Origin of the sequence: Mumia sp. zg.B17 (assembly GCF_019550915.1) — a bacterium.
Lineage (GTDB): Bacteria > Actinomycetota > Actinomycetes > Propionibacteriales > Nocardioidaceae > Mumia.
The window spans coordinates 1-55,660 of sequence record NZ_JAHWCI010000003.1 but is presented as its reverse complement, the minus strand read 5'-3'; the positions used below and the strand labels follow the sequence as shown (position 1 = coordinate 55,660).

Annotated in this window: 57 protein-coding genes and 1 tRNA gene (1 of these 58 cut by a window edge); 39 read left to right on the top strand and 19 right to left on the bottom strand. The window is 70.4% G+C overall.

The window, feature by feature from the left end; translation table 11 throughout:
• On the top strand, positions 1-761 hold the 3' portion of the coding sequence (locus KV097_RS04235; protein WP_220341643.1) for an RNA methyltransferase. It extends 58 nt beyond the left edge of the window; the window shows 761 of its 819 coding nt (coding positions 59-819); the start codon falls outside the window, past its left edge; the stop codon is at positions 759-761.
• A 1-nt stretch (position 762) separates the two neighbouring features.
• Here the strand turns inward: KV097_RS04235 and def are convergent, their stop codons facing one another.
• The gene (gene def / locus KV097_RS04230) at positions 763-1,356 is read right to left on the bottom strand and encodes a peptide deformylase (protein WP_220341644.1); all 594 of its coding nucleotides are present in this window, start codon (positions 1,354-1,356) and stop codon (positions 763-765) included.
• Positions 1,357-1,502: 146 nt separating this feature from the next.
• On the opposite strand from def, the gene KV097_RS04225 reads away from it, so the two are divergent.
• The 5 genes from KV097_RS04225 to KV097_RS04205 all read left to right on the top strand — a co-directional run bounded on the left by KV097_RS04225 (position 1,503) and on the right by KV097_RS04205 (position 5,861).
• Positions 1,503-2,828: an acyl-CoA dehydrogenase family protein gene (locus KV097_RS04225; protein WP_308289336.1), complete on the top strand. Its 1,326-nt coding sequence runs from the start codon at positions 1,503-1,505 to the stop codon at positions 2,826-2,828.
• A gap of 27 nt (positions 2,829-2,855) precedes the next feature.
• Complete coding sequence (locus tag KV097_RS04220) at positions 2,856-4,064, top strand: acyl-CoA dehydrogenase family protein (protein ID WP_220341646.1); 1,209 nt, start codon at positions 2,856-2,858, stop codon at positions 4,062-4,064.
• A 137-nt stretch (positions 4,065-4,201) separates the two neighbouring features.
• Positions 4,202-4,681: a MarR family winged helix-turn-helix transcriptional regulator gene (locus KV097_RS04215; RefSeq protein WP_220341647.1), complete on the top strand. Its 480-nt coding sequence runs from the start codon at positions 4,202-4,204 to the stop codon at positions 4,679-4,681.
• A 206-nt stretch (positions 4,682-4,887) separates the two neighbouring features.
• Positions 4,888-5,256 (top strand): FKBP-type peptidyl-prolyl cis-trans isomerase, encoded by a 369-nt coding sequence (locus KV097_RS04210; protein WP_220341648.1) that lies wholly within the window; start codon positions 4,888-4,890, stop codon positions 5,254-5,256.
• Between the two features lie 125 nt (positions 5,257-5,381).
• Positions 5,382-5,861 (top strand): hypothetical protein, encoded by a 480-nt coding sequence (locus KV097_RS04205; protein ID WP_220345070.1) that lies wholly within the window; start codon positions 5,382-5,384, stop codon positions 5,859-5,861.
• A 6-nt stretch (positions 5,862-5,867) separates the two neighbouring features.
• On the opposite strand, the gene hrpA is transcribed toward KV097_RS04205, so the two are convergent.
• Genes hrpA through KV097_RS04190 form a run of 3 tightly spaced genes read right to left on the bottom strand, consistent with a single transcriptional unit; the run spans position 5,868 to position 11,466 of the window.
• Positions 5,868-9,752, bottom strand: a complete 3,885-nt coding sequence (hrpA, locus tag KV097_RS04200) for an ATP-dependent RNA helicase HrpA (protein WP_220365163.1) — start codon at positions 9,750-9,752, stop codon at positions 5,868-5,870.
• A gap of 10 nt (positions 9,753-9,762) precedes the next feature.
• A complete protein-coding gene (locus KV097_RS04195; protein ID WP_308289335.1) occupies positions 9,763-10,557 on the bottom strand; it encodes a type II CAAX endopeptidase family protein in 795 nt (264 codons plus the stop codon).
• Positions 10,558-10,569: 12 nt separating this feature from the next.
• Positions 10,570-11,466 carry a neutral zinc metallopeptidase gene (locus tag KV097_RS04190; RefSeq protein WP_220341651.1) on the bottom strand — a complete coding sequence of 299 codons (897 nt, stop codon included), beginning with the start codon at positions 11,464-11,466 and terminating at the stop codon, positions 10,570-10,572.
• A 98-nt stretch (positions 11,467-11,564) separates the two neighbouring features.
• On the opposite strand from KV097_RS04190, the gene KV097_RS04185 reads away from it, so the two are divergent.
• From KV097_RS04185 to KV097_RS04170, 4 genes are read left to right on the top strand one after another with little or no spacing between them, the layout of a single operon-like run.
• Positions 11,565-12,839, top strand: a complete 1,275-nt coding sequence (locus KV097_RS04185; protein WP_301021734.1) for a DUF445 domain-containing protein — start codon at positions 11,565-11,567, stop codon at positions 12,837-12,839.
• 25 nt (positions 12,840-12,864) lie between these two features.
• On the top strand, positions 12,865-13,743 hold the full coding sequence (locus tag KV097_RS04180) for a MoxR family ATPase (RefSeq protein ID WP_220341652.1): 879 nt from the start codon (positions 12,865-12,867) through the stop codon (positions 13,741-13,743).
• Complete coding sequence (locus tag KV097_RS04175) at positions 13,740-15,167, top strand: VWA domain-containing protein (RefSeq protein ID WP_220365162.1); 1,428 nt, start codon at positions 13,740-13,742, stop codon at positions 15,165-15,167. The genes KV097_RS04180 and KV097_RS04175 overlap by 4 nt, the downstream gene beginning before the upstream one ends.
• A 41-nt stretch (positions 15,168-15,208) precedes the next feature.
• Positions 15,209-15,745: a nitroreductase family protein gene (locus KV097_RS04170; protein ID WP_220365161.1), complete on the top strand. Its 537-nt coding sequence runs from the start codon at positions 15,209-15,211 to the stop codon at positions 15,743-15,745.
• Here the strand turns inward: KV097_RS04170 and KV097_RS04165 are convergent.
• Positions 15,742-16,368 carry a GrpB family protein gene (locus KV097_RS04165; protein ID WP_220365160.1) on the bottom strand — a complete coding sequence of 209 codons (627 nt, stop codon included), beginning with the start codon at positions 16,366-16,368 and terminating at the stop codon, positions 15,742-15,744. The two genes, KV097_RS04170 and KV097_RS04165, sit on opposite strands and share 4 nt — an antisense overlap.
• On the bottom strand, positions 16,365-17,000 hold the full coding sequence (locus KV097_RS04160; protein WP_220341655.1) for a LysE family translocator: 636 nt from the start codon (positions 16,998-17,000) through the stop codon (positions 16,365-16,367). Before KV097_RS04160 ends, KV097_RS04165 begins: the two co-directional genes overlap by 4 nt.
• Positions 17,001-17,047: 47 nt before the next feature.
• Between KV097_RS04160 and KV097_RS04155 the strand changes: the two genes are divergently transcribed.
• The 6 genes from KV097_RS04155 to KV097_RS19660 all read left to right on the top strand — a co-directional run bounded on the left by KV097_RS04155 (position 17,048) and on the right by KV097_RS19660 (position 21,950).
• Positions 17,048-17,557, top strand: coding sequence for a CGNR zinc finger domain-containing protein (locus KV097_RS04155; RefSeq protein ID WP_220341656.1), 510 nt, complete (start codon positions 17,048-17,050; stop codon positions 17,555-17,557).
• Complete coding sequence (locus tag KV097_RS04150; RefSeq protein WP_220341657.1) at positions 17,554-17,910, top strand: DoxX family protein; 357 nt, start codon at positions 17,554-17,556, stop codon at positions 17,908-17,910. The genes KV097_RS04155 and KV097_RS04150 overlap by 4 nt, the downstream gene beginning before the upstream one ends.
• Entirely contained in the window at positions 17,907-18,368 is a 462-nt protein-coding gene (locus tag KV097_RS04145) for an SRPBCC family protein (protein WP_220345077.1), read from the top strand. Before KV097_RS04150 ends, KV097_RS04145 begins: the two co-directional genes overlap by 4 nt.
• 30 nt (positions 18,369-18,398) lie before the next feature.
• Positions 18,399-19,511, top strand: coding sequence for an aromatic acid exporter family protein (locus KV097_RS04140; protein ID WP_220365159.1), 1,113 nt, complete (start codon positions 18,399-18,401; stop codon positions 19,509-19,511).
• Positions 19,512-19,628: 117 nt separating this feature from the next.
• Entirely contained in the window at positions 19,629-21,089 is a 1,461-nt protein-coding gene (locus KV097_RS04135; RefSeq protein ID WP_220365158.1) for a hypothetical protein, read from the top strand.
• A 54-nt stretch (positions 21,090-21,143) separates the two neighbouring features.
• Complete coding sequence (locus KV097_RS19660) at positions 21,144-21,950, top strand: DUF4878 domain-containing protein (RefSeq protein WP_220365157.1); 807 nt, start codon at positions 21,144-21,146, stop codon at positions 21,948-21,950.
• A 72-nt stretch (positions 21,951-22,022) separates the two neighbouring features.
• On the opposite strand, the gene KV097_RS04125 is transcribed toward KV097_RS19660, so the two are convergent.
• Positions 22,023-22,757, bottom strand: a complete 735-nt coding sequence (locus tag KV097_RS04125; protein WP_220365156.1) for an MBL fold metallo-hydrolase — start codon at positions 22,755-22,757, stop codon at positions 22,023-22,025.
• 107 nt (positions 22,758-22,864) lie between these two features.
• On the opposite strand from KV097_RS04125, the gene KV097_RS04120 reads away from it, so the two are divergent.
• Positions 22,865-23,236 carry a VOC family protein gene (locus tag KV097_RS04120; protein WP_308289334.1) on the top strand — a complete coding sequence of 124 codons (372 nt, stop codon included), beginning with the start codon at positions 22,865-22,867 and terminating at the stop codon, positions 23,234-23,236.
• A gap of 8 nt (positions 23,237-23,244) precedes the next feature.
• Here KV097_RS04120 and KV097_RS04115 read toward each other — a convergent pair whose 3' ends face one another.
• Positions 23,245-24,720: a Fic family protein gene (locus tag KV097_RS04115; RefSeq protein WP_220365155.1), complete on the bottom strand. Its 1,476-nt coding sequence runs from the start codon at positions 24,718-24,720 to the stop codon at positions 23,245-23,247.
• Between the two features lie 153 nt (positions 24,721-24,873).
• Here KV097_RS04115 and KV097_RS04110 point away from each other — a divergent pair, with 153 nt between their 5' ends.
• Positions 24,874-25,461 carry a DUF6518 family protein gene (locus KV097_RS04110; RefSeq protein WP_220341663.1) on the top strand — a complete coding sequence of 196 codons (588 nt, stop codon included), beginning with the start codon at positions 24,874-24,876 and terminating at the stop codon, positions 25,459-25,461.
• 82 nt (positions 25,462-25,543) lie between these two features.
• A complete protein-coding gene (locus KV097_RS04105) occupies positions 25,544-26,119 on the top strand; it encodes a dihydrofolate reductase family protein (protein ID WP_220365154.1) in 576 nt (191 codons plus the stop codon).
• Here the strand turns inward: KV097_RS04105 and KV097_RS04100 are convergent.
• Together KV097_RS04100 and KV097_RS04095 are read right to left on the bottom strand one after the other, a co-directional pair.
• The gene (locus tag KV097_RS04100; protein WP_220365153.1) at positions 26,092-26,664 is read right to left on the bottom strand and encodes a GNAT family N-acetyltransferase; all 573 of its coding nucleotides are present in this window, start codon (positions 26,662-26,664) and stop codon (positions 26,092-26,094) included. The genes KV097_RS04105 and KV097_RS04100 overlap by 28 nt on opposite strands.
• 109 nt (positions 26,665-26,773) lie before the next feature.
• Positions 26,774-26,859, bottom strand: a tRNA-Leu gene (locus KV097_RS04095).
• Positions 26,860-26,985: 126 nt separating this feature from the next.
• Here KV097_RS04095 and KV097_RS04090 point away from each other — a divergent pair.
• Positions 26,986-28,308 (top strand): M20/M25/M40 family metallo-hydrolase, encoded by a 1,323-nt coding sequence (locus KV097_RS04090; protein ID WP_220341666.1) that lies wholly within the window; start codon positions 26,986-26,988, stop codon positions 28,306-28,308.
• A 15-nt stretch (positions 28,309-28,323) separates the two neighbouring features.
• On the opposite strand, the gene KV097_RS04085 is transcribed toward KV097_RS04090, so the two are convergent.
• Both KV097_RS04085 and KV097_RS04080 read right to left on the bottom strand, forming a co-directional pair.
• Positions 28,324-28,509 carry a DUF5703 family protein gene (locus tag KV097_RS04085; protein WP_220341667.1) on the bottom strand — a complete coding sequence of 62 codons (186 nt, stop codon included), beginning with the start codon at positions 28,507-28,509 and terminating at the stop codon, positions 28,324-28,326.
• Between the two features lie 10 nt (positions 28,510-28,519).
• Complete coding sequence (locus KV097_RS04080; protein WP_220365152.1) at positions 28,520-29,464, bottom strand: aldo/keto reductase; 945 nt, start codon at positions 29,462-29,464, stop codon at positions 28,520-28,522.
• 116 nt (positions 29,465-29,580) lie between these two features.
• Between KV097_RS04080 and KV097_RS04075 the strand changes: the two genes are divergently transcribed.
• Both KV097_RS04075 and KV097_RS04070 read left to right on the top strand, forming a co-directional pair.
• Positions 29,581-30,633: an LLM class F420-dependent oxidoreductase gene (locus KV097_RS04075; RefSeq protein WP_220365151.1), complete on the top strand. Its 1,053-nt coding sequence runs from the start codon at positions 29,581-29,583 to the stop codon at positions 30,631-30,633.
• Positions 30,633-31,469 (top strand): undecaprenyl-diphosphate phosphatase, encoded by an 837-nt coding sequence (locus tag KV097_RS04070; protein WP_220365150.1) that lies wholly within the window; start codon positions 30,633-30,635, stop codon positions 31,467-31,469. Before KV097_RS04075 ends, KV097_RS04070 begins: the two co-directional genes overlap by 1 nt.
• Positions 31,470-31,472: 3 nt before the next feature.
• Here the strand turns inward: KV097_RS04070 and KV097_RS04065 are convergent, their stop codons facing one another.
• Positions 31,473-32,321 (bottom strand): helix-turn-helix transcriptional regulator, encoded by an 849-nt coding sequence (locus KV097_RS04065; RefSeq protein ID WP_220341671.1) that lies wholly within the window; start codon positions 32,319-32,321, stop codon positions 31,473-31,475.
• A 112-nt stretch (positions 32,322-32,433) separates the two neighbouring features.
• Between KV097_RS04065 and KV097_RS04060 the strand changes: the two genes are divergently transcribed.
• Positions 32,434-33,162, top strand: a complete 729-nt coding sequence (locus tag KV097_RS04060) for an SDR family NAD(P)-dependent oxidoreductase (RefSeq protein WP_220365149.1) — start codon at positions 32,434-32,436, stop codon at positions 33,160-33,162.
• A 45-nt stretch (positions 33,163-33,207) separates the two neighbouring features.
• Here the strand turns inward: KV097_RS04060 and KV097_RS04055 are convergent, their stop codons facing one another.
• Positions 33,208-34,191: a magnesium and cobalt transport protein CorA gene (locus tag KV097_RS04055; protein ID WP_220341673.1), complete on the bottom strand. Its 984-nt coding sequence runs from the start codon at positions 34,189-34,191 to the stop codon at positions 33,208-33,210.
• Positions 34,192-34,240: 49 nt separating this feature from the next.
• On the opposite strand from KV097_RS04055, the gene KV097_RS04050 reads away from it, so the two are divergent.
• From KV097_RS04050 to KV097_RS04020, 7 genes are all read left to right on the top strand, one after another.
• Complete coding sequence (locus tag KV097_RS04050) at positions 34,241-34,930, top strand: MSMEG_4193 family putative phosphomutase (RefSeq protein WP_220365148.1); 690 nt, start codon at positions 34,241-34,243, stop codon at positions 34,928-34,930.
• 61 nt (positions 34,931-34,991) lie between these two features.
• Complete coding sequence (locus tag KV097_RS04045; protein WP_220341675.1) at positions 34,992-35,516, top strand: DUF3090 family protein; 525 nt, start codon at positions 34,992-34,994, stop codon at positions 35,514-35,516.
• On the top strand, positions 35,509-36,288 hold the full coding sequence (locus KV097_RS04040) for an SCO1664 family protein (protein ID WP_220345091.1): 780 nt from the start codon (positions 35,509-35,511) through the stop codon (positions 36,286-36,288). The genes KV097_RS04045 and KV097_RS04040 overlap by 8 nt, the downstream gene beginning before the upstream one ends.
• 23 nt (positions 36,289-36,311) lie before the next feature.
• The gene (mshC, locus tag KV097_RS04035) at positions 36,312-37,550 is read left to right on the top strand and encodes a cysteine--1-D-myo-inosityl 2-amino-2-deoxy-alpha-D-glucopyranoside ligase (RefSeq protein ID WP_220365147.1); all 1,239 of its coding nucleotides are present in this window, start codon (positions 36,312-36,314) and stop codon (positions 37,548-37,550) included.
• An 18-nt stretch (positions 37,551-37,568) separates the two neighbouring features.
• Positions 37,569-38,426: a PAC2 family protein gene (locus tag KV097_RS04030; protein ID WP_308289333.1), complete on the top strand. Its 858-nt coding sequence runs from the start codon at positions 37,569-37,571 to the stop codon at positions 38,424-38,426.
• A gap of 92 nt (positions 38,427-38,518) precedes the next feature.
• Positions 38,519-39,208 carry an HAD family phosphatase gene (locus KV097_RS04025; protein ID WP_220341678.1) on the top strand — a complete coding sequence of 230 codons (690 nt, stop codon included), beginning with the start codon at positions 38,519-38,521 and terminating at the stop codon, positions 39,206-39,208.
• Entirely contained in the window at positions 39,205-39,681 is a 477-nt protein-coding gene (locus KV097_RS04020; RefSeq protein WP_220365146.1) for a DUF1772 domain-containing protein, read from the top strand. Before KV097_RS04025 ends, KV097_RS04020 begins: the two co-directional genes overlap by 4 nt.
• Here the strand turns inward: KV097_RS04020 and KV097_RS04015 are convergent.
• From KV097_RS04015 to KV097_RS04005, 3 genes are all read right to left on the bottom strand, one after another.
• The gene (locus KV097_RS04015) at positions 39,568-40,902 is read right to left on the bottom strand and encodes an MFS transporter (RefSeq protein WP_220365145.1); all 1,335 of its coding nucleotides are present in this window, start codon (positions 40,900-40,902) and stop codon (positions 39,568-39,570) included. The two genes, KV097_RS04020 and KV097_RS04015, sit on opposite strands and share 114 nt — an antisense overlap.
• Positions 40,903-40,931: 29 nt before the next feature.
• Positions 40,932-41,540: a transcriptional regulator gene (locus KV097_RS04010; RefSeq protein ID WP_220341681.1), complete on the bottom strand. Its 609-nt coding sequence runs from the start codon at positions 41,538-41,540 to the stop codon at positions 40,932-40,934.
• A gap of 73 nt (positions 41,541-41,613) precedes the next feature.
• Complete coding sequence (locus tag KV097_RS04005) at positions 41,614-42,504, bottom strand: PD-(D/E)XK nuclease family protein (protein WP_220345095.1); 891 nt, start codon at positions 42,502-42,504, stop codon at positions 41,614-41,616.
• Positions 42,505-42,541: 37 nt separating this feature from the next.
• On the opposite strand from KV097_RS04005, the gene KV097_RS04000 reads away from it, so the two are divergent.
• The 5 genes from KV097_RS04000 to metH all read left to right on the top strand — a co-directional run bounded on the left by KV097_RS04000 (position 42,542) and on the right by metH (position 51,008).
• Entirely contained in the window at positions 42,542-43,756 is a 1,215-nt protein-coding gene (locus tag KV097_RS04000; RefSeq protein WP_308289332.1) for a site-2 protease family protein, read from the top strand.
• Positions 43,749-44,645 carry a tRNA (adenine-N1)-methyltransferase gene (locus tag KV097_RS03995; RefSeq protein ID WP_220345097.1) on the top strand — a complete coding sequence of 299 codons (897 nt, stop codon included), beginning with the start codon at positions 43,749-43,751 and terminating at the stop codon, positions 44,643-44,645. The genes KV097_RS04000 and KV097_RS03995 overlap by 8 nt, the downstream gene beginning before the upstream one ends.
• 167 nt (positions 44,646-44,812) lie before the next feature.
• A complete protein-coding gene (gene arc / locus KV097_RS03990) occupies positions 44,813-46,573 on the top strand; it encodes a proteasome ATPase (protein WP_220345098.1) in 1,761 nt (586 codons plus the stop codon).
• 32 nt (positions 46,574-46,605) lie between these two features.
• A complete protein-coding gene (locus KV097_RS03985; protein WP_308289331.1) occupies positions 46,606-47,079 on the top strand; it encodes a GNAT family N-acetyltransferase in 474 nt (157 codons plus the stop codon).
• Between the two features lie 137 nt (positions 47,080-47,216).
• Positions 47,217-51,008: a methionine synthase gene (metH, locus tag KV097_RS03980; protein WP_220365144.1), complete on the top strand. Its 3,792-nt coding sequence runs from the start codon at positions 47,217-47,219 to the stop codon at positions 51,006-51,008.
• Here the strand turns inward: metH and KV097_RS03975 are convergent.
• On the bottom strand, positions 50,987-51,505 hold the full coding sequence (locus tag KV097_RS03975) for an NUDIX hydrolase (RefSeq protein ID WP_220365143.1): 519 nt from the start codon (positions 51,503-51,505) through the stop codon (positions 50,987-50,989). The two genes, metH and KV097_RS03975, sit on opposite strands and share 22 nt — an antisense overlap.
• Positions 51,506-51,565: 60 nt before the next feature.
• On the opposite strand from KV097_RS03975, the gene dop reads away from it, so the two are divergent.
• Positions 51,566-53,083, top strand: a complete 1,518-nt coding sequence (dop, locus tag KV097_RS03970; protein WP_255559174.1) for a depupylase/deamidase Dop — start codon at positions 51,566-51,568, stop codon at positions 53,081-53,083.
• A gap of 6 nt (positions 53,084-53,089) precedes the next feature.
• Here dop and KV097_RS03965 read toward each other — a convergent pair whose 3' ends face one another.
• Positions 53,090-53,734, bottom strand: coding sequence for a hypothetical protein (locus tag KV097_RS03965; RefSeq protein ID WP_220365142.1), 645 nt, complete (start codon positions 53,732-53,734; stop codon positions 53,090-53,092).
• Positions 53,735-53,818: 84 nt separating this feature from the next.
• On the opposite strand from KV097_RS03965, the gene KV097_RS03960 reads away from it, so the two are divergent.
• From KV097_RS03960 to prcA, 3 genes are read left to right on the top strand one after another with little or no spacing between them, the layout of a single operon-like run.
• On the top strand, positions 53,819-54,028 hold the full coding sequence (locus KV097_RS03960) for a ubiquitin-like protein Pup (protein ID WP_220341690.1): 210 nt from the start codon (positions 53,819-53,821) through the stop codon (positions 54,026-54,028).
• Positions 54,028-54,843, top strand: coding sequence for a proteasome subunit beta (gene prcB / locus KV097_RS03955; RefSeq protein ID WP_220345100.1), 816 nt, complete (start codon positions 54,028-54,030; stop codon positions 54,841-54,843). The genes KV097_RS03960 and prcB overlap by 1 nt, the downstream gene beginning before the upstream one ends.
• 42 nt (positions 54,844-54,885) lie before the next feature.
• The gene (gene prcA / locus KV097_RS03950) at positions 54,886-55,584 is read left to right on the top strand and encodes a proteasome subunit alpha (protein ID WP_220341692.1); all 699 of its coding nucleotides are present in this window, start codon (positions 54,886-54,888) and stop codon (positions 55,582-55,584) included.
• The last annotated feature ends 76 nt before the right edge of the window (positions 55,585-55,660 follow it).

Sequence of the window (55,660 nt, the reverse complement as noted above, 5' to 3'; positions counted from 1 at the left end):
ACCTCCGCGACGTGCAGCTGCGCAAGCTGCTCGAGTCCGAGCGCGGAGTCTTCATCGCCGAGGGGGAGAAGGTGGTCCGGCGAGCGGTGGAGTCCGGCCACCAAGCACGCTCGTTTCTGATGGCGCCGCGGTGGCTGGAGACGCTCTCCGACGTGCTCGACACCACCGACGCGCCGGTCTTCGTCATGCCGGAGGCGGAGATCGAGCGGGTGACCGGCTTCCACGTCCACCGGGGTGCGCTCGCGAGCCTGGACCGGAAGCCGGTGCCCCCGGTCGAGGAGGTCCTGGCGAACGCCCGCCGTGTGGTCGTCGCCGAGGACCTCATGGACCACACCAACGTCGGCGCGGTGTTCCGCAGCGTCGCAGCCCTCGGCTTCGACGCGGTGATCCTGTCCCCACGGTGCGCCGACCCGCTCTACCGTCGAGCCGTCAAGGTGTCGATGGGGTCGGTGTTCTGGCTGCCGTACGCCCGGGTCGACGACTGGTACGGGTTCCCGGAGCTGCTTCGGTCGCTCGGCTGGACCAGTCTCGCGATGACGCTCGCCGAGGACGCTCGAGACCTGCGCGACGTGGCGCCGGCCGACCCGGGGGAGAAGATCGCGCTCCTCGTCGGCGCCGAGGGCGACGGCCTGTCACCGCACTGGAGCCGCAGCGCCGACGTACGCGTGACGATCCCGATGGCCGCCGACATCGACTCGCTCAACGTCGCAGCCGCGACGGCGGTCGCCTGCTGGGCGTTGGCCGGACCTGCGGTCGGCTAGGTCAGAGGTCGTGCGCCGAGGTGACGCGCGCGACGGCGGGCCAGTCGGCGGGGTAGTCCTCCGCGATCGCCTCGGCCTGCTTGAAGAGCTTCTTGCGGGCCCGCGCCGGGACACGGTCGCCGAAGACCGTGCCCATCAGGTGATCGGTCTCGTGCTGGAGGCAGCGCGCGAGCGTGCCGCCCTCGCCGACGTAGGTGACCGGCGCGCCGGTGTGGTCGGTGCCCTCGACGCGCGACCAGTCGGGCCGGGCGCAGTACGAGTAGGCACCGGGAAGGGAGAGGCAGCCCTCCTCGCTGTCGTCGAGGTTGCGGTCGCCGGGCTCGGGGAGGGTCAGGACCGGGTTGCAGACGACGCCGGCCACCCGCTTGTTGTCACCGTCGGTGCAGTCGAAGACGAACACCTGGAGGTCCACGCCGATCTGGTTCGCCGCGAGCCCTGCACCCTCGGCCGCGTACATCGTCGCGAACATGTCGGCGACCAGCTGCTCGAGGTCGGCGTCGTACGAGGTCACCGGTGCGAGCTTGCGGTGCATCACGGGCTCACCCCAACGGGTGATCGGACGTACCGTTCCTCCGGAGGGCAGGGAGACGGGCAACAGGGGCTCCTTCGCACGGAACTTCGGCCGACGGGCTGACCAGGGCAGGGTATCCGACCTTGTTCTTCAGGATGGATGCGCGAGGTTGCAACTCACAGTTACAGTGGGCGTCACAGGTTCTGCCTTTCCGACCACGAGGAGACGCTGTGACAGCGCACTCGACGCGCCGAGACCCCATGAGCAAGGGTCTCGCCGTCCTCAACCGGATCGCCTCGATGCCGGTGCTCGACCGACTCAACCTCCGCCACCCCTCCGAGCAGGTGGCCTACCACGGGGCGCGCGTCGGCTTCCGCACGGCAGGCGCCGTGAGCCGGGGCTTCCGACGAGTGCCCGGACGCGGCGCACCGGTGCGCCCCACGGCGGCGCCCACCACCGGCGTCTTCGATCTCACGCCGACCGAGGACCAGCAGATGATGGTCGACGTCGTCGCCGAGTTCGCCAGGGAGGTCGTCATCCCCGCGGTCGAGAAGGCCGAGACGGCCCTCGACACGCCCGCCGACCTCTTCACCCAGGCGTACGAGCTCGGGCTCACGCTGACCGGTCTCCCGGAGGACCTCGGAGGACTCGCCGCGGAGCGCTCTGCCACGACGGGCGCTCTGGTGGCCGAGGCGCTCGGCCGTGGCGACATGGGGATCGCTGCCAGTCTCCTCGCGCCGGGGTCGGTGGCGACGGCGATCGGGTTGTGGGGCGACAGCACCCAGCAGGCGACGTACCTGCCGGCGTTCACCGGCTCCGACGTCCCGGCTGCCGCGCTCGCCGTGGCCGAGCCGCGGGCGCTGTTCGACCCGTTCGGACCGCGGACGACCGCACGCTCGGTCCCTGGCGGCGGCTTCGTGCTGGACGGGGTGAAGTCGGGGGTGATCCGGGGAGCGTCTGCCGAGCTCTTCGTGGTGGCCGCGACGACCGACGACGGGCGGCCGGCGCTGTTCGTGCTCGAGTCGAGCACGCCGGGCATCACCATCGAGACCGACCCGTCGATGGGCCTGCGAGCGGCCGCACTGTCGCGACTCGTCCTCGACGGCGTGACCGTGCCGGCCGAGGCCCTGCTGCCCGAGAGCATCACCTCGTACGCCGACAGCGTCCGCCTTGCCCGGATCGCGTGGAGCAGCCTGGCCGTCGGCGCCATGCGCGCCGTGCTCGACTACGTGATCCCGTACGTCAAGGAGCGCAAGGCGTTCGGCGAGCCCGTCGCCCACCGTCAGAGCGTGGCGTTCATGGTGGCGGACATGGCGACCGAGCTCGAAGGCGCACGCCTGGCGACGTTGCGTGCGGCCTCCCGCGCCGACCTCGGCCGGTCGTTCGCCCGCGAGGCGGCGCTGTCGCGCCGTCTGTGCACGGAGTACGGCATGAAGATCGGCACCGACGGGGTGCAGCTCCTCGGCGGTCACGGCTTCACCAAGGAGCACCCGGTCGAGCGGTGGTACCGCGACCTGCGTGCGGTCGGCGTCATGGAGGGCGGCCTCCTCGTCTGAGGGGCTGCCAGGAGGAGACAAGAGCAGATGATCAATCTCGAGACGCCCAACAAGTTCCGCGGGTTCGTCGCGCAGGCCCATCGGGTCGCTGCCGAGTTCATGCGGGCCAACTCCCGCAAGTACGACCTTGCCGAGCACGAGTATCCCAAGGAGCTCGACATGCTCGCCGCCGTCGTCGACGGCATGGGCGACTCCGGCGAGGGCCAGGGCGCCGGGGCCGCCGGGGTGCGCCGCGCCGCGGAGACCGGCACGGCGGTCCGCAACGGCTCCAACATGGCCTCCGTCCTGTCGGTCGCCGAGACCTGCTGGGGTGACGTCGGGCTCACCCTGTCGCTGCCGCGCCAAGGGCTCGGCAACTCCGCGATCGCCTCGGTCGCCACCGACGAGCAGCTCGAGCGCTTCAAGGGCATGTGGGCGTCGATGGCGATCACCGAGCCCGGCTGCGGCTCGGACTCGGCCGCGATCACGACGACCGCGACCAAGGACGGGGACGTCTACGTCCTCAACGGGGAGAAGATCTACGTCACCTCCGGCGAGCGCAGCGACGCGGTGGTCGTGTGGGCGACGCTCGACAAGGCGCTGGGGCGGGCGGCGATCAAGTCGTTCGTGGTGCCGAAGTCGTTGCCGGGCATCCGGGTCGAGCGGCTGGAGCACAAGCTCGGCATCAAGGCGTCGGACACCGCCACCATCATGCTCGACAACTGCCGTGTGCCCGCCGAGAACCTGCTCGGCGACCCCGAGGTGCACACCGACAAGGGGTTCGCCGGGGTCATGCAGACCTTCGACAACACCCGGCCGCTGGTGGCGGCGATGGCCGTGGGGTGCGCGCGTGCGGCGCTCGAACGCACCCGCGAGATCCTCGAGGACGCGGGGGTCGACATCGACTACGACCGGCCGGTGCTCGCCCAGTCGGCCGCCGCGGCGGCGTACCTCCAGATGGAGGCCGACTGGGAGGCTGCGCACCTCCTCATGCTCACCGCGGCGTGGATGGCCGACAACCGCCTGCCCAACTCCCTCGAGGCGTCGATGGCCAAGGCGAAGGCCGGGCGCGTCTGCAACCAGGTCACGCTGCGCTGTGTGGAGCTGGTGGGCACGTTGGGCTACTCGGAGGACGAGCTCCTCGAGAAGTGGGCGCGCGACTCCAAGATCCTCGACATCTTCGAGGGCACGCAGCAGATCCAGCAGCTCATCATCGCGCGTCGCGTGCTGGGCCTGACGTCGACGGAGCTGCGCTGAGGTGATCGTGCCCGGACCGGTCACGCGGTCATCTGGGTCCGCGTGACCGGTCCGGGCGGATACGCTGGGCCCTGACCGTGCGGGCAACCTGCCCGGCGGACGTGGTCGCCTCCCTGCACCGAACCGGAGCTTGCGCTATGACGACGATCCCCGATCAGGCGTTTGCCGGCGTCGAGCACGACGTCGAGTACGAGGTCACCCGTCTGCTACGCCGCTCTCGCCTGCGCGGGCTGGGCACCATCAACCGGATCCACCCTGACCTGGACTTCGCGTCCTACATGCTGCTCGTGGCCATCGTCGATGCGCGGCCAGGTGGTGGGCACGGAGTCCGCGGTTCCGACCTCGCCGATGCGGTGAGCGTGCACAAGTCGACGGTCAGCCGGGGGATTGCCCAGCTGGAGCAGCTCGGACTCGTGGAGCGCGTGCCGGACCCGACGGACGGTCGGGCCAGGCTCATCTCCCTCACCGAGGTGGCGCGAGAGCGGCTGGCGGAGGTGCGTGCGACTCGACGGGCGCGACTCGCCCGGGCGATCGCCGACTGGACCGAGGACGACCTCGACACCCTCGCGTCGTTGTTGGGCCGCCTCAACACCGGGCTCGAAGCTCCCACGGAGTAGCCGCCCGCCGTACGCTCGCCCCGCCCTCCTCGCCCCGGCCCCGACGGCGATTCGGTGAGGAGATCGGGACGTTCGTGCCGTACGAGCCCGATCTCCTCACCGAATCGCGGGTGGGGCGTCGCGGGTAGGGCGTCGCGGGTGGGGCGTCGCGGGGTGGGGCCGCACCGCCGGGCGCCAGAGTGCCGAGGATCTGGGAGGGTAGGGGAATGAGCAATCTCGAGAAGCCAGTCATCGAGTTCCCCGAGGGCGACGAGCCGGAGGACCTCGACATCCTCGACATCGTGGAGGGCACCGGCGCCGAGGCCAAGCCCGGCGACTACGTGACCGTGCACTACGTCGGCGTGAAGTTCCGTGACGGCGCGGAGTTCGACGCGTCGTGGAACCGCGGCGAGTCGATCCGGTTCCCGCTGCAGGGTCTGATCCAGGGATGGCAGGAGGGCATCCCCGGGATGAAGGTCGGTGGGCGCCGTCAGCTCACCATCCCGCCGCACAAGGCGTACGGCGCCGCAGGCGGCGGTCACCCGCTGTCCGGCGAGCCGCTGATCTTCGTGATCGACCTGCTCGGCGTCGGCTGAGCAGACGTCTTCCCTGGTCGGGCGCCGTCGCGGCGCCCGACCGGGCCTCACCCGGTGCGTGACGCTGGTCGCAGCGTGGCCGAGCCGGCGCGGGTCGAACTGAAGGCCCCGGTACGGTAGGAGCGATGAACACCTTCTCGGGACGTTCGCGGCGTCGTGCCGCCCTCGCACTGTCCGCTGCGACGGTGTCGGTGATCGCCCTCGCGGGGTGCTCGGAGACCGAGGAGCCCGTGCCGGCGCCAGGGCCCGCCACCCCCGCGGCCCCGACCCTCGGGAGTCTCGGAGAGCTGCGCGGCCTGACGATGATCGACACCTCGTGGGAGTCCTACCGCACCGCGAAGGTCACCTCCGTCACTGGCCGGCCCGACGCCCGGGCCGTCGACGTCACGTACGAGGCGAGCGACGCGACGTGTGAGAAGCTGGCCGGATTCGCGCAGCGTCGCACCAAGACTCAGCTCCAGGTGACGATCGTGATCGGGCGCCAGGACGACTGCGAGCCGGGCACCGTGAAGGCCGCCACCACCTCCGTTCCCCTCACCGAGCCGTTGGGCACCCTGGCACCGGTCGCCTCGCCGTACTCGGAGGAGTCGGTCGCGATCGGCTGAGGTGCGTCACCTCAGGGCGGAGATGAGCTTCGTGACCCGCTTCGGTGAGACCGAGGCCGCGGTACGCAGACGCTGCGCGAAGAGGCTGACCCGCAGCTCTTCGAGTGCCCAGCGAGCCGCCGCCACCGCGTCGGACTGCCGCTCGATGTCAGGAAGCGCTTCGACCGCCTCATAGAACCGTGCCTCGAGGTCCTGGACGATGTGGCGGTTCTCCTCCTCGCCGCGGTCCGTCGCGTGCTGGAGGCGGAACGCGGCGGCACGGAGATAGCGAGGCACGTGACGCAGCTGCTCGAGCCCGGTCTCGGACACGAACCCGTCGAAGACCAGCCACGACAGCTGCACCTCGACGTCGCGCACGATCTCCGGCTTGGTCCGGCGGGCCTCGTCGAGCTCGGACCGCAGGGATCCCAGGTCGGAGATCACCCGCTCCACCTCACGCGCCACGGCCGAGGTCTGGGCGTACAGCTCGGAACGCACCTGCTCACGCAGCAGCCCGAACGTCTCGGCGTCGCGGACGACAGCACGGCCGGTGACCGCGTCGATCCCTGCCAGGACGCAGTCGGCCATCAGCAGGGACGTGCTGCGGTACGGCGAACCGGCCAACACCAGCAGCGTGCGGGTCCCGAGGTCCTTCGACACCTGCGCGGCCGGCGACGGGACGTTCAACGCCAGCAGACGGCGTACGCCCTGCCGCGTCGCGATCTCGGCGTGCCGGGCGGAGGCGAAGACCCGGAGGTCGACGTGGGTGCCGCGGTCGACGAGCGCCGGGTAGGCCGTGACCTCGTGCCCGCGGCTCACCGACGTCACCTCGGTCGGGATCGTGCCGAGGTCCCACGCCATGATGCCGGTGCGCTCGAGGTTGCTCGAGGCCGCGGAGATCGTACGGCCGAGGCGGGGGCGCAACTCGGCTCGCAGCGCGTCCAGATCCTTGCCGCGGGCGATCTCCGCCTCGCCGTCCCGCACCCGGAACGTGACTCTCAGGTGCCGGGGGAGCGAGGCGAGATCGAACGTGCCGGGCGCGACGACATCGCCGTTGAGGGTCCGGATGCCTGCCGACATCGCCTCCGCCACAGGGAGCGTCGTGTCCAGGGGGAGCGCCAGCAGCCGGCGGGCCACATCCGGTGCGGGCACGAGCCGCCGTCGTACGTCCTTGGGGAGCCCGCGCAGCAGTGCCGTCACGAGCTCCTGGCGGTAGCCGGGGACACCCCACAGGAAGGCCGTCTCGTCGAGATCGGCGAGCCGCTCGAGCGGGACGTCGACCGTGACACCGTCGACGTCGCTCTCGGGCTCGAAGGCGTACGAGAGCGGCAGGTCGATGCCCGCGGACTCCCAGGTCGTGGGGTACGCCTCGAGCGCCACGTCACCGGCGTCGTCGCGCACGAGGTCGTCGGGAGTGAGGTCGAGGAGGTCGGGCGTGCGTCGTCGCGCCTTCTTCCACCACGTGTCGAAGTGGCGCACCGAGACGACGTCGGCCCCGACCCGGTTGTCGTAGAACGCGAACAGGGTCTCGTCGTCGACGCGGATGTCGCGTCGGCGGACCCGGTCCTCCAGACCCTCGATCTCGGCGATGACCTCGGCGTTGTGGGTCCAGAAGGCGTGGTGCGTGCTCCACTCGCCCTGCACCAGCGCGTGCCGGATGAAGAGCTCGCGCGCCACCTCCCGGTCGATCGGCCCGTACGAGACCAGCCGGTCGGCGACGACCGGCACGCCGTACAGGGTGACCCGCTCGTGCGCCATGACCGCCCCTCGGCGCCGCGACCAGTGCGGCTCGGAGTAGGTGCGCTTGAGAAGGTGGGCGCCCTCCCGCTCGATCCACGCGGGCTCGACCTTGGCGACGGTGCGGGCCCACAGCCGCGACGTCTCGACGAGCTCGGCAGCGACGACCCACTGGGGCGGCTTCTTGGCGAGCCCTGATCCGGGGAAGATCGCGAACCTGCCGTTGCGGGCGCCGAGGTAGTCACGGGTCTCGCCCTCGCGCAGGCCGATGTGCGACAGCAGCCCGGCGAGCGCCGCCGCGTGGATGCGGTCGGGGTCGGCAGGAGGTCCGTCGGACTGGCCCAGGTCGAGTCCGAGACCACGGCACTGGTCGCGCAGCATCGCGTGCACGTCCTGCCACTCGCGGATGCGGACGTAGTGCAGGTACTCCTCGCGCACCGTCCGGCGGAAGGCATTGCCGGACAGCTCGCGGCGCTGCTCGCGGAGGTAGTTCCACAGGTTCAGATAGGCGAGGAAGTCCGAGGTCGGGTCGGCGAACCGCGCATGCTTGGTGTCGGCCTGCTGCTGCGCCTCGAGCGGGCGTTCGCGCGGGTCCTGGATGGACAGGGCCGAGACGATGACGAGCATCTCGCGCAGCACCCCGTACGACGAGGCGGCGACCAGCATCCGGGCCAGCCGGGGATCGAGCGGGAACGTGGCGACCTGTCGCCCGACGGTGGTGAGCGAGCTCCGCATGCCCCGTGCGCCGTCGCTCAGCGCCCCGAGCTCCTCGAGGAGGCCGACGCCGTCGCGCACCGCGCGGCGGTCGGGCGGGTCGAGGAACGGGAAGTCCTCGACCGGCCCCAGGTCGAGCGAGGCCATCTGCAGCAGCACCGACGCGAGGTTGGTCCGCAGGATCTCCGGGTCGGTGAACTCCGGACGCGACGCGAAGTCCTCCTCCGAGTAGAGCCGGATGCAGATGCCGTCCGACGTGCGCCCGGAACGGCCGGCCCGCTGGCTCGCGCTGGCCTGGGAGATCGGCTCGATCGGCAGCCGCTGCACCTTGAGACGCTGGCTGTAGCGGGAGATGCGGGCAGTCCCGGGGTCGACGACGTAGCGGATGCCGGGGACCGTCAGCGACGTCTCGGCCACGTTGGTGGCGAGTACGATCCGGCGCCCGGTGTGGGGCTCGAAGACCTTGTGCTGCTCGGCCGCGGACAGCCGGCCGTACAACGGGAGGATCTCGGTGCGGCGGAGCTTGCGCTCGCGGAGCATGTCGGCGGTGTCGCGGATCTCGCGCTCCCCGGAGAGGAAGACGAGGACGTCGCCGTCGGACTCCCGGGCCAGCTCGTCGACGGCGTCGCCGATCGCGGCGAGGACGTCGCCTGATCCGGCGTCGGCGCGCTCCGAGGGCGGACGGTAGCGGACCTCGACCGGGTACGTCCGTCCGCTCACCTCGATGATCGGTGCGGGGCTGCCGTCGGGCGCCGCGAAGTGGGCCGCGAAGCGCTCGGGGTCGATGGTCGCGGAGGTGATGACGACCTTGAGGTCGGGACGACGGGGGAGGAGTCGACGGAGGTAGCCGAGCAGGAAGTCGATGGTCAAGGACCGCTCGTGCGCCTCGTCGACCACGATCGTGTCGTAGCGGAGCAGCATCGGGTCGTCGTGGATCTCGGCCAGGAGGACACCGTCGGTCATCACCCGGACGAGCGTGCTGGGACCGGAGCGGTCGTCGAACCGGACGGCGTACCCGACGGTCTCGCCGAGCGTCGTCCGGGTCTCCTCCGCGATCCGGGCGGCGACGCTGCGGGCGGCGATGCGGCGGGGCTGGGTGTGTGCGATGGTCCCGCGGACACCGCGACCGAGGCCGAGCAGGATCTTGGGCAGCTGGGTCGTCTTGCCGGAGCCGGTGGCGCCGGCGACGACGACGACCTGGTGGTCGGCGATGGCGGCCGCGATGTCGTCACGACGCTCGGTGACCGGCAGCTCGGGCGGGAAGTCGAGGTCGGGGACCGACGCCCGGCGAGCGGCCGCCCGTGCCTCCGCCGCGGCCACGTCCTTCTCGACGTCGGCGAGCTGCTCGGTGCGTCGAGCGGCGTCGCGCTGGGACGCTGCGCGGTCGAGCCGTCGCCGGAGCCGTCGCTCGTCGCGCAGCGTCACCTCGCGCAGCCGCGTGCGCAGCTCGCCGACGGTCATCCGAGAACCCCTAGGGAAGGTCGAGTGCGTCCTTGAGCAGGGCGTACCCGACGAACGCGACGATGTCGATCACCGCGTGGGCGATCACCAGCGGCACGATGCGCCCTGTCCGCTGGTACCAGTACCCGAACACGATACCCATCACCGCGTTGCCGATCGCCGGCCCGATCCCCTGATAGAGGTGGTACGAGGCTCGGAGGGTAGCGCTGGCCGCGAGCACCGACCACCGGTTCCACCCCAGCTGGGTCAGCCGCCACATGAGGTATCCGACGACGATGACCTCCTCCAGCACCGAGTTCATGAGGGCGGAGAGGATCAGCACCGGCACGCGCCACCAGTGCTCGTCGAGACCGCTGGGCACGATGGTCGCGGTGATCCCGAGCTCCCGGCCCACGAAGTAGAGGCCGAGCCCGGGGACCCCGATGAGCGCGGCGAGCCCGACGCCCCAGCCGGCGTCACCTGCGGCTGTGCCTCGTCCGATGCCGAGGACGCGACGGGGAGCGTCGCTCGAGCGCACGAGGAGATAGAGGACCAGTGCGACCGGCACCAAGGCGAAGCCGATGCCGAGGAGCTGGTAGGTCAGGTCGAGCCAGGGCCGGTCGCTCCGAGACGAGTTGAGTGTCGCCGACTGGTCGGCCAGCGGTCCACGCGTCAGCTTCGCCACCAGGGAGACCGTGGCGTAGACCGCCGACTGCAGCAGCGACAGCAGCAGGACGATCCAGACCTCGGTGCTCAGCAGCCGCTTCTGCGGCGCCGCAACGGGGTCGGGAGCCGGGACCAGGGGTCCGGGGAACGTGAGCGTCACGGCATCACGGCGTCACAGCCTGCGCGCGGACAGCGTGTCGCAGGAGTTGACGTCGCCCTTCTCGTATCCGGTCATGAACCAGCGCTGACGCTGCTCGGCCGAGCCGTGGGTCCAGCTCTCCGGGTCGACGCGGCCGGTGGCCGACTTCTGGATGCGATCGTCACCCACCGCTGCGGCGGCCGACAGCGCAGACGCGATGTCGGCCTTCGTGAGCGGCTTGATGAGGGTGGTGCCCTGCTCGTCCTGGGTCGTCGCTGCATGGTTGGCCCAGACGCCGGCGAGGCAGTCGGCCATCAGCTCGACCCGGACCGCGCCCGACTTCGCGCCCTGCGGGTCCTCCTGGGAGTACTTGAGGACGCCGAGCAGGTTCTGGACGTGGTGACCGTACTCGTGGGCCACGACGTACATCTGGGCCAGCGCACCGTCGTCGGCGCCGAACCGCGTCGTGAGGTCGTCGAAGAACGACGTGTCGATGTAGACCTGCTCGTCGGACGGGCAGTAGAACGGCCCGACGTCACTGCTCGCCGCGCCGCAGCCCGACTGGGTCTGACCGGAGTAGAGGACGGTGTACGCGTCGCGGTACTGGCGGTTCGCGTCGGCCGGGAGCGCGTCACGCCAGTAGTCCTGGACGCTGTTCACGGTGCCGATCACGCGGCACGTGTCGTCGCGGTTCGCATCGGCCCCGGTCTTGCACTCGGAGAAGTCGGCCTGCGTGCCGGACTGCTGGACCTGAGACGTGTCGAAGGCGCCCGCCGAACCGCCCTGGTCGAACGGGTTGACCCCGAGGAAGGTCGCGATGAGGAACAGGATGATCGAACCCGCACCACCGCCGATGAGCGCGCCACCCCGGTTGGAACCGCCGCTGCGCACCTGGCTCGTGTCGAGACTGGCGCCTTCGTTGAACGTCATGGTCGGAGTGTAGGGCCGGGCGGCCGTACGATCCGGTCGCCGGGGGAGGGCTTCCCCGCCATCGGACCGGGCGGGACCGCCCCGGCTACAGTGCAGCCGTGAGCGAGTTGAGCACCGTCGGCTTCACCGTGCCGTCATCTCTCGGGGGTTCGGACGAGGTGCGTCGACGCGGGTTGCGTCGCATGCGCACGCTCGCCACCGGGCTGCTGGTCGTGGCGGCGGTGATCTATGCGCTGACGCACGGCGAGTCGGGCGCGCTGGGCTACGTCAACGCCGGCGCCGAGGCGGCGATGGTGGGCGCGATCGCGGACTGGTTCGCGGTGACGGCGATCTTCAAGCACCCCATGGGCCTCCCGATCCCGCACACGGCACTGATCCCGCGCCGCAAGGACGCGCTCGGCGAGAGCCTCCAGGAGTTCGTCTCTGACAACTTCCTCAACGAGCCGGTGGTCCGCGAGCGCGTCGAGGCAGCACGGATCAGCCTGCGCGTCGGCAGCTGGCTCGCCGATCCGGTCCACGCTCGGCGCATCGTCGACATCGGGTCGCGGGTCCTGCGTGACGGGCTGTCGCGCATCAGCGACGACGACGTGGCGGCCATCGTCCGCGAGGTCATCGTGCCCCGCCTCAAGGCTGAGCAGCTCAGCCCCGCCGTCGGCCAGGCCCTCGGCGAGATCGTCCGCGACGGCGCCCATCACGGGCTGGTCGACATCGCGGCGGAGGAGATGCACCGCTGGCTCGTCGACAACCAGGAGACCGTCGAGGGCATGGTCGCCGAGCGGGCCCCCTGGTGGACCCCGCACTGGGTGGACGGAAGGATCTCCACCCGGATGTATCGCGAGGCTCTGTCGTGGGTCGACGACGTCCGTACCGACCCCGACCACAGCGTCCGGCAGTCGCTCGACGCCTTCCTTGTCTCGCTCGCCGGCGACCTGGAGCAGGATCCGGACACCCAGGCCCGGGCCGAGGCTCTCAAGGAGCGGATCCTGTCCCAACCGCAGGTCGTCGACGTGGCGGTGGCGCTGTGGAGCGGGCTGCGGCACGCCCTCCTCGACTCGCTCGACGAGTCCGCGGGCATGCTGCGCACCCGCATGGTCGCGCTCCTGTGCGAGACGGGCGAGCGCGTCGCCGCCGAGCCCGAGCTCCAGGCTCGCCTGGACCGCATGATGAGCGACACCGCTGCGTTCGTCGTCACCAACTACGGCAGCGAGATCGCCACGGTGATCTCGGAGACGGTGAACCGCTGGGACGGCAAGGAAGCGTCCCGCAAGATCGAGCTGCACGTCGGCCGCGACCTGCAGTTCATCCGGATCAACGGCACCGTGGTCGGCGCTCTGGCGGGCGTCACCATCCACGCGGTCTCACAGCTGCTCTGACCGGCGACCCACGTAGGGTGAGCGGGTGAGCGAACGCTTCTCCTCCGTCGACGACGTGACCGAGCGGCTCGCTGCCCTCGGCTATCTCGCGTCCACGTCCGTCGCGACCACCGTCTTCCTCGCCGACCGGCTCGACAAGCCGCTGCTCGTCGAGGGGCCCGCGGGCGTCGGCAAGACCGAGCTGGCCCGCGCCGTGGCCGGGGCGACGGGAGCCGGGCTGGTGCGGCTGCAGTGCTACGAGGGCGTCGACGAGGCCCGGGCCCTCTACGAGTGGAACCACGCCAAGCAGCTGCTGCGCATCACCGCCGGTCGCGGCGAGACCTGGGACGCGACCCGCGACGACATCTTCACCGACGAGTTCCTGCTCGCTCGACCCCTGCTCCAGGCCATCCGTTCCGACGAGCCGAGCACTCTGCTGATCGACGAGGTCGACAAGGCCGACCTCGAGATCGAGGGCCTCCTCCTGGAGGTGCTCAGCGACTACGCGATCACGGTGCCTGAGCTGGGGACTCTCACCGCCCGTCACGCGCCGTTCACGGTGCTCACCTCCAACGCGACGCGGGAGCTCAGTGAGGCGCTCCGGCGGCGGTGCCTCTTCCTGCACATCGACTTCCCCGAGCCGGAGCTCGAGGAGCGGATCGTCCGGACGCGCGTCCCCGCCGTCGACGAGGCGCTCGCGGTGTCACTGGTGAGGGTCGTCAACGCCCTCCGGCGGATCGACCTGCGCAAGGCGCCGTCGGTGTCGGAGACCATCGACTGGGCCCGGACGCTCCTCGCACTCGGCGCGGACTCGCTCGACGAGGCGGTCGTGGACGAGACGCTGGGCGTCCTGCTGAAGCACACCGACGACGTCGCCCGTGCAAGGGCGCACCTGCAGCTCGACGAGGCGGACGGGCGCAGATGAGCGTCGGGTCGGGAGAGACCGGCTCACTCCCTGGGCGGCTCGTCGCGATGGTGGAGTCGCTGCGCGGCCACGGCATGGTCGTGGGCACCAGCGAGACCGTCGACGCCGCCCGGGTGATGGAGGTGCTGTCGCTCGCCGACCGTGCCCTCCTGCGCGAAGGGCTCGCCGCGGCGTTGCTGCGGCGGTCGGGGCAGCGTCGGGTGTTCGACGCCGTCTTCGACGTCTACTTCCCGGTCGGCGTCGGTGGGCGCGAGTCGGTGCGTGAGGAGACGCAGACCCGCGCGACCGGTGCCGGCGATGACCGCTCGTCCGAGCCGCCGACGGTTGCGGAGCTTCGTGAGGATCTCGTCGACGCCCTGGCGCGGGGGAGTGGCGGGGCGCTGAACGAGGTCGCCGCGGCCGCGGTCGACGCGCTCGGGGCGGTCCAGGGTGCGGACGGTCCCGGCATGGCAGGATCCGGCTGGTCGGCGCGCCAGACCCTCGAGCAGCTGCGCCCGCAGACCGCGATCGTGAGGGCGCTGGCACGACGGGGGAGCACCGAGGGCTTCGCCGAGCGGCTCGACCGTGACGAGGTGCGCCGCGACGTCGAGCGTTTCCGTGAGCTCGTCCAGTCCGAGGCCAGCCGTCGTACGGCCGAGGTCCGAGGACGCGAGCGGGTCGCGCGCTATGCCGTCCGGCCCGACGCCAGCCAGGTCGAGTTCCTCGCCGCCAACCGGGCGCAGGTGCTGGAGCTGCGCCGCGCCGTCCAGCCGCTCGCGCGGCGCCTGGCCACGCGTCTGTCGGCGCGACGACGGCGCCGCAACCGCGGTCAGGTCGACATCCGGCGGACGTTGCGGCGGTCGATGTCGTACGGCGGGGTGCCGCTGCAACCGGTCTTCGAGCACCGGCGCAAGGCCCGGCCCGAGCTGGTGCTGCTCTGCGACGTGTCGGGGTCGGTGGCGGGGTTCGCTGGGTTCACGATGCTTCTGGTGCAGGCGTTGCGCGACCAGTTCAGCAAGGTGCGCGTGTTCGCGTTCGTCAACCACACCGACGAGGTCACCGAGCTCGTCACCTCCGGGGAGTCGGACCCGGCGGCTTTGGCTGAGCGCATCTCGTCGAGCGCGAACGTCGCGCCCTGGCACCCCTCGAGCGACTACGGGCGGGCGCTGCGTTCGTTCGTCAGCCGGTACGGCAACGTCGTCGGTCCCCGTACGAGCGTGCTGATCCTGGGGGACGCCCGCACCAACAACCTGGATCCGGACCTAGACGCGCTGCGTGACGTGGTGGCTCGTGCTCGCCGCACGTTCTGGCTCAATCCCGAGCACGAGAGCCGGTGGGGGCTGGGCGACTCGGTCGCGCCGGCGTACGCGCAGATCGTCGACATGCACGAGTGCCGCACCGTCGATCAGCTCTCGCGGCTCGTCGGCCGGCTGCTGCCGGTCTAGCCCTACGACCCGAGGTGCCACGCGGCAGAGAGGAGACAGAGGTGCGACCGCCGGAGATCCTCCCTGCGCTGCGTGAACGGTTCAGCCCGATGGCGTTCGACCGGACCCACACGCTCTCCGACCTCGACGTGGAGGCGCTGCTCGAAGCGGCGCGGTGGGCGCCGTCGGCCGGCAACTCCCAGCCCTGGGCGTTCCACCTCCGCCGCCGCTACGAGGCCGGGCACGACCTGCTCGTCGAGCACCTGGCCGCGAGCTCGCGACGCTGGGCGCCGGACGCCAGTGCGCTCGTCGTCAACCTCGCCCGTCACGAGGTGGGCGACAGCGGCCTGCAGTACTCCGAGTTCGCCGAGTACGACCTGGGTCAGGCGGTCGCGCACATGACGATCCAGGCGCACGCGATGGGCTTGGCGTGCCGCCAGTTCCGGGCCTTCGGCCTGGAGGCGCTCGAAGCCTCGCTCGAGGTGGCACCGGGGTGGCGCGTGCTCACGATGACGGCGATCGGTCTCGGCGAGCCGGACCCCTCCACGGAGCGGACGCGCCGGACCATCGGCGAGCTGCGCAGTGAGGGGACGGCCTAGTCGATCGGCTGCGGATCGTGGGGATGGTCGACGTCGGCGAGGAACGCGTGCTCGTAGATCTCGTAGACCAGCGCCGACTTCGCCGCGTTGTACTCCGACATCCGCTGCAGCGAGCGGCCCGACAGGTCGGTCTTGAGCGCTGCGTACGCCGCCCGGTCGTCGCCGGCCCTGCGCAACCAGTCACGGAACAACCGGTGGCGTCGCGGCTCGACGGCGTCGGGCCCGAAGACGTGCAGGTTCACCGCCGGGCGTTCGTGACGGAGCATGCGGTGCCCCTGCCACCACGGCTCTCGCACCCGCAGCACGTAGCCGCGGCGTTCGAGGGCCGGCACGTAGGTGTCCTCGGCCGCCGGGTCGGCGACGACCAGGTCGACGTCGATGACCGGCTTCGCGGGGAGACCGGGGACCGAGGTGGAGCCGATGTGCTGGAGGTCGAGCACCCGGTCCTGGAGCGCCTCGCGGACGGACGCGGCAACACGCTCGTACGTCGTAGGCCACTCGGGGTCGTAGGGCACGACCTCGATCGGATCAGGCGTGCGGGGCTCGCTCCCGGAGACGAAGGCCTGGTCTGTCTCGTGCTGAGTGGGTTGCTCGTGCGGGCGCCAGAGCGGGTGAACGGTCACGACGCGAGCGTACGGAACGCCTCGACGAGGAGGATCAGGGCGAGCACGGCGTACACGCACGCGGCCAGCACGCCGAGCGCGGTGCCGGCCCGCCCGCGAGAGTCGAGCGCGCGACCGAGACGCCCGGCGGTGAGGCCGATGACGGTGTCGCAGATCAGGCCCACGACCAGGAACACCGTCCCCAGGGCGAGCATCTGCGCCACGGTGGAGCCGTGCCCGGCGACCACGAAGCCGGGGAGGAACGCCGCGAAGAAGAGGATGACCTTCGGGTTGGTGAGGTTGGTGACGGTCGCCCGGACGAGCACGGTCCCCGTCTGGGGGACGACCTCTGCCTCGGACGTGCTGCGCAGTCCTCGAACGGTGTCGACCGCGAGCCAGATGAGGTAGGCGGCGCCGACGAGCTGGATGACGGTGATGATCTCGGGGTTGAGGCGAAGGAGCGCGGCGAGGCCCAGTGCGGCCGCCACGACGTGGACGACCATGCCGCAGGCCATCCCGAGAGCGGACACCACGCCGGCGCGGGGTCCGTGGCGGAGGGCCACGGCGGCGATGTAGGTGTTGTCGGGGCCCGGCGCGATAGTCACGACGAGCACCGCGACGACGAACGCGGGCAGCACGGCGGGATCTAACATCTCCTTACCGTAACGCTAATGGGCGACATTTCTGTTACGGTTTTCGGGTGCTCACCCTCGCACCCGAGTCCGTCGCCATGCTCGTCAACGAGTGGGGCACGGCGGCCCGCGCCGAGGCGGGCGAGTCTGAGCAGCCGTTCCCCGACGCATCCGAGCTCGGATGGTCGGGGGCCGGCCACGCCGACCTCGTCCGTACGGCCGACCTCCTCCAGCCCGTCTTCGCTGCCGGCACACCCGACGAGCGGGTGCGTCGGCTCGACCGTCTGCTCACCGACGCCGGCGCATCGGTCCGCCTCGGCCTCAGCGACGGGCGCGTCGAGGACCGCTGGGTCGCCGCCCGCCCCGCCGACCGCCTGCTGGTGGCCGCTCTGCGCACCATCCGCGACGTGCTCGCCGACCGTGGTGCCGACGCGATCGGCACCTGTGCTGACGATGAGTGTGTCGACGTGTGGATCGACGGTCCCCGTGGTCGCCCGCGGCGATACTGTTCGGACTATTGCTCAGGTCGTGCCCGCGTGGCCGCCTACCGCAGACGTCAGAGAGAGGAGCGGGCATGAGTGCCCTTCCTGACCCCGTATGGCCCGTGGTCGTGCTGGCTGTTATCCAGCTCGCGGACGCCGTCTTCTGCGTGAAGCCGTTGGCCTTCGTGCGCGATTGCCTCGCCGACGTCCGTTTCCCGCGCCGCTGGTGGCCGGTGCTGACGCCGCTCAAGCTCGCCGCGGCCGCCGGTCTCATCGCCGGGATCTGGATCCCCTACCTCGGGCTGGTGACGACGCTGGCGCTCGTGGGCTACTTCCTCGCCGCGATCACGGCGCACATCCGCGCCCACGACCTCGGTCGCAACCTCTTCCTCAACGCCGTGGGGATGCTCGTGATCTGCGTCGGCGTGGCGTGGTGGTCGTTCGCGTGAGGTACGACGTGCAGGTGGACGTCGAGGCGCCCGCCGAGGTCCTGTGGTCGGTCGTCGCCGATCCGTCGCAGTGGCCGCTGATCTCGGACAGCTTCATCAAGGTGGCCCCGGTGGGAGACGGCGAGCTGGTCGTCGGTCAGCGCTACGTCGTACGGCAGCCAGGCATCCGCTCGATGAGCTGGACCGTGACCGAGGTCGAGGACGGCACGGCCTTCACCTGGCGGTCGTCGGTCCTCGGCATCAGGACCGACGGCATCCACCGGGTGGTGCCGAGAGGCCAGGGGACCTCGCGGCTCGAGCTCGCGATGGAGCAGTCCGGGCCGCTGTCGCGGCTGGTGGCGGCGATGGGAGGGGCCCACTACCGGGCACTGGTCGACCGCGAGGCCGCGACGATGGCCGGTGCCGCCGAGCACCGGGCGCGCGGAGACCGCGGAGACGACGCGTCGCCGACCCGTTGATCTCACCACCCCCCGGCTAGCCTCGTCCGAATGGGTTTCACGCGTTCGACGGCGAGCACCGACCCACTTCTCGGGTCCCGTCTGCACATCGCCGTCAAGGCCGCGATCGCGGCGGCGGTGGCGTGGCAGCTCGGCAACCTCCTGCCGAGCCCGATCGGCGACTACGCCTACTACGCCCCCATGGGTGCGGTGCTCGCCGTCCACCCGAGCGTGGCCGGCTCGGTGCGGGAGTCGGCGCAGATCTTCGTCGCTCTGGTCATGGGCGCCGGCGTCGGCGCCGTGTTCCACGTGCTCCCGGTGCCGGGCTGGGCGGCCATCGGCCTGCTCGTCCTGGTCGCCGTGATCCTCGCCGGCTGGGACCGCCTGGGCGACGGACGCAGCTGGGTCATCACGGCAGCACTGTTCACCTACATCCTGGGCAACATCGACACGTCCGACTTCGTCTCGGGACTCGTTGGTCAGGTCTCCCTGGGGGCAGCGGTCGGACTGGCCCTCACCCTCGCGCTGCCACCTATCCCCGCGCGGATCGCGCGGCGTCACCTCGACTCTGTCGCCGCCGACGTCTCGGAGCAGCTCGAGGGGATGGCGAAGGTCCTGCGGGGGCAGACCGCCGACCCTGAGCAGGCCTGGCTGGAGGTGGCCCGTGAGGTGTTCCCGGACGCGCTCCGGCTGCGCGAGAGCTTTCTCGCGCTCGACGACTCTCTTCGGGGCAACCTTCGTGCCCGCCGGTGGCGCGACCATGTCGGGCGTCGACGGGCCGACGCCGAGGTCGTCGAGCGGGTCGCGGCGCTGGTGGAGAACCTGACGTACATGCTCGGCGAGGTCCAAGCGTCGCCGCGCCCGTGGCTGCGCCTCGGCGGAGAGGCGGCGCAGAGCGTGGCGGACACTCTCGACGAGCTGGCGTCGGTCGTCCGCAGGCTGGTCGGAGACGAACCGATCCAGGGCAGCGACGTCCAGCCGTTGGCGGTGGGCGTCGAGAGACTCTCGGTGCTCGTGCGCGACACGGCGGACCACGGCGAGACCTCCTTCCCGGGAGCCGCCGTCGTGGTGAGCCTTCGCCGCATCCTCGGGGTCCTGCCCGTGCCGGAGTCCGAGGAGGTCGCCTCGCCCATCCCGCCGCTGCGTGCGCCCAGAAGGCGCTGACTGCTCGGGTACGCGGCCCCTGCGCCGGGTGTCATCAGCGACGGGATCGGGGTCCTCGCCGACGTTGTCCGGGGGGGCACTGGACAAAACATGAGGGGATCCTCGGATACTGGGGGTGTGCACTCCCACCCTCAGACCGAGATCACGTTCCCCTCCGTGGACGGCCGCCGCCCGACCACCCCGACGGTCCGGGCGATCCTCGCCGACGCTGCGCGCGAGATCGACCCCGAGCTCGCCGCGGACATCGAATCGGCGCACTCGTGGCGCTCCGACTACGTGCCACTCGTCGGACGCGTGACGGCGGCCTCGGCCGAGTCGTCGAAGGCAGCGCTCGCCCTGGCGCACGGGGGAGTGGCCTCGATGCGCGGCCGGATGGTGGCCGCCGCCCCCTCCGGTGACGTCCCGCTGGAGGAGTGGGGCCCAGAGCCGCGCGCGACGCCGTTGGCGACCGAGGTCGTGCGCGGCACCTCCTCGCCGGTGCGCGAGCTCGCCGTCCCGTACGGCGGGTCGAGCCTGCACGGGGACCGGCTGCGAGAGCAGCTCCGGCGATGGCGTGACGCGGGCGTGGTCGAGGAGTCCTTCGTGACCGCGATCGAGCAGGTGATCGCCCATCCGGAGTGGTTGTCGCTCCCAGGACGCCGGGTGGCCCTGCTCGGCGCCGGCGCGGAGATGGGCCCCTTGGAGCCGTTGGCGGCATGGGGCGCCGACGTCCTCGCCGTCGACAGGTCGTCACCGTCCATCTGGGACCGGGTCCGCTCCCTGGCCGAGAGCGGGGCCGGGACGGTCGCGCACCCGGTGGGGCCGGACGGTGCGCCGGGCGCGGACCTGGTCACGCAGACCGGAGACGTGCTGGCCTGGCTCCGGACCCGGGCGGCGGGCAGTGCGCTGGTCGTCGGCATGTACGCCTACGCCGACGGGGGTGCCCACGTCGCCGTCACCGCGGCGGCCGACGTCGTCGCGACGCGGCTCACCGACGACGACCCGGACACCGCCCTCGCCTATCTGGCGACGCCGACGGACGCGTTCGTCGTCCCCCGGGACGTCGTCCAGGCGAGCGCTCGCGCGTACCAGGACCGCGGGCCCGTCCGATGGTTGCAGGCCCCGTTGCGCGTCGTGAGCCGAGGAAGGCTCTTCGTGCCCAACTACTCCACCGTCCTTCCCGACGGCACCGGCGTGGCCGACATCCTCGTCCCGCAACAGGGCCCCAACTACGCGATGGCGAAGCGGATCCAGCGGTGGCGCGGCGTCGTCGCCGAGGACTGCGGCCAGCGGGTGTCCTTCAACGTCGCCCCGGCGACGTGGACACGGTCGGTGACAAAGAACCGGTTGCTCGCAGCCGCCTACGGCGGCGCACGGCACTTCGGCGTGGAGATCTTCGAGCCGGCGACCACCCGCGTGCTGATGGCGGCACTCCTCGTCCACGACCTCCACGCGGCGACCGAAGCGCGCGAGCATCCCGAGCAGCTGTTCACCGACGGAGCAGCGCACGGTGGCCTGTGGAGGGTCGGGTACGAGCCGCGTTCGGCCCTCGGCGTCGCCGCCGTGGGAGGCCTTCCGTCGATGGTGCGCCGAGCCTGAGAGCGCCGCCGAGAAGCGGGTCCGCCTGGCCTTCCGATCGCGTACGGTATCGCCGTGAGCGATCAGTGGTCCGGCCCGCCGTCCAACGACGGCCCGCAGCCCCCGTACCCCCAGCAGCCGCCGCAGGGACAGCCCCCGTACGGTCAGCAGCCCCCGTACGGTCAACCCCAGCAGCCGTACGGCCAGCAGCCCACCTACGGTCAGCAGCCGCCGCACCAGCAACCGACCTACGGCCAGCAGCAGTACGGCCAGGGCCAGCAGTCCTACCAGGGGCAGGCGCCGTACGGCCAGGGCCAGTCGCCCTACGGTCAGCAGCCGCAGTACCTCCCGCCCAACGCGCCGCAGGGCGGCAAGAAGGGCACCGGCAGGCTCATCGCCGTCATCGGCGGCGTGGTCGCTGTCGCCGCAATCATCGGCGTCGCGTTCTTCCTGATGCGAGACGGTGGTGGAGGCGCCAGCGCGTCGACGCCGGAGGATGCCACGCAGAGCTTCATCGACGCCATCAAGGACCGTGACTGCGACGCGATCGTCGCCGTGACGACCGACAACTTCCGCGACGGGGAGGGCGCCGACAAGTGCAAGAAGGCGCTCGAGAAGGAGGGCGACGGCGAGGGCGGCATGCTCGACGCGCTCCAGGCAGCGACGTTCGACGTCAAGGACACCACGATCGACGGCGACAAGGCCACGGTGGCGGTCGCGCTCACGCTGGCCGGCACGCCCGTCGACCAGACGCTCCAGCTCGTCAAGGACGGCTCGACCTGGAAGGTCGACGACATCGCCATGGACGCGGGAAGCAGGCCGGAGATGCCGGACGTGCCTGACATCCCTGACCTGAACCTCGTCACGCCGCCCACCCCCTGACACGCAGGTCGTGCGGCGCGAGTGCGTCGCACGACCTGGCGATCGCGGTGGCGTGGCGTGGCGTGGCGTGGTTCAGGGAACCGGTCGCAGACGTGCCTTCCAGGCTGCCGCCTCTGCGCCGTCACGCCAGACCTCCCCGTGTCCCGGCAGCACCGTACGCATCCCACTCGCGCCGATCGCGTCGAGCGACTGCAGCGCCTGCTCGGCGTCGTGAGTTCCGGCCTGGGCGACGATGCAAGGACCGGTCCTGCCGGTGTACGGGTCGAGCGTCACGAGCGCGTCGCCGGTGATCACCGCGTCGTGGTCGGGGAGGACGATCGCGACGTGCCCGTCGGTGTGCCCCGGCGTCGGCACGATCGTGAGGACGTCCCCGAACGGCATGGGGTCGTCGTAGACCCACGGTGCGTGCACGCCCTGCACCCACAGCGCCCCTGCGCCCACCAGCGACGCCAGGTGGGGGAGCGAGCGGGGGTGACGGATCGGGTAGGTGAGGCGTGGCCGTCCCGGCTCGTACCGGTAGGGGTGCTCGGCGATCCGCTGGTCTCCGCGGTGCACCCAGACCTGCGCGCCGGACTTCTCGAGCCTGCGGGCGATGCCCACGTGGTCGAAGTGGCCGTGCGTCAGGAGGACGTGCCGCACGTCGTCGGGGGTCCGGCCCAGGGCCTTCAGCGCCTCGGCAAGATCGGACCAGAAGGCTGGCAGCCCGGCGTCGACCAGCAGGATCTGGTCGTCGGTCTCCACGAGGTAGCAGGCCGTGGAGCCGCGCGCCAGGCGGTGCACGCCTGGCACGATGTCGAGGGTGTGCATGGCAACCTCCCAGGTCGGCTCGGGATCGTCCGTTCCTGCGGTGGTACCCGAATGCGGCTGCTTCCCACGTCCTCCGCACGACGCCGCGGCGGGCTTAGGCTGCTGGTGTGATCGGCCGACGGCACCATCTGGTGATCGACGCCACCGACCCGCAGGTCGCGGCGGCGTTCTGGTCTGCCGTGCTCGGCGACCCAGTGACCTACGACGACGGTGACTTCGTCGTCGTGTCCGCGGACGAGGAGACATCGGGCATGGCGTTCCAGCGCGCGGCGGACCTGCCGGACCCGACCTGGCCGGACCCTGCCGTCCCGCAGCAGATGCACGTGGACGTCATGGTGGAGGACGTCGCTGCCGCGGGCGCGCGTGTCGTCGCCCTGGGGGCGCACCACCTGGAGGACGACGTCTACGCCGACCCGGCTGGTCACCCGTTCTGTCTCATCCGCCGACCAGGATGGGCGCCGCCGCTCGACGCGGGGTGAGGGGACGTCTACGGCAGGGTGAGGCGGATCCCGGCGTCCTCGGCGGTCATCGCATCGCGGAGGGCGTGCGTCCGTTCGAGGTCGCCCTCGGCCGTCCATCTGCTGGTGAAGTCGACGCGGGCGGTCCACTTCCGCGCGAAGCTCAGCGCGGCGTACAGGCCGGCGAAGTTCTCGTTGTGCGTGGCGCCCTTGAGTGCGGAGAGGTAGTTCAGCCGATAGACGGTCGGGATGACGATCCGGACCTCTCCTGAGCCGTGGAGCTCGGCGTTCATCATCACCCGCGCGATGCGGCCGTTGCCGTCGGCGAAGGGATGGACCTCGCTGACCATGAACATCACGTAGACAGCGCGCGCCCACGGCGACACCAGGCGTGATCCGACCTCGTACCCCCGCCGCAGCGTGCCCTCGACCAGCTCCGGTGCGACGAAGTGCGTCTCCCCGGCACGGTTCGCCTGCGTCTTGAACTTCCCCGGCCCCACCAGCGGACGGCCGCCCATCAGCACGGCGTGGCGTTCCCGGAGGAGGGTGAGGAGCTCCTGGTCGGTGGCGGGCCTGCGACGCATCTCGGCATCGGACGACGTCAGACGATAGGTGCCCAGGATGTCGTGGGCGTCCTCGGGGCGCTGCTCAGGGACCACGTCGTCGAAGATGATGTCGGCTGCCTCGTCGAGGGTGAACTCCGTGCCCTCGATGTAGTTCGAGAAGTAGGCCTCGTAGAAGGGCAGCAGCGTCCGCCGGCCGCGGTCGGCGGGCATGGCGGTGACGAGGTCGGGCGGTTGGCCGTCGAGGTAGTCGACGAGACGGCCGAAGATGTCCACGCGACGACGGTCGAACGCCTGGCCGGCGGCGCGCCCGATCAGCTCCGGCGTCTGCAGGATCGCCGTCGGGTGAGTGTTCATGGACGCCCCGACCAGACGGTTCAACAGGTCGCACTCCGCCAGTCGACCGAGGAATGGCGCCAGCTCGCGGGCCTGCTCGCGGATCTCGTTCAGGCCGTCCTCGCCCCGGTCTCGGCAGAGGTCATCGATCCACAGCTCGACCTGCGCGCGCGTGAGTGTCCGCGGTGGCCTGCCTGACGCCGGCCGGGTCGGTGCCAGGTTCTCGAGGAGGCTTCGGGCCGGGCCGGCGAGCCACAGGCCGTCGGGCAGCGCGATGTCACCGGGCATCGGCCCGCTTCCGTGGCGCGGCTCGACCACCACGCCGGCAAGCTTCAGAGGCCGCGTCCGGCGATGCGTCACGAAGAGGAACCCGTCCACCGCCACGCCTCCGTGACGTGCCGAGCGGTCGGTGATGACGGCGCCGGGCAGCTTGTGGGCGACGATCTCCCACAGCCGCTCGCGCACGACGTCCTCGGCTGGCTTGCTCAGGTCGCTGACGTACACGCCGGATCCGACCTTGACCAGCCGCCCGGCGGCGCGTGCGCGGGAGATGCGGTCCTTGTCGTGTACATCGCTGTACACGACAGTGGGGAAGCCGTCGTTCATCGCCGGTCCTCTCGTGACATCGGTGTACAACACCGTACGCCCCTCCTGCGACATTTTGCCGCCCTCGCATGACCGAAAGGTACGAATCCTCGCGCTGCACGCGAGAATATGCCGCTTTCGAGACGTGTTCGCGCGGACGATATCCTCGCTCGCGTGAGAGAGCGCGCGGACCTGTTGATGCCGTTCCTCGCGTTGCTGCTGGGCGCGGTCGTCGGGGCACTGACGTCAGTGCTCCAGACGGGCCTCGACTTCCCTTGGCTGGCGCTCGTCAATGCGGTCAGTCCGTGGCTGACGACGGCGTTCGTGGCGGGAGCCCTGCAGTCGCGGTTGCGAACGGCGGTGTGGACCGGACTCCTCGCGACCTTCGTGCAGGTCGTCGCCTACTACGCCGTGGCAGAGCTGCGGGGTTACGACGCCTCCGTGTACTACCTGGTGTTCTGGTCGCTCTGCGCCGTCGTCGGCGGCCCTGTGTTCGGAGGGGTCGGACACGCGTGGCGTCACGCCTCTCCGGCAGGCCCCGGAGCCGCGGCCCTGCCGGCTGCGTTCTTGAGCGAAGCCGTGGTGACCTACTGGATCGTGCTCGGATACAGGTCGAGCGCCGTGCTGTTCGGCGCCGTTGCCGTGGTGCTCGCCGTGAGTCTCGGGGCGTACCGCCACCAGTACCGTCCGATGCTGCGTTGGATCGGCCCTGCGCTGCTCGCGGGGTTGGCGGGCACCGCAGGTCTCGCGCTGGTCGCCTGATCTCCGAAGGCGGGACGATGAGTTTTCGCCGTGCCGTCGGTCCCTGGCTTGGCACAGCACACGACACAAAGGTGGGGATTCGATGTCACATGCCAGCTTGATCGTCTCGATGGGTGTCTCGGTGGACGGATTCGTCGCCGACCGCGAGGGCGGGTTCGCGTGGACGGCTCCGATCGACGAGCTGTTTCGATTCCATCTCGAAGAGGTGGGGAAGCTCGGTGGCTACCTGCTGGGGCGCAGGCTCTACGAGAACATGCTCGTCTGGGAGAACGACCCGTCGATGCGCAGCAGCACCGAGGCCGGGGCCGAGTTCGCCGACGTCTGGTGCGCTCTTCCGAAGGTGGTGTTCAGCCGGACGCTCGACCACGTTCAGGGCAACGCCCGACTCGCCGAGGCGTCGGTGGCCGACGAAATCAAGGCAGCGCTCGCCGCCACCGACAAGGACGTCTCGATCGGCGGTGCCGACCTGGCCGGGGCAGCTCTCGAGCTCGACCTCGTGGACGAGGTGCGCATGTTCCGCTACCCCGTGATCGTCGGCGGTGGCACGCCGTTCCTGCCGCCGGTCACCCATGACATTCAGCTGGATCTCCTGGAGACCAGGACGTTCGGATCTCGGGTGATCTACGAGCGCTACGGGCGTGCCCGCGACGCGGCGTGAGGTGGTTCGAGACGAACACCGTCGTCCCACGGAGCGCGCTTCTGGAACATGATGTCGTCGCGCCATCGCCCGTCGATGTGGATGTGTCCTCGCGACACGCCCACTCTCGTGAACCCGTTCTTCTCCAGCACCCGGCACGATGCGGCGTTCTCTTCACGCGCAAACGCATCGACACGGTGCAGGCCCAGAGGGTCGAAGGCGATCTCCACGGCGCGCGCGGCTGCTTGAGTGGCGAGGCCGCGGCCGCTGTAGGGCCGGGCGATCCAGTAGCCCAGAGAGCAGCTGCGAAACGGTCCGCGAACGATGCCGTTCAGACTCACCCGTCCGACCAGACGACTTCCCTCGAGAACCACTCCTGACCACATGCGTCCCTCCGCACACTCGCGCAAGGTCGCTCGCACAGCGTCGGCCTGGCCGTCGTCGGTGTAGAAGACATCGGGACGCTGCGGGTCCCAGTGCGTGAGGAAGTCGCGATCACCTCGGTACAGATCGGCGAGATGCGGGCTGTCCTGGACAGTGAGCGCGCGGATCGAGATCTCGGTCATGACGAGAAGTACATCGTGCTGCGGAGTCGCGGAGCGGGCCGAGCCCGTCCCCGTCCCAGGAAAAGCGAAAACCCCTGGTATCCCAGGGGTTTCGATCTCGCTGTGTGAGTGTCCGAGGGGGGACTTGAACCCCCATGCCCTAATACGGGCACTAGCACCTCAAGCTAGCGCGTCTACCTATTCCGCCACCCGGACAGGGTTGGTGACCGGCGTCGTGCGTCGTTCACCGTGCGTCAGAACTCTAGCAAACACCCGCCGCTCAACCCCAAACCGGGGGGCGCCCGTTGGCCGCCGCCCGCCCTGGCCAGGCAGGATGGGGGAATGACCGCCGGTGACCAGCGTGAGACCCCCGTCCTCGATCCTGCTGCGGAGGTCGTCGAGATTTGCCGGAACCTGATCCGGATCGACACGACGAACACCGGCGACAACACCGGTCCGGGGGAGCGGAAGGCCGCAGAGTACGTCGCCGAGCTGCTGGCCGAGGTGGGGCTGGAGTCCGAGATCGTCGAGCTGTCGCCGGGCCGGACGAATGTGCTGGCACGGTGGGAGGGCAGCGACTCCACCCTGCCGCCGCTGCTCGTCCACGGGCACCTCGACGTGGTCCCGGCTCAGGCGTCCGACTGGTCGTACGACCCGTTCGCCGGTGAGATCGTCGACGGCTACCTATACGGCCGCGGCGCGGTCGACATGAAGGACTTCGACGCGATGGTGCTGTCGGTCGTCCGGGCACGTCGCCGCGCGGGCACGCCGCCACGACGGACGATCGTGCTCGCGTTCACGGCCGACGAGGAAGCGGGCTCCGTCCACGGAGCCCACAAGATCGTCGACCACCACGCCGATCTCGTCGCCGACTGCACCGAGGCGATCGGAGAGGTCGGCGGGTTCTCGACGCACATCGGCGGCAAGCGCCTCTATCTGCTGGAGGCGGGGGAGAAGGGGCTCGCCTGGATGCGCCTCTCGGCTCAGGGCACCGCGGGGCACGGGTCGATGGTGCACGACGACAACGCCGTGACGGCCGTCGCTCGTGCCGTCGCCGCGATCGGCGACCACGACTGGCCGTACGAGCCGGGCCCCTCGATGCAGGCGCTGATGGCGAAGGTCCGCGACCTGACCTCGGCGACCGATGCCTCGATGGAGGAGCTGCTCGCGGAGTTCGGACCCGCCGCCCGCATGGTCCGCGCCGGCATGCGCAACATCAGCAACCCGACGATGCTCGAGGCCGGGTACAAGGTCAACGTCATCCCCGGTGAGGCGGCGGCCCACGTGGACGGGCGGTTCCTCCCAGGCCAGGAGGAGGCGTTCCTCGCCCAGGTGCAGGCGCTGGCCGGCGACGCGGTCAGGATCGATCCCGTCACGGTGCAACCCGGTCTGGAGTACCCGTTCAGCGGCGACCTCGTCGACGCGATGACCGTGGCGCTCCATGCCGAGGACCCCGAGGCGCACGTCGCCCCGTACCTCATGTCGGGGGGCACCGACGCGAAGGCGTGGCACCGGCTCGGGATCCGCTCGTACGGGTTCACGCCGCTGCGCCTGCCGGCTGACCTCGACTTCACCGCCCTCTTCCACGGAGTCGACGAGCGGGTGCCGACCGACGCGCTGGAGTTCGGGGCGCGGGTGTTCGACCGGCTGCTCGACCTGGCCTAGCGGCGGGCTGGCTGGTCAGAGGGTGCTGCGGACGCGGATGATGCGTCGTCGTAGCGTCACGCGCCGCCGCCCGTCGGGGAAGAGGCGCAGCCGGGCGAGCTCCCAGCCCTGGTGCTCGGCGGCGTCGACCAGCAGACGGCGCACGGCCTGACGGGACTCCGTGCGCGGCAACCAGAACCGCTGGAACTCGTACTCCGTCACACCGCCTCCATCACACCGTCTCGATCGACACGTCCTCGAGCGCCTCGACGATCTCGTCCGGGAGCGAGACCTCCTCGACCGAGAGCGCTGCCTTCAATTGTGCCGCCGTCCTGGGACCGACGAGGGCGCTGGCGACGGCGGGGCGGTCGCGGACCCACGCCAGCGCCACCTCGAGCGGAGCGAGCTGCAGGCCCTCGGCGGCTCGGCAGACCGCCTCCACGACCTGGCGGCAGCCCGCATCGAGATAGGGCTCGACGAATCCCGACAGGTGGTCGGAGGCCGCGCGCGAGTCCGCCGGGATGCCGAAGCGGTACTTGCCGGTCAGCACCCCGCGCCCGAGCGGTGACCACGCGAGCAGACCGACGCCGAGCGCCACCGACGCCGGGACGACCTCACGCTCGGCCTGACGCGCGAGGAGCGAGTACTCCACCTCCGTCGCCACGATCGGCGCGCTGGCCTCACGCAGCGCCTGACGCGTGTGCGCGTACGCCGTCTGCCAGCCGGTGTAGTTCGCGACGCCGACGTATCGGGTGCGCCCGGTGGCGACGGCGTGGTCGAGGGCCGACAAGGTCTCCTCGGGCGGGACGCGGGGGTCCCAGCCCTGGACGAGCCACAGGTCGAGGTGGTCGACGTGGAGGCGAGCGAGGGAGTGGTCGAGGGCCGAGAGCATCGCGCCGCGCGACGTCCCGCAGCGTCCGGGAGCGATGCTGGAGCCGGCTTTGGAGACCAGCACCACGTCGTCTCGGCGGACCTCACCGAGCAGCTCACCCAGGAGGGTCTCGCTCGCCCCGGCGCCGTACGAGGCCGCCGTGTCGATGAGCGTCCCACCGGCCTCGAGGAACAGGCGAAGGATGTCAGCGGCCTCGTGCTCGTCGGTGTCACGCCCCCACGAGGCCGTGCCGAGACCGAGCCTCGAGACGGCGAGTCCGCTGCCTCCCACGAAGCGTTCTTGCATGTCTCTCCTCGGGTGAAGGCCCGCGCCGGACCCATGTCGGAAGGCTAGTCGAGGCCGCGGGTCGCGTGCCGCTAGGCTCGCCCTGCGCCGAGCACGTCGATGAAGGGGAGCAGAGCATGAGGCTGGGAGTCAATGTCGGCTACGTCGCCGGGCCCGACGTCGCAGAGCGGGTGGAGACGGCCGTGTACGCCGAGTCGCTCGGCTACTCCTCGGCCTGGGCCGCGGAGGCCTACGGCTCCGACGTGCCCACGCTCCTGTCGTGGATCGGGGCGCGCACGACGACCCTCGAGCTCGGCACCGCGATCCTTCAGATCCCCGCTCGCACGCCCGCGATGACGGCGATGACCGCGGCCACGCTCGATCGCCTGTCCGAGGGCCGAGTGCGCCTGGGCCTCGGTGTCTCCGGACCTCAGGTGTCGGAGGGGTGGCACGGGGTCAAGTTCGACAGGCCGCTCGGCCGGACCCGGGAGTACGTCGAGATCGTCCGTACGATCCTCGCCCGCGAGGAGCCGCTCAACTATGCCGGTGAGCACTTCACGCTCCCGCTGCCCGACGGCCCCGGCAAGCCGCTCAAGATCATGCTCCACCCGTATCGCTCGGACATCCCGATCTATCTCGCGGCCGTCGGCCCCAAGAACCTCGAGCTCGCCGGCGAGATCGCCGACGGCTGGCTGGCGATCTTCTTCAACCCCGAGCAGGCGGCGGTCTCCACCGACCACCTCCGCGCCGGGCGGGAGAAGGCCGGGAAGACCCTGGACGGCTTCGACATCGTCCCGACCGTCCCCGTCGTCATCGGGGACGACCTGGAGAAGTGCGCCGACATGGTGCGGGCCTACACCGCGCTGTACGTCGGCGGCATGGGCAGCCGCAAGCAGAACTTCTACAACGCCCTGGCACGACGGATGGGGTTCGAGGATGCCGCCCAGAAGATCCAGGACCTCTACCTCGACAAGAAGCAGGCCGAGGCCGCGGCCGCGGTGCCGTTCGAGCTCGTCGACCAGACCTCCCTCATCGGACCCAAGGAGCGCATCGCCGAGCGCCTCCACGCGTACGCCGACGCCGGCGTCACGACGCTCGCGATCGCGACCTTCGGCAGCACGCACGACGAGCGGGCCGACGTCCTCCGTACCGTCTCCGACGCTCTCGACGCATCGGGGCTCGGCTCTTGATGGACCTGCTGCAGGCACTCGTCCTCGGGCTGATCCAGGGCCTCACCGAGTTCCTCCCCATCTCATCGTCCGGCCACCTCGCGATCTTCCCGAAGTTCTTCGGGTGGGAGGACCCGGGCGCCGCCTTCACCGCCGTCGTCCAGATCGGCACCGAGCTCGCGGTCGTCCTCTACTTCTGGCGCGACATCACGACCATCGCCGGCGGTTGGCTGCGGGGTCTCGTCAAGCGCGAGGCGCGCACGACCCTCGAGTGGCGCATGGGCTGGTTCGTGATCGTCGGATCTCTCCCGATCGTCATCCTCGGCATCGCGCTCAAGGACGTCATCGAGCACGAGTTCCGCAACCTCTGGGTGATCGCGACGATGCTCATCGTGATGGGCATCGTCCTCGGGATCTGCGACCGCTTCGGACGCCAGGAGCGCGAGATCGCCGACCTCAACGCCACGCACGCCGTGCTCTTCGGTCTCGCCCAGGCGATGGCGCTGATCCCCGGCGTCTCGCGCTCGGGTGCCACCATCAGCATGGGGCGTGCGCTCGGCTACGACCGTGCCGCGGCGACGCGCTACGCATTCCTGCTCGCGATCCCGGCGGTCGTCGGCGCGGGACTGTTCCAGCTGCCCGAGATCCCCGGCGGCGAGAACGCGTACGGCGTGGGTCCGACGATCCTGGCGACCGTGGTCTCGTTCGTGGTCGGCATCTCGGTGATCCACTGGCTCCTGCAGTACGTCAGCAAGCACTCCTACACGCCGTTCGTGATCTATCGGATCGGACTCGGAGGCCTGGTGCTGGCGCTGCTGGCCACCGGGGTGATCACGGCCGGGACGGCGGTCGGCTAGTCGTCACGGGGCGTCGGCATGCAGACGTTGCGTGCCGACGACCTTGACCAGCTGCAGCAGCTCGGCGTCGCGCGAGCCTGGCGCGGCGGAGTAGACGATCACGGTCTGGTCGGTCTCCGGGATCTCCAACGCGTCGCAGTCGAGCGTGACTGCGCCGACGCTCGGATGAGTGATGGTCTTGCGGTGACTGCGCCACACCTGCGACGGAGCCTCGTCCCACAGGCGAACGAACTCGTCGCTGTGGGCGCGCAGCTCGGCCACGAGGCGGCGCAGATCGGGATCGTCGGGATACTTCGCGGCGGCCGCGCGCAGGGAGGCCACGGAGCGTGCGTCGGTGCGCGCCGCCTCCTCGGCGGAGACCGACACACGGCTCGGCTCCCCAAGGAAGCGCTGACGGACGATGTTGCGCTCTGCTGCCGGGAGGGCCGAGAAGTCTCCGAGCAGGGCTGCGGCCAGCGGGTTCCACGCCAGCACGTCGGACTTCGCGCTCACCACGACGGCCGGCTGGTCGTCGAGGCGTTCGAGCAGGCGCAGGATGCTGGCGCGCACGAGCATCGGCACGTGGCCCTCACGCGGCGCCGCGGCGTCTGCGAGGTCGAACATCTCTCGCCGCTCGTCGTCGCTCATGCGCAGCGCCTGGGCGAGCGATGCCAGCACGGACGGCGAGGGGTGTGCGCCGCGACCCTGCTCGATCCGCGTCACGTAGTCGACGCTCACCCCGGCGAGCACGGCGACCTCCTCTCGCCGAAGACCTGCGACCCGTCGGCGGGATCCTTCGGGCAGACCGACATCCCCGGGGGCGATCCTGCTGCGCGCGCGTACGAGGAGGCGGCCGAGCTCTTGGCGATCCACCTCCTCAGCCTGGCACGCGGAGGTGGCCGCCACCACGGCACAGCGTGGTACGGGGAGTACCAGGACGACGTGGTCCTGGCACGCCCGTCGCACCGACCGCCAGGCTCGCTCCATGACGACAACGAGAACAACCACGACGGCCCTGGTCACCGGGGCGAACAAAGGAATCGGCTACGAGACCGTGCGCCAGCTCGCCGGACTGGGTTGGACGGTCTGGCTCGGTGCCCGTGACACCGAGCTCGGCAGCAAGGCCGCCGACGCCCTCCGAGGCGACGGCCTCGACGTACGACCCGTGACGCTCGACGTCACCGACGACGCGTCGGTGGCTGCGGCAGCGACGACGGTCGAGAACAGTGGGACAGGCCTCGACGTCCTGGTGAACAACGCGGGGATCGCCGGCTCCTTGCACGCCCCGGCTGACACGGTGGCGGCCGATTTCCTCGCCGTCTACGGTGTCAACCTCCTGGGGCCGGTGCGCGTCACCCACGTTCTCCTCCCGCTTCTGCGCGGCTCGCCGCACCCGCGGATCGTCAACGTCTCGAGTGGCATGGGGTCGTTCGGGATCACCGGCGACCCGGCGAGGCCCGAGTACGGCTTCTACGGTCTCGTGTACCCCTCGTCGAAGGCTGCGCTCAACATGGTCACGACCATGTACGCCAGGGGCCTGCCCGGGATCGCGGTGAACTCGGCCGACCCCGGCTACACGGCCACAGACCTGAACGGACACTCCGGCACGCAGACGGTCGAGGAGGGCGCGCTCGCCAGCGTGCGGGCGGCGACGGTCGATCCGGAGGGCCCGACCGGGGTGTTCTTCGGCCGTGACGGCTTCCTGCCCTGGTGAGGTCAGGCTCAGCGCGATCGAGGCGACTCGCGTCGATGTGTGGCGTCAGAGCCAGCCCGAGCGCTTGAACGCTCGCCAGAGGACGAGGACGAGCCCGGCCATCACCACGAGCGTGAGGGGGTAGCCGAGTGACCAGCCCAACTCGGGCATGTCCCGGAAGTTCATCCCGTAGATGCCGGCGACGAGGGTCGGCACGGCCGCCATCGCGGCATACGCGGCGAGCTTGCGCATGTCGTCGTTCTGCTGGATCGATATCTGGGTGGCACGGGCCTGCATCGCGTTGTCGAGCAGGCTGTCGAGAGTGTCCATCGTGCCCCGCGCATGGACGAGGTGGTCGGCGATGTCGCGGAAGTAGACCCCCATCCCCTCCGGGATCGTCCATTTGGCGTGGCCCTCGAGAAGCGCCTCGAGCGGAGCGTGGATCGGCGCGACGGCCTTCCGGAACTCGAGCAGCTCCCGCTTCAGCGGGTAGACCCGCCCGGTCGTGCCTGGGGCTGCCTCGGAGAACACGGCTTCCTCGATCTCCTCGACGTCCGAGGTCAGCTGCTCGGCGATGAGCTCGTACTCGTCGACCACCGCGTCGACCACGTGGTACGCGGCGGCGACGGCACCGAACTTGAACAGCTCCGGCTGCTTCGCTGCCCGGTCTCGGATGCTGTCGAGGCGTGGCCACGTCCCGTGCCGGACGGTGATGGCGTAGTGCGCTCCGATGAACATCGAGATCTCGCTGAGCAAGACCTCGCTCGTCTCGGTGTCGTACTCCAGCGATCGCAGTGCCAGGAATGCCGAGCCCTCGTAGATGTCGATCTTGGGGCGCTGGTGCGCGGCGACGGCGTCCTCGACAGCGAGGGGGTGGAGCGAGAAGATCCGTTGGAGGTCCGTGAACTCTCCGTACGTCGGGTCCTCGAGGAGGACCCACACGAAGTCTGCCGGACCGGTCAGGGTCGCGGCGAGCTCGCTGAGCCCGTCGAGCGTCGTGCTGACCTGGACGGGCGTGAGGTCGCGATAGGCGGCGCAGTCCAGGATCACACCGTCATTGTGCCCCGCGGGGGCGTCGCGGGCCGACTACGCTCGGGGCGTGCCGACCCTGATCCTCGTCCGTCACGGACGTACCGCCGCCAACGCCGACGGCGTGCTCGCCGGACGCAGCCGGGGCATCGGTCTCGACGACGTCGGTCTGGAGCAGGCCCGTGCGGTCGCCGACCGGCTGTCCGTCATTCCTCTCGCCCGCCTCGTCAGCAGCCCGCTCCTGCGGACGATGCAGACGGCGCGCCGGATCGCCGACGCGCAGAAGGAGAACGTCCAGGTCCGGCGGGAGGCCGGGCTGGTGGAGTGCGGCTACGGACGGTGGACCGGCAAGAAGATCGTCGATCTCGCGCGCGAGCCGTTGTGGGCGACGGTTCAGCAGCAGCCGAGCGCGGTCGAGTTCCCCGGCGGAGAGCGTCTCGCCGACGTCTCGGCCCGGGCGGTGGAGGCGGTCCGGCGGATCGATCGACGCGTCGAGCGGCGTCACGGTCCCGGGGCCGTGTGGGCTGCTGCGAGCCACGGCGACGTGATCAAGGCCGTGCTGGCGGACGCCCTCGGTCTCCACCTCGACCAGTTCCAGCGGATCGCGGTGGCCCCAGGATCGGTCAGCGTCATCACCTATGGCTCTCACCGCCCGAGCGTGCGCCACGTCAACGACCTCGGATCCGACCTCAGCGGGCTCGCCCCGGCCGCGGGGGGAGACCGCCCGACCGGCGACGCGCCGGTCGGGGGAGGTGCCTGACCGTGCGCATCCCGCGGGGCAGGAGTCGCCGCCACCCAGGCCCCTGTCTAGGCTCGGTCCCATGCTGATCCACCGGTTCGAACGCCCACGGCGTTTCGTCGCGGGCACGGTCGGTGCCCCCGGTGAGCGGACCTTCTTCCTCCAGGCCAGCGACGGTGGTCGCGTGACGTCGGTCGCCCTCGAGAAGGAGCAGGTCCTGGTGCTCGCCGAGCGCCTCGAGGCGCTCCTCGTCGAGGTCGGAGGCGACGCAGGATCGGGCACGGCCCCCGAGCGCACGGTCGATCTCGACCCGCTCGACCAGCCGATCGAGGAGGAGTTCCGGGTCGGCACGATGACGCTCGCGTGGGAGCCCGAGGCGGGGGAGATCGTCGTCGAGGCGTTCGCGGCGACGGAGGACGAGGACACGGAGGCCAGCGACATGCTGGTCGTGACGCTGCGACCCGAGGTGGCTCTGGAGTTCGCCGAGCGCGCCAAGAGCGTCGTCGCCGCCGGTCGGCCGACCTGTCCGTTCTGCGGCGGTGTCGTCGAGGCCGAGGGACACCTCTGCCCCCGCGCCAACGGGTTCCGCCGAGTCGCGCGTGAGTGACCTGCGTGCCCTCTCGGAGGGAGAGCTGGAGGTCACGGGGCGACTCGTGGCGGCCTCGAACGGCACGTTCGTCGGACACGTCGTCCAGGGCTCCCTCGCCACGGAGTGCGTCTACAAGCCGGTCCGGGGCGAGCGACCGCTGTGGGACTTCCCCGACGGCACGCTGGCGGCCAGGGAGTACGCGGCGTACCTCGTCTCCGAGGCCGCCGGCTGGCACGTCGTCCCTCCGACGGTGCTCCGTGACGGTCCGTTCGGCGTCGGCATGGTCCAGGAGTGGGTGGACGTCGACGTGGACGCGCCACAGGTCGCCGTCGTACCGGCCGACGAGACGCCCGACGGGTGGTTCGCCGTGGTGGACGCCGTCGACCTCGACGACCGGCCCGTCACGCTGCTGCACCGCGACACGCCCGACCTGCGGACGATGGCGCTGTTCGACGCCGTCGTGAACAACGCCGACCGCAAGGGTGGGCACCTTCTCCCGTCGGACGGCCGGGTGCGCGGCTGCGACCACGGCCTGACCTTCCACGAGGAGCCCAAGCTTCGCACTGTCTTGTGGGGATGGTCCGGAGACGTCCTCGAGCCGGGGGAGCGGTCGCGGCTGGAGACCTTGCGCGCAGACGTCACCTCCGGTCCGCTGTGCGACGCGCTGGCGGACCTGCTGGCCGTCGACGAACGCAGGGCACTGACTCGCCGTATCGACCAGTTGCTCACGTCCGGGAGGATGCCCGACCCGGGGGACCGGTGGCCCACGATCCCGTGGCCACCGCTGTAGGGACCGCCTTATACCCTCAGGGCATGCGCGCCTGGACGTCCCCCGAAGTCCCCGACCTCTCCGAGCTGGGCCTCGGGCGCGGTTCTGCTGTCGAGGTCTTCGACACCTCGACGGGTGCGCTGACGGTGGCCGACCCGCCCGACCGGGCCCGCCTCTACGTCTGCGGCATCACCCCGTACGACGCCACGCACCTCGGCCACGCAGCGACGTACCTGACCTTCGACCTGCTTCAGCGAGCGTGGCGCGACCGCGGTCTCGAGGTCCTTTACACGCAGAACATCACCGACGTCGACGACCCGTTGCTCGAGCGGGCGACCGCCACCGGGGTGGAGTGGAGCGAGCTGGCCAACCGCGAGATCCAGCTGTTCCGCGAGGACATGGCCGCGCTCCGCATCCTGGCCCCCGACCACTACATCGGCGCGGTCGAGTCGATCGACCTCGCCGTCGCGCTCGTGGAGCGCCTCCGTGACCGCGGGGTGACCTACGAGGTCGACGGAGACGTCTACTTCGCCGTGCACGAGGACGCCGACTTCGGCAGCGTCTCCGGGTACGACCGCGCGACGATGCTGAGCCTGTTCGCGGAGCGCGGTGGAGACCCCGACCGCCCCGGCAAGCGTGATCCTCTGGACTGTCTGCTCTGGCAGGCCGAGCGCCCGGGCGAGCCGTCGTGGGACAGCCCGTTCGGTCGCGGGCGCCCGGGGTGGCACGTCGAGTGCGCGTCGATCGCGCTCGAGACGCTCGGCGAGGACTTCGACGTCCAGGGCGGCGGGACCGACCTGATCTTCCCGCACCACGAGATGTCCGCCTCCGAGGCGCACGCCGCGACGCAACACCGGTTCGCGCGGGCCTACGTGCACCAGGCCATGGTCGCCTACGACGGGGAGAAGATGTCGAAGTCGCTCGGCAACCTCGTGCTCGTGTCACGGCTCCGCGCCGACGGGCGCGACCCCGTCGCGATCCGTCTGGCACTGCTGGCGCACCACTACCGGACCGGCTGGGCGTGGGCCGACGGTGACATCGTCGACGCGCACAAGCGCCTCGCGAGGTGGCGTGAGGCGTTCGCTGCGGGCGGGCCGGCGGCGGCGCCGGTCGTGGCGGGGCTGCGCCAGGCCCTCGCCCGTGACCTCGACACCCCCCAGGCCCTCGCGGTCGTGGACGCCTGGGTGGACTCGGCCCTGGCCGGCCGCGAGTCGGACGACCACGACCCTGCCTCCGGCCGTGTGGTGGGCGCCGCCGTCGATGCGCTCCTCGGTGTCGTCTGAGCGGCATAGAGTGAAGGCGTGAGCGAGCACAGCAGCGATTTCCCTGGGGTCGTCGACCCGTGGATGGTCGTCGCCTTCGAGGGGTGGAACGACGCCGCCGAGGCGGCGACCGACGCCATCGACCATCTCATCGAGTGGTGGGACGCGGAGCTCATCGCCGAGCTCGACCCGGACGACTACTACGACTACCAGGTCAACCGGCCCTACATCGGTCGCGACGACGAGGGAGAGCGGTCGATCTCGTGGCCGACGACGCGGGTCTTCGTCGCCCGCCCGGTCGGCTCGGACCGTGACGTGCTGCTGGTGCGGGGGATCGAGCCCAACATGCGGTGGATGCCCTTCTGCGACGAGCTCCTGTCACTGGCCGACCGATTCGCCGTGCGTGGCATCGTGACGCTCGGTGCGCTCCTCGCCGACACCCCGCACACCCGCCCCGTACCCGTCACCGGGTCCACCAGCGACGACCGGCTCGCCGCGCGCCTGCACGTCGAGGAGTCTCAGTACGAGGGCCCGACCGGGATCAACGGCGTCTTCGCCATGGCGAGCAGCGAGGCGGGGATCCCCACCGTCTCGCTCTGGGCGGCTGTCCCTCACTACGTGGCGCAGCCCCCGAGCCCGAAGGCGACCCTCGCACTGCTCGGCTACCTCGACGACGTGCTCGAGATCAGCCTGCCGCTGGGCGATCTTCGCGACCTTGCTCGCGCCTGGGAGCGAGGCGTCGAGGAGCTGGCGAGCTCGGACCCCGAGATCGCCGCCTACGTCGAGTCCCTCGAGGAGGCCCGGGACACCTCCGAGCTTCCGGAGGCCTCGGGTGACGCCATCGCGCGCGAGTTCGAGCGCTACCTCAAGCGCCGGTCGCGCGACACCGACACCTGAGCTGTCGGTCCCTTACTGGTTTGCCCCTCCCGCGAGGGCCGCGCGAGACTGGTGCGGCCGTCCATGTCCATCCTTCCCCCCGAAGTGAGCCGATGAGCCTCAGCGACACCCGCCCGACGAAGACCTTGCCTGACGCGGTCCTGTGGGACCTCGACGGGACGATCGTGGACACCGAGCCGGTGTGGCTCGCGGCCGAGCTGTCCCTCGCCTCGCGCTACGGGGCCTCGTGGTCGGAGCAGGACGGGCTCGAGCTGGTCGGCAGCGACCTGCTCGCCGCCTCGAGGGAGATGAAGCGACGGATGGCCCTGCCGCTGTCGCCGGAGGAGATCGTCGACACGCTCGTCGCGGAGGTGGCCGCCTACATGTCGACCGGTGAGATCGCGTGGCGACCAGGCGCGCTGGAGCTGATCGGAGCGCTGGAGGCAGCGGGCGTGCCGCAGGCGCTCGTCACCATGTCCTACAAGGCGATCGCGACGCCCATGCTGGCCCGTGTGCCGGGGGAGCCGTTCGGCGCGGTGGTGACCGGCGACGTGGTGAGCCAGGGCAAGCCGCACCCCGAGCCCTACCTCGCGGCGGCAGCTGCGCTCGGCGTCGATCCGCACCGGTGCGTGGCCATCGAGGACTCGACCACCGGCACCCGCTCGGCCGCGGCCGCCGGTTGCCACGTGCTCGTGGTCCCGAACCTGGTCGCTGTCGAGGAGGGCGAGCGCCGCACGCTCGTCGACTCGCTCGAAGGCACCAGGCCCTACGACCTCGGCGCCCTGCTCGACGTCTCGCGATGACGCTCGCGACGGTCCTCACCCTCGTCGGCATCGTCGGCACCGGCGTGATGGCCGGTGTCTACGTCGCCTTCTCCGTCATGGTGATGCCTGCTCTCGACCGCAGACCTCCCGGCGAGGCGGTCGGGTTCATGCAGGCCACCAACCGGTACGCCCTCCGGCCGCCGTTCCAGCTGGCGTTCTCCGGGACGGCGGCGGTGGCGGTCGCGCTGACGGTGATCGCGTTCGTGGTCGACGACACCGACCGCGGCCGGTTGCTGATCGGGTCGGTCACCTATCTCCTGACGGTGGTGGTGACGGGGGTGTTCCACGTCCCGCGCAACAACGGGATCGACGCGGTGGACGCCGACGACGCCGAGGCCTCATTGGTCGCCTGGAGGGCGTACTCGCGGCCCTGGCGGCTCGGCAACGATGTCCGCGCCCTCCTCTGCGTCGTTGCTCTCGTCGCCTACGCCGACGCGTTGCGCGTCGCCTGACCGCGCGTCCATCTCGCGCCACTCGGGCCGGAGCCCGGTCAGGCTCGTGGTCAGGAAGTACGTCAGGCCGAAGACGAGCAGCACGGGGGAGAGCCCGACAGCGGTGACCGCTACACCGGCGAGCAGTCCGCCGAGCGGCATCCCCGCCCAGGCGACGGAGTCGCTCAGGGCGCCGACCCGTCCGTAGAGGCGACGTGGGACGCGTTCGAAGAGGATGGCGCCGAGGATCGGGTTGAGGAAGCCGGCCCCGACTCCTCCGACGGCGAGCACAGCGACGACGACCGGACCTGGTACGTCGAGCAGCAGGACGAGGAAGCGTGGCGCCCCGGCGACGAGGAAGCCCCCGAAGAAGACGAGCCGGCGCGGCATCCGGTGTGCCAGTGCCGAGGCGAGGAGGCTCCCGACGACCGCTCCTGCGCTCGACACGGTGAGGAGGAGCCCGACCGTCGCGGCACCGCCACCGGAGTCGCGGGCCCACACCGGGAGGAGAACACCGATGTAGGCGACGTCCAGGAGGTTCGTGATCCCCACCATCACCACGATGGCGACGAGAAGGGGATCCCGGCGGAGGAAGGAGGCACCCTCCGCGAGCTGGTGCAGGTAGCCGTCACCGGGCTCATCTGAGACTTCGGCGTCGGCGCGTGTGTGAGGTCGGCCCATGCCGCGGGGGAGGGCGAAGGCGACGACGACCGATCCCAGCACGAAGCAGGCAGCGTTGACGGCCACGCCGGCGACGGGGCCCGCGACCGCGATGAGCACCCCGCCCAACGCCGGACCGGCGGTGGAGGCGAGCCGCTCGACCGTCGACGACAGGCCGGTCGCCCGGACCAGGGGCACATGCGCACGCTCGGCCGCGTCGGGGACCATGATCTCCTTCGCCAGGTCGCCGGGGCCTCGTGCGGCGCCGACGACCGCGACCAGGATCAAGAAGACCGGGAGCGTCAGTCGGTCGACGGCGTACAGGACGGGGATGGTCGCCGCTGCGGCGGCGCTCACGAGATCGGCGCTCCACGAGATCGACCGACCACCGACGCGGTCGATCCAGGGACCGCTCAGCGCTTTGACGAGGACGTACGGAGCGAGCTCGAACAACGCCACGAGGCCGGTCTTGGTCGCGCTGCCCGTCGTCGCGAGGACGAACCACGGGAAGGCGACGGCAGACACCCGGGTGCCCGCGTTCGACACCGCCATGGCGAGGAGCAGGCCGAGCAGTGGGCGCACGGGCCCTCTCGCGCCGGTCGGTCGACGGCTCATCCCAGGCCGTCCCCGTCTCGGCCGTCTTCCGACGCGGTCTCCGGCTGGGGAAGCACCTGGAGGATGACGCTGACGCGGTCGGCGTCCTCGGGCGCACGGTTCTCCGGCACGTCGTAGCGGAACTCGCGGACGACGGTGTGGAGGCGTACGGCAAGGGTCTTGGCCTCGTCCGGCGTGAGTCGCAGCAGGTAGTCGCTCATCTCCAAGGTCCCGCGCCAGGCGCTCGGGAGCGTCGCGCGTTCGTTCACCGCCTGTTGCAGGAGAAGGGTGTAGTTGGCCGCGACCGAGCGCAGGTAGGTGTCCACGGCGTCATCGTCGGTCGGGTCGAGGTCATGGATGCGAAGCGTCGTGGACCGGTGCGCCGCCCGCCACCACCGGTCCCGTGCGTTGCCGCGCGTGGTGTCGTCCGCGACGAGGCCGGCCCGCTCGAGCTGGCGGAGATGGTACGACGCCGAACCCGAGCTGATGCTGAGCCGCTGACCGAGTTGCGTCGCGGTGGCGGGACCGTAGCGGCGCAGTGCCCCCAGGAGGGAGACGCGCAGCGGGTGGGCGAGAGCCTTGAGTGCGGAGGAGTCGAGGACGACGTGAGTCGGTTCGGCGGCCATCGGGCTACCGTAAAACTGCAAAGGTTCTTTGCAAAGACTCTTTGCAAAGAACCTTTGCAATTGTTCGCGAGCGTCAGTCCGCGTCGACAGTGCTCTCGGCAGGCGAGTGGACGGCAGGCTCGATCGGCAGCGTGTCGCGCTCGGGGAGCGGTGGCGGGGTGCCTCCCCACTCGGGGCAGCGGGCCTTGTGGTCGCACCACCCGCACAGCGGGCTCTTGTGCGGGCGCCACTCGCCGGTGGTCGACGCCCGCTCGATCGCGGCCCACAGGGCGCGCAGCTTGCGCTCGGTCGCGAGTAGATCGGCCTCGTCGGGGGAGTATCGGAGGATCTCCTCGTTGCCGAGGTACATCAGCTGGAGCAGTGTCGGGACCGTCCCGGTGGTCCTCCACATCACCAGGGCGTAGAACTTCATCTGGAACATCGCCTTGGCCTCGAACACCTCCCGCGGCGCGCGCCCGGTCTTGTAGTCGACGACCCGCACCTCGCCTGTGGGCGCGACGTCGACCCGGTCGACGTAGCCACGCAGGAGGAGCCCACCGTCGATCACGGTCTCGACGTACTTCTCGCGCTCGGCGGGCTCGAGACGCCGAGGGTCCTCGAGAACGAAGTAGGACATGAGGAGGTCACCGGCGGTGCTCAGCCACTCGGCGAGAGCGTCGCCGTCGTCGAACAGCGCGGCCACCTCGGGCTCCGCCTCCTGGAGGCGCGCCCACGCGGGGCCGACCAGCGCACGCGCCCGCTCGAGCGTCCGCTCGCCGGGAGGTGCGTCGAAGAGCTCTTCGAGGACGGCGTGCACGAGCGTCCCGCGCACCGCGTCGGCCGACGGCTCCTCGGGCAGGCGGTCGACGACGCGGAAGCGGTAGAGGAGCGGACACGTCATGAAGTCGGCCGCACGGCTGGGCGAGAGGGATCCGACGACGTCGACGCCGTCCACCTCTGTGCGCTCGATCGTCTGTGTCCTCATGCCAACCAGCCTAGGCCAGCGGACCGACAGTCCCGGCGTGTCACGACCCGATACGGTGGAGGGTGTGAACGCGTCGTCCACACCCCCCACCCGTACCCGTCCACCGGGGACGTTGCGCATCGGTGAGATCGGGGGGATCGACGTCCTCGTGCGTTCCTCGTGGCTCGTCGTCGCGGTCCTCATCGCCTTCGTCCTCCAGCCGACGATCGAGGTGATCGCACCAGGGCTGGGCGCCCTCACGTTCGTGGCCGGGCTCGCGTTCGCGGTCCTGCTGTACCTCTCGGTCCTGCTCCACGAGATCTCGCACGCCCTCGTCGCGAAGGCCTTCGGCTACGAGGTCCGGTCGGTGACCCTGAACTTCCTCGGCGGCGTGACGGAGATCGAGGGAGAACCCGACACGCCGGGCCGCGAGTTCTGGATCGCGGTGGTCGGCCCCCTGACCTCTCTCGCGGTCGGCGCAGCGTCGTGGGGCCTGTCGTTGCTGATGCCCGACACGGGCCTGCTGCTCTTCGCCTTCCGCGCCCTGGCGCTGGCCAACATCGTGGTCGGTGTCCTCAATCTGCTCCCCGGCCTGCCGCTCGACGGCGGCCGGGTCTTCCGTGCCGCCGTCTGGAAGGCGACCGGCAGTCCGTACGCCGGTTCGGTCGCAGCCGGCTACGGTGGGCGCGCCGTGGCGGTGCTCGCGCTCGCGTACCCGTTCGTCGGCGGCGAGCTGCTCGGCTTCGACATCACGCTCCTCGACTACATGATCGCCTTCGTGGTCGCCCTGTTCCTGTGGACCGGGGCGACGCAGGCCCTGGTGGCGGCGCGGATCCGCCGCGGTCTTCCGGGGCTGACGGCGCGCGGGCTCGCTCGCCGGGCGATCGACGTGCCGCGCTCGACGACGGTCGGGCAGGCCATCGAGCAAGCCCGCGAGGCCGGCGCCGGAGCCATCGTCGTCCACGGTCCGACCGGCACGATCGACGGCATCGTGGACGAGCGAGCAGTGCTCGCCACACCGGAGGCCCGACGCCCGTGGGTCGACGTCGGAGCCCTGGCGCGTACGCTCTCCCCGGGCCTCGCACTGCCCGTCGATCTCGCCGGAGAGGCGCTGGTCCGGGCGTTGCAGAGGACACCGTCAAGTGAGTACCTCGTCGTCGACGGCGAGCACCTGTACGGCGTCCTCGTCACGGCGGACGTCGACAGCGCGTTCTCCGAGCGGGTCCGCGCTGGTGGCAGGCAGGGCGACGCAGGAAGGCAGACGCATGGATGAGCGACTCTCGGGAGTCCACCGCGGACCGATGGCGGTGGGCGAGTGGGTTCGACTCACCGACGCCAAGGGTCGGCGGCACAACATCCAGCTGGAGGAGGGCAAGAAGTTCTTCACCAAGCTCGGCGAGATCGCGCACGACGGGCTGATCGGCCAGCCGGAGGGCATCGTGGTCGAGTCGTCGCTGGGCGGCCAGTACCTCGTCTTCCGCCCGCTGATGCACGAGTACACGACATCGATGCCTCGCGGGGCAGCCGTGATCTATCCCAAGGACGCCAGCCAGATCGTCACCTTCGCCGACATCTTCCCCGGGGCGCGCGTGCTCGAGGCGGGCGCCGGCTCGGGTGCTCTCACGACCTTCCTCCTGCGAGCCGTCGGCGAGGGAGGCCTCGTCTCGTCCTACGAGCAGCGTGAGGACTTCGCCGAGATCGCGACCCGCAACGTCGAGCAGTTCTTCGGCGGCCCGCACCCCGCCTGGAGGCTCACGGTGGGCGGGCTCGGCGAGAGCCTCGTCGACACCGAGGTCGACCGGATGATCCTCGACATGGTCGACCCGTGGGAGTACGTCGCGCTCGCGGCCGACGTCCTGGTGCCGGGCGGCATCCTGTGCTGCTACGTCGCCACGACCACGCAGATGTCGCGGGTGGTCGAGACACTGCGCGCGCACGGCGAGTTCGCCGAGCCGTCGTCCTGGGAGACGATGCAGCGTGGATGGCACCTCGAGGGCCTGGCCGTCCGGCCGGAGCACTCCATGAACGGACACACCGCCTTCCTGGTCACGTCGCGGCGGATGGCCCATGGGCAGCGGGCGCTCACCAAGAAGCGGCGCCCGGCCCCCGGCGCGTACGGCCCGGACTACTCGGGGCCGCGTCCCGCCGACCTCGCGGAGTGACCTGAATCACATCCCGGTATCTGATCGTGAGAACGCCGATTCGTACGAGCGGATGACGACCACAGGCGGGTAGTGTCGTCGTACGAGGAGCCAACACGCCGCGCACACGGGTCGACCCCGGCGGTGTTCGGGTCAGACGGTGTCACGGCCTTCGCGGGAGGTACGACATGAGCGAGTTCGACCACACCGATCGGCGCCCGCCTGCGAACGAGCAGACCGCCCACCAGCAGCAGGCCGAGATCGACTACCTGCGCGCCGAGGTCGAGCACCTCCGTCGGCGTCTCGCGACCGGCCGCCCGGACAGCACCGTCGACGCCCGCCTCGCCGAGACCGAGGCGCGCCTCGCCGCGGTCACCGCTCAGAACGCCCGGCTCGGCGACACCCTCCGCGAGGCGCGCGACCAGATCCTCTCGCTCAAGGAGGAGGTCGACAGGCTCGCGCAGCCGCCGACGGGGTTCGGCACGTTCATCCGGCAGAACGAGGACGACACCGTCGACGTGTTCACCGGCGGCCGCAAGCTGCGCGTCAACGTGAGCCCGTCGGTCGAGGCGGAGGATCTCCGTCGCGGTCAGGAGGTCATCCTCAACGAGGCCCTCAACGTCGTCGCTGCGCTCGACTACGAGACCGTGGGCGAGGTCGTCATGCTCAAGGAGCTGCTCGCCGACGGGGAGCGCGCGCTCGTCATCGGCAACGCCGACGAGGAGCGGATCGCGCGCATCGCCGACTCGCTCATGGACACGCGCCTGCGCGCCGGCGACTCCCTCCTGCTCGACTCCCGTGCCGGATACGTCTACGAGCGTGTCCCGAAGTCGGAGGTGGAGGAGCTCGTGCTGGAGGAGGTCCCCGACATCGACTACTCGAGCATCGGAGGCCTCCAGGGCCAGATCGAGTCGATCCGCGACGCGGTCGAGCTGCCCTACCTCTATCCGGAGATCTTCATCGAGCACGAGCTCAAGCCGCCCAAGGGCGTCCTTCTGTACGGCCCGCCCGGGTGCGGCAAGACGCTGATCGCGAAGGCGGTCGCGAGCTCGCTCGCCAAGAAGGTGTCGGCCAAGACGGGGGAGGAGGGCCGGTCCTACTTCCTCAACATCAAGGGCCCCGAGCTGCTCAACAAGTACGTCGGCGAGACCGAGCGCCACATCCGGCTCGTGTTCCAGCGAGCACGCGAGAAGGCGAGCGAGGGCACGCCGGTCATCGTCTTCTTCGACGAGATGGACTCCCTGTTCCGCACCCGCGGCTCGGGCGTCTCCTCCGACGTCGAGAACACGATCGTGCCGCAGCTGCTGAGCGAGATCGACGGCGTCGAGGGCCTCGAGAACGTCCTCGTCATCGGTGCCTCCAACCGCGAGGACATGATCGACCCCGCCATCTTGCGACCAGGTCGTCTCGACGTGAAGATCAAGATCGAGCGGCCCGACGCCGAGTCCGCCCGCGACATCTTCTCCAAGTACCTGACGCCCAGCCTCCCGCTGCACGAGGACGACCTCGGGGAGTTCGGTGGTGACCGGGTGGCGTGCGTCAACGGCATGATCCAGCGCACCGTCGAGCGGATGTACACCGAGTCCGAGGAGAACCGATTCTTGGAGGTCACCTACGCCAATGGTGACAAGGAAGTCCTCTACTTCAAGGACTTCAACTCCGGCGCGATGATCCAGAACATCGTCGACCGGGCAAAGAAGATGGCGATCAAGGACTTCCTCGAGCTGCGCCAGAAGGGTCTGCGCGTCCAGCACCTGCTCCAGGCGTGCCTCGACGAGTTCAAGGAGAACGAAGACCTGCCCAACACGACCAACCCCGACGACTGGGCGCGGATCTCGGGCAAGAAGGGCGAGCGGATCGTCTTCATCCGTACGCTCATCTCCGGCAAGCAGGGCAGCGAGCCGGGTCGGTCCATCGACACCGTCGCCAACACCGGGCAGTACCTCTGACCGCTGGACCGAGGCACCGCACAATGGAGTGCGTGCCTCCGATCCTGTCCGCTCTCGACATCCGTGTCGTGGGCTACGACCACCCCGACGCCGTCCTGCTCGTCTCCGAGGTCCAGGCGGAGTACGCGCGGCGGTACGGCACGCCTGACCAGGGACCCGCCGACGCCGACGAGTTCCGCGGGCCCGGGGGAGTGTTCGCCGTGGCGTACGCCGACGGGACTCCTGTCGCGACGGGCGGGTGGAGGCGCTTGGGCGACGACCGCGCCGAGATCAAGCGGATGTACGTCCGTGAGTGGGCGCGCGGTCGTGGCTACGCCCGCGCGATGCTCGCCTGGCTGGAGGAGACCGCGGCGGCAGCGGGTGCGAGGGCGATCATCCTGGAGACCGGGCGGCCGCAGCCTGAGGCGATCGCGCTCTACCGTTCGTCGGGCTACACCGACGTAGAGCCGTTCGGTTACTACGCCGACGATCCCCTCTCGCTCTATCTCGGCAAGACTCTCGCCTGACGCCGCCGCGGCGCCGCTGTGACGGCGGGTCCACATGGCGGACGCACGCCGCGGGGGCGACGTGGGCGACCGTCCGTCGACTAGTCTCGAAACCGGCGCTCCTGCGCCAATCACCCCATTTCGGAAGGGCATGCGTCGTGAGCAGCAACCTCCGTCCGGACGCGACCGACGAGCTGACTGAGGCACTCCGGTCGCGCATCCTGGTGCTCGACGGGGCGATGGGCACCGCGATCCAGCGCGACCGGCCCGACGAGGCCGGCTACCGCGGCGAGCGCTTCAAGGACTGGCCCTCCGACGTGCAGGGCAACAACGACCTGCTGACTCTCACGCAGCCCCAGCTCATCGCCGCCATCCACCGCGAGTACCTCGACGCCGGCGCCGACCTCATCGAGACCAACACCTTCAACGCCACCGCGATCTCGCTGAGCGACTACGGCATGGGAGACCTCGCGTACGAGCTCAACTACGAGTCGGCCCGGCTCGCGCGCGAGGTCGCCGACGAGGTCGCGCAGGCGACGGGACGTCCGCGATACGTCGTCGGGGCGCTCGGGCCGACCACACGCACGGCCTCGATCTCACCCGACGTGAACGACCCCGGCGCGCGCAACGTCACCTACGACCAGCTGGTCGACGCGTACGCCACCGCGACCCGGGGCCTCCTCGACGGCGGTGCCGACGTCATCGCCATCGAGACGATCTTCGACACGCTCAACGCGAAGGCGGCCATCTTCGCCGTCGAGACCGTGTTCGCCGATCACGGCCGTCGGTGGCCGATCATCATCTCCGGCACGATCACCGACGCGTCCGGCCGTACGTTGTCGGGACAGGTCACCGAGGCCTTCTGGCACTCGGTCCGGCACGCCCGGCCGCTGCTCGTCGGCCTCAACTGCGCGCTCGGGGCCAAGGAGATGCGGCCCTACATCGCCGAGATCGCGCGGATCGCCGACACGTTCGTCAGCTGCTACCCCAACGCGGGTCTCCCGAACGCCTTCGGTGAGTACGACGAGGCACCCGACGAGACGGCGGCGATCCTCGCCGAGTTCGCCGACGCAGGGTTCGTGAACCTCGTCGGTGGTTGCTGCGGGACGACGCCGGCGCACATCGGGGCGATCGCGCGCGAGGTGGCGGACAAGACGCCGCGGGTCCCACCGACGGCCGTGCCGGCGCTGCGGCTGGCCGGTCTGGAGCCCGTCACCGTCGTCGACGACACGCTCTTCGTCAACGTCGGAGAGCGCACCAACATCACCGGGTCCGCCCGCTTCCGCAACCTGATCAAGGCAGGTGACTACTCGGCGGCGCTCGACGTGGCCCGCCAGCAGGTCGAGAGCGGCGCGCAGGTGATCGACGTCAACATGGACGAGGGCATGATCGACGGGGTGGAGGCGATGGTGAGGTTCCTCAACCTCATCGCGTCCGAGCCCGACATCAGCCGTGTCCCGATCATGGTCGACTCCTCCAAGTGGGAGGTGATCGAGGCTGGTCTCAAGTGCGTCCAGGGCAAGCCGATCGTCAACTCCGTCTCGATGAAGGAGGGGGAGGAGGCCTTCGTCGAGCACGCCCGGCTGTGCCGCCGCTACGGTGCGGCGATCGTCGTCATGGCCTTCGACGAGGACGGCCAGGCCGACAACCTCGAGCGCCGCAAGGAGATCTGCGAGCGTGCGTACCGCCTGCTCGTCGACGACGTGGGCTTCCCCGCCGAGGACATCATCTTCGACCCGAACGTCTTCGCCGTCGCCACCGGCATCGAGGAGCACGCGGCGTACGGCGTCGACTTCATCGAGGCGACCCGCTGGATCAAGCAGAACCTTCCGCATGCGCTGGTGTCGGGCGGGGTGTCCAACGTGTCGTTCTCGTTCCGGGGCAACAACGCCGTGCGCGAGGCCATCCACGCCGTGTTCCTGTATCACGCGATCAGTGCCGGGATGGACATGGGCATCGTGAACGCCGGTGCGCTCGAGGTCTACGCCGAGGTGCCCGAGGTGCTGCGCGACCGCATCGAGGACGTCGTCCTCAACCGCAGGCCGGACGCCACCGAGAGGCTGCTGGACATCGCGGCCGACTTCGCCGGGGACGGCGCGGTCAGAGAGGTCGCCAACGAGGAGTGGCGGTCCCTGCCGGTGGGGGAGCGGATCACCCACGCGCTCGTGAAGGGCATCGACACGTACGCCGAGTCCGACACGGAGGAGCTGCGCCAGGTCATCGCCGCGCGCGGGGGCCGGCCGATCGAGGTCATCGAAGGCCCGCTGATGGCCGGGATGAACGTCGTGGGCGACCTGTTCGGCGAGGGCAAGATGTTCCTGCCGCAGGTGGTGAAGTCGGCGCGCGTCATGAAGAAGGCGGTGGCGCACCTGATCCCGTTCATCGAGGCCGAGCGTCAACCGGGTGATGTCGAGCGGACCAACGGCAAGGTGGTCATGGCGACGGTCAAGGGCGACGTCCACGACATCGGCAAGAACATCGTCGGCGTCGTCCTCCAGTGCAACAACTACGACGTCGTCGATCTTGGCGTGATGGTGCCGGCTCAGAAGATCCTCGACGCCGCGAAGGCCGAAGGTGCCGACGTGATCGGGCTCTCGGGCCTGATCACGCCGTCGCTCGACGAGATGGTCAACCTCGCCGGCGAGATGGAGCGGCAGGGCTTCGACATCCCGCTGCTCATCGGCGGTGCGACGACGTCGCGCGCCCACACGGCGGTCAAGGTCGACAAGAAGTACCACGGTCCGGTCATCTGGGTGAAGGACGCCTCGCGCTCGGTCCCTGTCGTCGCGGCCCTGCTGTCCGACGACCAGCGGCCGCGGCTCCTCGCCGAGACCGAGGCCGACTACGAGGCGCTGCGAGAGCGCCACGCGGCGCGGCAGAGCAGCCGGTCGCTGCTCCCGCTCGAGAAGGCCCGCGCGCAGGCGACACCGATCGACTGGAGCGACTACCGGCCTCCACGTCCGCACATGCTGCTCCAGCAGGCGCGCGACGTGTGCTCGGGTGCCGGGTGCGACCACCGCCACGACGGGCACGTCCAGCTCGTCCGCACGCTCACCGACTACTCGCTCGAGGAGCTGCGCGGCTACATCGACTGGCAGCCGTTCTTCAACGCGTGGGAGATGCGCGGCAAGTTCCCCGACATCCTCAACAACCCGTCGACCGGCGAGGCCGCCCGCAAGCTCTACGACGACGCCCAGGTGATGCTCGACCAGATCATCGCCGAGAAGTGGGTCCGCGCCAACGGGGTGTTCGGTCTCTTCCCGGCCAGCCAGGTGCCTGGCGACGACATCGAGGTCTATACCGACGAGTCGCGGAGCGAGGTGCTGACGACCTTGCACACGCTCCGCCAGCAGGGCGAAGGGCGAGAGGGGTCCCCGCGCAAGTCGCTCGCCGACTTCGTCGCTCCGAAGGCGACCGGGCTGCGTGACTACGTCGGTGCCTTCGCGGTGACCGCGGGGCTCGGCGTGTCCGAGAAGGCCGCCGAGTTCAAGAAGAACCTCGACGACTACAGCGCGATCCTCCTGGAGTCGCTGGCCGACCGGCTCGCGGAGGCCTTCGCCGAGCGCCTGCACGAGCGGGTCCGCAAGGAGTTCTGGGGCTATGCGCCGGACGAGGCGCTGACGAACGAGGCGCTGATCAAGGAGGGCTACGTCGGCATCCGGCCTGCCCCTGGATACCCTGCCTGTCCGGAGCACACCGAGAAGCAGACGATCTGGGAGCTCCTCGACGTCGAGAAGAACGCCGGGATCGAGCTGACCGACAGCATGGCGATGTGGCCGGGTGCGGCCGTCAGCGGTCTCTACTTCTCGCACCCGGAGTCGCAGTACTTCGTGCTGGGTCGCATCGGTCGCGACCAGGTCGAGGACTATGCCGCGCGCAAGGGCTGGACGGTCGCCGAGGCAGAGAAGTGGCTCTCGCCCAACCTCGGCTACCGCACCGACGAGGACTGACGGGCGCGAAGCCAGGGTCCGACCAGTGCGCGGGAGTCCGGCACGAGTGGCCACGCCGGGTCGTCGAGGCGGCGCACGACCTCGGTCAGCGGCATCCATCCGCCCCAGGCGACCTCCTCCGGCTGCCAGCGGACCGGGCCGTCCCATCCGTCGACGAGGTAGCCGAACGCCTCGTACGAGGTGTGCTCGTCCTCGTACCGGCCGGTGAAGATCGGCTGGAGCGGGGCCGCGGTGATCCCGAGCTCCTCGGCGAGCTCGCGGACGGCGCCGTCACAGGGGGCCTCGTCCGCGAGAAGGACGCCGCCCGCGCACACGTCGTACATGCCAGGGAAGACGTCCTTGGACGTGGTGCGCCGGTGCACGTAGACCTGTCCCGCGGGATCGAGGACGACCACGGCGGTGGCCGCGTGGTGAAGGTTCTCGGCCCGGACACGCGACCGCGGAGCCGACCCGGCCGGTCGTCCGTCCCTGCTGTACAGCGCCACGATCTCGTCCACGCCGCCATCATGACAGCGCGGTTCCGGGGCGGCGTCGGTCACACTGGCTAGGCTGGCGACATGACGGTGCGACGGGTGATGGGTTCCGAGGTCGAGTACGGCATCTCGGTCAAGGGTCAGCCCACGGCCAACCAGATGGTGGCCTCGACCCAGGTCGTCAACGCCTACGCGAGCGCCCACGGGCTGACGCGCCGCGCCCGCTGGGACTTCGAAGAAGAAAACCCCCTGCGCGACGCGCGCGGCTTCGACCTCAGCCGCGATCGTGCCGACTCGACGCAGCTGACCGACGAGGACCTGGGCCTCGCCAACGTGATCCTGACCAACGGTGCCCGCCTCTACGTCGACCACGCCCACCCCGAATACTCCACTCCCGAGTGCACCAACCCCCGCGACGTCGTGCTGTGGGAGAAGGCCGGCGAGCTCGTCATGCAGCGCGGCGCCGACCTGGCCTCGCAGCTCCCGGGATCCCCGGGCCTGCTCCTCTACAAGAACAACGTCGACAACAAGGGCGCCTCGTACGGCTCCCACGAGAACTACCTCATGCGGCGAGACGTGCCGTTCGGCGCGATCGTGGAGCATCTGACGCCGTTCTTCGTCTCCCGGCAGGTCATCTGCGGAGCAGGCCGCGTCGGGCGCCAGCAAGACGGGTCCGAGAGCGGCTTCCAGATCAGCCAGCGCGCCGACTACTTCGAGGTCGGCGTGGGCCTCGAGACGACGCTCAAGCGGCCGATCATCAACACCCGCGACGAGCCGCACGCCGACCCCTCTAAATATCGCCGCCTCCACGTCATCATCGGCGACGCCAACATGTCGGAGATCGCCGGCTACCTCAAGATGGGCGCCACCTCGCTGGTGCTGGCGATGATCGAGTCCGGCGAGCTCTCGAGCGGTCTCGAGCTGGCGCAGCCGGTCAACGCGCTGCACGCCATCTCCCACGACGCGTCTCTGCGCACCGCGGTGGAGCTCGCGGACGGTCGGACCATCACGGCGCTCGACCTCCAGTGGAGCTATCTCGAGAAGGCCCAGGCCTTCGTCGCGCGGGGCCATGACGGAGACGACCCGGCTGCAGGACAGACCAAGGACGTCCTGGACCGCTGGGAGTCGGTGCTGACCCGGCTCGCCGAGGACCCGTTCCAGCTCCGGGACGAGCTCGACTGGGTGGCCAAGCTGGCACTCCTGGAGTCCTACCGCGAGCGCGACTCGCTCGACTGGGACCACGCAAAGCTCCACCTCGTCGACCTCCAGTACGCCGATCTCCGACCCACGAAGGGCCTGTACCACCAGCTCGTCCGCACCGGCCGGATGAAGCGCCTGCTCTCCGACACCGAGATCGAGAGGGCGGTCACGCAGCCGCCCGAGGACACCCGCGCCTACTTCCGAGGACAGTGCCTCACCCGCTATCCGGAGTCGGTCGCGGCGGCCTCGTGGGACTCCGTGATCTTCGACCTCCCAGGCCGGGACACCCTCCAGCGCGTCCCGACCATGGAGCCGTTGCGCGGGACCCGCGAGCACGTCGGCGGGCTCTTCGAGGCGCACAGCACCGCCCAGGGGCTGTTCGACGCGATCACCCGGCGCTGACCGGCGTCAGGGAGCCTCACGCGGTTCGCGGGGCAGGCCGTCGACGACGAGCTCGACCCTCAGGTCCGGTCCACCAGCCCGGGCCAGTGTCTCGAGAGCGTCAGCGGAGAGCGCCGCAAGCGCGGGCGCCGGCCAGAAGCGCACCGTCGTCCCGGTGCTCCCGTCGGCGGTGAACGGCTCCAGGACGGTCACCGGCACGCCGTGCTCGTACCACTGCCGCCACGAGCCGCTCGAACGACGGTTCTCGTGGACGAGCCGTGCGCTCAACGCCGCGACGACCGACAATCCGCGGCGGGGCTGGCCGTCGGCGAGGAGCGGGGGAGCGGCGGCGTCGAAGAACCGGAGGTCGCGGGTGGCCATCACGGGCTTCTTGACGAGCACGCCATGGGGGTCGGTGCGGGTGTCCGTCCCACGGCCGTCGTCGGCGACCGAGACCGATCCGTCCCCGTGAAGGGTGATGACTGCCTGCCCACCACCACGGGACTCAGCCTCGTCGGCAGCGTAGGCGAGCACCTCGAGCACGAGGTGCAGGGTGCCGCCCGGTGCATACGTCTCGACCCCCTCCGCGATGGCGGCGAGGTGGTCGAGGTCGACGGCCGCGTGCCAGTCGTGGGTGGTGTTCTCCCAGGTGTCCTCGCGGCTCCGATCCATCGGCACAGTCTTTCAGCGCGTTCGGTCACCAGGCCGGTATAGGGTCGAGTCGACGGCACGAAGAGCCGACTCGAGGAGGTTGCGATGGCACGCGACGGTGGGCAGCAGCACAAGACCACACGCAAGAGCACCGAGGGTGAGGACGACGTCCAGGTCGACACCTCGGAGGACGTCGCCGAGCGCAAAGAAAAGCTCGACGACGACATCGACTCCATCCTCGACGAGATCGACGACGTCCTCGAGGAGAACGCCGAGGAGTTCGTCCGCAGCTTCGTCCAGAAGGGCGGGCAGTGATGCTGCCTGAGGCCTTCCTCGCGGCCGGTTCGTCGTCCTTCACCGAGTTCCTCGCACGACACCAGCCCGAGCTGCTCCCGGCCGCCCGGCTCGCCGACGCGTCGGTCGCCCAGCCGCTGACGCACGCGACGACCATCGTCGCGGCCACCTTCCCGGGCGGCGTCGTCATGGCCGGCGACAGGCGGGCCACGATGGGCAACGTCATCGCCCAGCGCGACATCCAAAAGGTCTTCCCGGCTGACGAGTACTCTGCCGTCGGCATCGCCGGCACGGCAGGGATCGCCGTCGAGATGACGCGCCTGTTCCAGCTCGAGCTCGAGCACTACGAAAAGATCGAGGGCATCCCCCTCTCGACCGACGGCAAGGCCAACCGCCTCGCGACGCTCATCCGCAACAACCTCGCGATGGCCATGCAGGGACTCGCGGTCGTGCCGCTCTTCGCCGCCTACGACCACGACGCCGCAGTCGGCCGGATCTTCGTCTTCGACGTGACCGGCAACCGCAACGAAGAGCGCTCGTTCCACTCGGTCGGATCCGGGTCGACCTTCGCCCGTGGTGCCCTCAAAAAGCTCTACCGTCCCGACCTCGAGGAGACCGAGGCCGTGACGGCCTGCATCCAGGCGCTGTACGACGCGGCCGACGACGACTCGGCGACCGGCGGGCCCGACCTGACGCGTCGGATCTTCCCGATGGTCGCCGTCATCACCGCCGACGGCTACCGGGCCTACGACGACGACGTGACAGCGGCGATCGCCGACCGTGTGATCGGGGGCCGCATGGTCCGCCCGGACGGGCCATCAGCCCCGCTGGAGTGACGCATCCGTTCATCGCCGTACCGCTGACCAGAGAGGACTCACGTGAGCGCAGGGTTCTACGTCTCGCCCGAGCAGCTGATGAAGGACCGTGCGGACTTCGCGCGGAAGGGGATCGCGCGCGGCCGCAGCGTCGTGGTGGTCCAGTACGCCGACGGCGTGCTCTTCGTCGCCGAGAACCAGTCCAACGCCTTGCACAAGATCAGCGAGGTCTACGACCGCATCGGCTTCGCGGCCGTCGGGCGCTACAACGAGTTCGAGAACCTCCGCATCGCCGGCGTCCGTCTCGCGGACCTGCGCGGCTACTCGTACGACCGCAGCGATGTCACCGGGCGTGGGCTCGCCAACGCCTACGCACAGACGCTCGGCACGATCTTCTCCTCCGGGGGAGAGAAGCCGTACGAGGTGGAGCTGTTCGTCGCCGAGGTGGGCGCCGCACCGGCACAGGACCAGATCTATCGACTCACCTATGACGGGTCGGTCGCCGACATCCAGGGCCATGCGGTGATGGGCGGACAGGCCGAGGCTGCCGAGGGCTACCTCAAGGACCACTACACGGAGGGACTCGCGCTCGAGGCTGCGATCATCCTCGCCGCCAAGGCTCTGGGCCACGACGACACCACGCCGCGCGTGCTCACCGCCGACCAGCTCGAGGTCGCGGTGCTCGACCGCACCCGCACCCGGCCGCGCAAGTTCAAGCGCCTGACGGACGCTCAGGTCGACGCGGCGCTCGCCTCCGCCTGAGCTGTCGTGGGGCGGGGGGGGGCCGCCCGGCCCCCTCAGCGGGGGGGGGAGGGGGGGGGGGCGGGCGCCCCCCAAG

Bases quoted from the DNA above. Each gene is read 5' to 3' on its own strand.
- KV097_RS04220 (WP_220341646.1), top strand. From the start codon at position 2,856: ATGATCAATCTCGAGACGCCCAACAAGTTCCGCGGGTTCGTCGCGCAG.
- KV097_RS04215 (WP_220341647.1), top strand. From the start codon at position 4,202: ATGACGACGATCCCCGATCAGGCGTTTGCCGGCGTCGAGCACGACGTC.
- KV097_RS04210 (WP_220341648.1), top strand. From the start codon at position 4,888: ATGAGCAATCTCGAGAAGCCAGTCATCGAGTTCCCCGAGGGCGACGAG.
- KV097_RS04205 (WP_220345070.1), top strand. From the start codon at position 5,382: ATGAACACCTTCTCGGGACGTTCGCGGCGTCGTGCCGCCCTCGCACTG.
- hrpA (WP_220365163.1), bottom strand. From the start codon at position 9,752: ATGACCGTCGGCGAGCTGCGCACGCGGCTGCGCGAGGTGACGCTGCGC.
- KV097_RS04190 (WP_220341651.1), bottom strand. From the start codon at position 11,466: ATGACGTTCAACGAAGGCGCCAGTCTCGACACGAGCCAGGTGCGCAGC.
- KV097_RS04175 (WP_220365162.1), top strand. From the start codon at position 13,740: ATGAGCGTCGGGTCGGGAGAGACCGGCTCACTCCCTGGGCGGCTCGTC.
- KV097_RS04160 (WP_220341655.1), bottom strand. From the start codon at position 17,000: ATGTTAGATCCCGCCGTGCTGCCCGCGTTCGTCGTCGCGGTGCTCGTC.
- KV097_RS04150 (WP_220341657.1), top strand. From the start codon at position 17,554: ATGAGTGCCCTTCCTGACCCCGTATGGCCCGTGGTCGTGCTGGCTGTT.
- KV097_RS04140 (WP_220365159.1), top strand. From the start codon at position 18,399: ATGGGTTTCACGCGTTCGACGGCGAGCACCGACCCACTTCTCGGGTCC.
- KV097_RS04125 (WP_220365156.1), bottom strand. From the start codon at position 22,757: ATGCACACCCTCGACATCGTGCCAGGCGTGCACCGCCTGGCGCGCGGC.
- KV097_RS04115 (WP_220365155.1), bottom strand. From the start codon at position 24,720: ATGAACGACGGCTTCCCCACTGTCGTGTACAGCGATGTACACGACAAG.
- KV097_RS04105 (WP_220365154.1), top strand. From the start codon at position 25,544: ATGTCACATGCCAGCTTGATCGTCTCGATGGGTGTCTCGGTGGACGGA.
- KV097_RS04100 (WP_220365153.1), bottom strand. From the start codon at position 26,664: ATGACCGAGATCTCGATCCGCGCGCTCACTGTCCAGGACAGCCCGCAT.
- KV097_RS04090 (WP_220341666.1), top strand. From the start codon at position 26,986: ATGACCGCCGGTGACCAGCGTGAGACCCCCGTCCTCGATCCTGCTGCG.
- KV097_RS04080 (WP_220365152.1), bottom strand. From the start codon at position 29,464: ATGCAAGAACGCTTCGTGGGAGGCAGCGGACTCGCCGTCTCGAGGCTC.
- KV097_RS04075 (WP_220365151.1), top strand. From the start codon at position 29,581: ATGAGGCTGGGAGTCAATGTCGGCTACGTCGCCGGGCCCGACGTCGCA.
- KV097_RS04070 (WP_220365150.1), top strand. From the start codon at position 30,633: ATGGACCTGCTGCAGGCACTCGTCCTCGGGCTGATCCAGGGCCTCACC.
- KV097_RS04060 (WP_220365149.1), top strand. From the start codon at position 32,434: ATGACGACAACGAGAACAACCACGACGGCCCTGGTCACCGGGGCGAAC.
- KV097_RS04045 (WP_220341675.1), top strand. From the start codon at position 34,992: ATGCTGATCCACCGGTTCGAACGCCCACGGCGTTTCGTCGCGGGCACG.
- mshC (WP_220365147.1), top strand. From the start codon at position 36,312: ATGCGCGCCTGGACGTCCCCCGAAGTCCCCGACCTCTCCGAGCTGGGC.
- KV097_RS04025 (WP_220341678.1), top strand. From the start codon at position 38,519: ATGAGCCTCAGCGACACCCGCCCGACGAAGACCTTGCCTGACGCGGTC.
- KV097_RS04020 (WP_220365146.1), top strand. From the start codon at position 39,205: ATGACGCTCGCGACGGTCCTCACCCTCGTCGGCATCGTCGGCACCGGC.
- KV097_RS04010 (WP_220341681.1), bottom strand. From the start codon at position 41,540: ATGGCCGCCGAACCGACTCACGTCGTCCTCGACTCCTCCGCACTCAAG.
- KV097_RS04005 (WP_220345095.1), bottom strand. From the start codon at position 42,504: ATGAGGACACAGACGATCGAGCGCACAGAGGTGGACGGCGTCGACGTC.
- KV097_RS03995 (WP_220345097.1), top strand. From the start codon at position 43,749: ATGGATGAGCGACTCTCGGGAGTCCACCGCGGACCGATGGCGGTGGGC.
- arc (WP_220345098.1), top strand. From the start codon at position 44,813: ATGAGCGAGTTCGACCACACCGATCGGCGCCCGCCTGCGAACGAGCAG.
- dop (WP_255559174.1), top strand. From the start codon at position 51,566: ATGACGGTGCGACGGGTGATGGGTTCCGAGGTCGAGTACGGCATCTCG.
- KV097_RS03965 (WP_220365142.1), bottom strand. From the start codon at position 53,734: ATGGATCGGAGCCGCGAGGACACCTGGGAGAACACCACCCACGACTGG.
- KV097_RS03960 (WP_220341690.1), top strand. From the start codon at position 53,819: ATGGCACGCGACGGTGGGCAGCAGCACAAGACCACACGCAAGAGCACC.
- prcB (WP_220345100.1), top strand. From the start codon at position 54,028: ATGCTGCCTGAGGCCTTCCTCGCGGCCGGTTCGTCGTCCTTCACCGAG.